Here is a 54,617-nt window from a genome sequence, read left to right on the forward strand (position 1 = left end):
CGCCTACGAGGCCTCAGTCCCCTGACCGTCCTCGCCGGAACCGCGCCAGCCCGTCGGCGAGTTCGACGATCGGATCCGGGTAGTCGCCGAGCGCGACCCGCTCAAGTCCCTTGAGTTTCCACGGCTCGTGCACCAACGGTCCTTCCACCTCGGCGAGTTCGGGCACCCAGCGGCGGACGTAGGTGCCGTCCGGGTCGTGCCGCTTGGCCTGAGTGACCGGATTGAGCACGCGGTTGGGGCGGGAGTCGGTGCCGGTGCCCGCCATCCACTGCCAGTTGAGCTGGTTGTTCGCCACATCGCCGTCGACCAGCAGATCGAGGAAGTGCCGGGCGCCGACCCGCCAGTCGACGTACAGCGTCTTGGTGAGGAAGCTCGCCGTCAGCAGCCGTCCCCGGTTGTGCATCCAGCCCTGGTGGCGCAGTTGGCGCATCGCCGCGTCGATCAGCGGATAGCCGGTACGGCCCTCCTTCCAGGCCGCGATGTCCGCACGCGCCGTGGTCTCGGACCGCCAACGGTCGTGTTTCGTACGGTAGTCGGCGCTCGCGGCCACCGGCCTGGCCGCCAGGACCTGCCGGTGGAAGTCCCGCCACGCGAGCTGCCGTACGAACGCCTCGGCGCCCGGACCGGCCAACCGCCGTGCCCGGTGGACGAGTTCGACGGGGGAGAGAGTGCCGAAGTGCAGATGCGGGGAGAGGTGGGAGGTCGCGTCCGCGGCCAGGTCGTCGTGGATGTCCTCGTACGCGGCGATCCCGCTGCGCAGCCAACGGCTCAACTCCCTGCGCCCCTCGGTCTCCCCGCCGGTCGCCAGACCCGGCGAAAGGCCTACGACACCGGCGCGGGACGGCAGCTCCTCGGAACCGACACCCTCCGGGACCCGCACGGTGCGCGGCGCCGCGAGCGGGGCGCGCAGGTGGACCCCGGACCACTGGCGGAAGTACGGCGTGAAGACCGCGAAGTGGTCCGAGGAGGCGGGGGTCACCGCGCCGGGGGCGACGGCCGTGGTCACGGTGTCGTGGACGTGCAGCCGTCGCCCCTCCGCCTCCAGCGCCCGCCGCAGCCGCTGCTCGCGCCGCTGGGCGTAGCCGCTCACGTCGGCCGCCATGTGCACCTCGTCCGCGTCGGTCTCGGCGGCCACCTTGCACACCTCGCCGACGACGTCTCCGGAGCGGACCACCAGCCGGCCGCCCCGCTCGCGCAGGCCCGCGTCGAGATCGCGCAGACAGTCGGCGAGGAACGCCAGCCGGTTGGGGGCGGCGAACCCGGCCTCCGCGACACCCCGGTCGCGCACGAACAGGGGGACCACCTGGCGGGCGCCGTCGGCCGCCCGCAGCGCGGGATGGTCGTGCAGACGCAGGTCCGAGGTGAACAGGACGACCGAGACGTTCATGGTGCGGACTCCGGGAGACGGGAACAGGCGGTCGTGAGGTGCTTCCGGCCGGGCCCGCCCGGCGGATGCGGCTGTCACCCGACCGGCGTACGTGCCCTCGGCGCCGCGGTGATGTGCATGTCCACGCCGATCGGGGGCAGGCGCATGGATACGACGGTCCCGGTGGGGAGCCGAAGGGCGATGCTGGAGGTGTCTGCGGACATGGGCGCGAAGGTGTTGGAGCGGTTTCCGGCGGGAGCCCCGCGCGGATCATGGCCCGCCGAGGAGTTCGCGGCCCGGCGCCGCGCCGAGGGTCAGCCCGCCCGGGTCGTCATGGACCTGAAGTCCGACGCGTTCCTCGTGGTCGTCCCGGTGGGCGACGAGGACTGACCGTACGGCCCTCAGGGCTGTGTTCCGCCCAGCTCGCGTGCCCGGCGCACGAACGCCTCGTACAGATCCCCGGCCGCCTGCGGCACGGACTCCGCGCAGCGGCGGCGCAGCATCAGCAGCACCCGGGCGGTGTCACCGGCGATCGGCCGGTAGGTGATCGCACCGAGGCGCTCCAGCGGGTCCCCGACGACGCTGAAGTCGGGCAGGACCGTCGCTCCTAGTCCCTCCGCGACCATGAGCTTCCCCATCTCGGCGCCATCGGTCGAGTAGGCGAAAGCGGGCCCGCGCCCATTGAGCAGCCGGTGCACATAGCGGTGCATCACATAGCCGGAGCGCATACCGATCAGCGGCTCGGTGAGTAGGTCGTCCACAGTGACGGTCGGCCGGGCCGCCAGCGGGCTGTCGGGGCGCACGCACACCACCGGCAGCCCGGACAGCAGCTCGGTGGACTCGAACTCGGCCGGCATGTCGTCACCGTCGAGGTGGTTGACCAGCCCGAGATCGAAACCGCCCTCCGCCAGCGCCCGATGGATGTCCGTCTGCTGCGCGCCGACGACCTCGACCTGGGTGAGCGGATGCGAGGCGCGGAACTCGCGGACGACGGGCAGCAGCAGCGGCACGGTCGCCGCGTTCACCGTGCCCACCCGCACCATGCGACTGATCCGGTGCCGCTCGCCCGCCGCCGCCCGCAGCCGGTCCACCGCGTCCAGCACATCGACGATCTTCGGCAGCAGCTCCCGGCCCGCCGCGCTCATCGTCGCGCCGGTCCTTTTGCGCTCCAGGAGGTCGACCCCGAGTTCGCGTTCGAGATTCCTCACTGTCTCGCTCAACGCGGGCTGCGACAGGCGCAGTTCGTCGGCGGCCCGGCGCAGTGAGCCGAGCCGGGTCACGGCCGCGATGTATTCCAGCTGTTCGGTCCGCATGCCCGCAGAATGCGGCCGATTCGGCGGGCCGTTCAAGGGTTTACCTGTCACACCTTCGTGAAATTCAATGGTCCGCGATACGAGACCGGTCGGGTTTTCCTTGACGGTCATCGCGGGCGGCTGCCACGATCGAAGGCATGAAGATGCGACTGGACCTCACGCGGCGACGCCACGTCGACCTCGCGCGCGTCTCCAGCGCCTCCTGTTGCACCGCGGCCTGATCCCCCCTTCTCACTCCCGATCCGCCGCCCTCCTTCCGCCTCCGCCAGAAATTCGCCGGATATCGCTCCGGCCGGATTCGGCGTGCCCGGAATCGCATTCCGCAACAGGAGTTCGCCATGCCCGCAGAGCCCGTGAAATTCGCCTACTGGGTCCCCAACGTCAGCGGGGGACTCGTCACCAGCAAGATCGAGCAACGTACCGACTGGGGCTACGAGTACAACCGCGAACTCGCCGTCCTCGCCGAGAACAACGGCTTCGAGTACGCGCTCAGCCAGGTCCGCTACATGGCCAGCTACGGCGCCGAGTTCCAACACGAGTCGACCAGCTTCAGCCTCGCCCTCCTCCTCGCCACCCAGCGCCTGAAGGTCATCGCCGCCGTCCACCCCGGCCTGTGGCACCCGGGCGTCCTCGCCAAACTCGGCGCCACCGCCGACCACTTGTCGGGCGGCCGCTTCGCCGTCAACGTCGTCTCCGGCTGGTTCAAGGGCGAGTTCACCGCGCTCGGCGAGCCCTGGCTGGAGCACGACGAGCGCTACCGCCGCTCCGAGGAGTTCATCCAGGCCCTGCGCCAGATCTGGACCGAGGACCACACCGAACTCGCCGGGGACTTCTACCGGTTGCGCGACTTCTCCCTCAAGCCCAAGCCCCTCAACACCCTTGAGCGACCGCACCCCGAGATCTTCCAGGGCGGCAACTCCACCGCCGCCCGCGCGATGGCCGGCCGGGTCTCCGACTGGTACTTCTCCAACGGCAAGGACTTCGACGGCGTCTCCGAGCAGATCGCCGACGTACGCCACTCGGCGGCCCAAGTCGGCCGCACCGCACCGAAGTTCGGCCTCAACGGCTTCCTCATCGCCCGCGACACCGAGGCCGAGGCCCGCGACACCCTCCGCGAGATCGTCGCCAAGGCCGACCGGGAAGCCGTAGAAGGCTTCGGGGCCGCGGTGAAGCAGGCCGGGCAGTCCTCGGCCGACGGCAAGGGCATGTGGCAGGACTCCACGTTCGAAGACCTGGTGCAGTACAACGACGGCTTCCGTACGGGGCTCATCGGCACGCCGGAGCAGATCGCCGAACGGATCGTCGCCTACCGGAAGCTGGGCGTCGACCTTCTCCTGCTGGGCTTCCTGCACTACCACGAGGAGGTCGAGTACTTCGGCAAGCGGGTACTGCCCCTGGTCCGCGAACTGGAGGCCCAACTCCCCGACGCCGAGGCCGAGTCCGTCTCCGTGCACGCCTGATCGCCCCCGCAGCAGACCAGAAAGAGGACCCATGGCCACCGTCCTGTCCGTCTCCGGCAGCCCCTCCGCCTCCTCCCGCACCAACCGGCTCCTTCGCCACCTGGACAAGCGGCTGATCGCCCAGGGACACGAGGTGATCCCGCTCGACGTGCGCACCATCCCCGCCGAGGCCCTGCTCGGCGCGGACTTCCGGCACCCGGCGATCGTCGAGGCGACCGAACTGTTCGCCCTCGCCGACGGAGTGGTCGTCGGCACCCCCGTCTACAAGGCCTCCTACTCCGGAGTCCTCAAGGCGCTGCTCGACCTGCTCCCGCAGTACGCCCTCACCGGCAAGACCGTGCTGCCGCTCGCCACCGGTGGGTCCACCGCACATGTGCTGGCCATCGACTACGCGCTCCGCCCGGTGCTGAACTCCATGGGCGCGGCCCACATAGTCCAGGGCTGGTTCACCCTCGACAAGGACATCACCGCCCACGAGGACGGCTCGCTCACCGTCGCTCCGGCCACCGACGAGGCCCTCACCCAGGTGGTGGACCAGTTCTCGGCGGCCCTCGGCCGCACCCCGCTCCTGGCGGCGGCGAGCTGACCACCATGACCGACCCCGAGAGCACCGGCGGGACCGCCCACGTGATCGCCGACGACGCCGAGGCCCTCGTCCTCGCCGCCGCGCTCGCCGACGAGTTCCGCGCCGGAGCCTCCGCCCGCGACAGCGAACGCAGGCTCCCGCGCGCCGAGTTGGACCGGCTCTCCGACTCCGGGCTGCTCGCCGTCACCGTACCCGCGGAGTACGGCGGCGCCGACGTGAGCTCTCGGACCCTCGCCGAGATCTTCCGCCTGCTCGGCTCCGCCGACGGCAGCCTCGCCCAGATCCCGCAGAGCCACTTCGCCTACGTCAATGTGATCCGCCGTCAGGGCACTCCGGACCAGCGGAAGTTCTTCTTCACCGAACTCCTCGCGGGCCGCCGCTTCGGCAACGCACAGTCGGAGGCCGGCACCAAACACGTCCAGGACATCCGCACCCGGCTGACCCGCCGGCCAGACGGCTCGTACACCCTGACCGGCGTCAAGCACTACTCCACCGGCGCCCTCTTCGCCGACTGGATCCCCGTCCTCGCCCGCACCGAGAACGACAACCTGCATGTCGCCTACGTCCCGAGCGACGCCGAGGGCGTCACGGTCGTCGACGACTGGGACGGGATGGGACAGCGCACGACGGCCAGCGGCACGGTCCGCCTGGAGGCGGTCTCCGTCCCGGCGGACCGGGTCCTGCCCCACCACCTCACCTTCGAGGGCCCCCAACTCCACGGCGCCGTCGCCCAGTTGCTGCACGCGGCCATCGACGCCGGAATCGCCGGCGGCGCGCTGGCGGAAGCGGCCGAGTTCGTCCGGACGAAGAGCCGCCCGTGGTTCGAGAGCGGGCTGGAGACCGCTGCCGAGGACCCGCTGCTGATCCAGCGGTTCGGCGAACTCGCCGTCCAGGTACGGGCGTCCGAGGCCCTGCTGATCCAGGCGGCCCGGGCCGTGGACGCGGCGCGCGCCGACCTGACCGACGACTCGGCGGCGGAGGCCTCCATCGCGGTGGCGGCGGCCAAGGTGCACGCGGCGCAGACGGCCGTGGAGGTGGCGGGCGCCCTGTTCGAGGTGTCCGGAACCCGCTCCGCCCTCAACTCGCTGAACCTGCACCGGCATTGGCGGGACGCCCGCACCCACACCCTGCACGACCCGGCGCGCTGGAAGATCCAGCACATCGGCAGGTATGTGCTCAACGGCACCAGGCCACCCCGCCACGGCCTCCTCTAACCCCCTTCAGGACAGTCCGGATCGGAGACCCCACGTGTCCCTCACCTTCCACTGGTTCCTCCCCACCAACGGGGACAGCCGCCATGTCGTCGGAGGCGGTCACGGCACCCCCGCCACCGCCTCCGGACGGGACCGGCCGCCGACGGTCGCCTATCTGAGCCAGATCGCCCGCGCGGCCGAGGACCTGGGGTTCGTGGGCGCCCTCACGCCCACCGGCGCCTGGTGCGAGGACGCGTGGCTGACCACCGCCATGGTCAGCCAGCACACCGAACGCCTGAAGTTCCTGGTCGCCTTCCGGCCGGGTTTCGTCTCCCCGACACTCGCCGCGCAGATGGCGTCCACGTTCCAACGCCAGACCGGCGGACGGCTGTTGCTCAACGTCGTCACCGGCGGCGAGAGCCACGAACAGCGGGCCTACGGGGACTTCCTCGACAAGGACGACCGTTATCGCCGTACCGGCGAATTCCTGGGGATCGTACGGGAGTTGTGGGAGGGCAAGAGCGTCGACCTGGCCGGTGAGCATCTGCGGGTCGAGGACGCGAAGCTGGCGCGGCTGCCGGAGCCGGTGCCCGAGGTGTACTTCGGGGGATCGTCGCCGATCGCGGGCGAGATCGCGGCCAAGTACGTGGATGTGTACCTCACTTGGGGCGAGCCGCCCGCCCAGGTCGCCGAGAAGATCGCGTGGATCAGGGGGCTGGCGGCGAAGGAGGGGCGGACGCTGCGGTTCGGTATCCGGCTGCATGTGATCACGCGTGACACGTCGGCGGAGGCCTGGGCCGAGGCGAACCGGCTGCTCGACGGGTTCGACGCCGAGACCGTGAAGTCCGTACAGGCGGGGCTTGCCCGGAGCGAGTCCGAGGGGCAGCAGCGGATGCTGGCCCTGCACGGGGGCAGCCGGGACGGGCTGGAGATCCACCCCAACCTGTGGGCCGGGATCGGGCTGGTCCGGGGCGGGGCCGGGACGGCGTTGGTCGGCAGCCACGAGGAGGTCGCCGAGCGGATCAAGGAGTACGCGGCCCTGGGGATCGAGGAGTTCGTGCTCTCCGGGTATCCGCACCTGGAGGAGGCGTACTGGTTCGGGGAAGGGGTGCTGCCGAGGCTGGCCGCGGAGGGAATCTGGCGGCACCCGGCCGGCGGGCAGCGGCCCGCCGAGGCGCAGGTGCCGTTCGCGAGCTGAGTCGTGGTCAGAACCAGTGCAGACAGTGCGGGGAGCGATCCGCCCGGAAGAGCGCGTCGGCGAGGGCGGGCGCGCCCGGGCGGTGGGCCCGGATGTGTCCGGCCCGCACGAGCGTGCTCGGGGCGGTGCCGCCGAGATAGACCGAGCCCAAGTCGCTGATGTCCATGGACAGATCGGGCGTCCGGCCCGTGAGGACGCAGTCGGCCTTGCCGTCCCGGACGGTCAGCAGATAGCGGCCGTGCTCATCGAGGAAGGGGTCGTCCACGTCGAGGACGAGCTCCCCGTCCATGGACCAGCCGCGCTCGGTCAGCGCACGCGGGACGTCCAGCAGTCGCACCCAGAGCCAGTCGGTGTCGCCGCTGACCTCTCCGGCGCGGAAGTCCGCGAGCTGCCAGCGCAGCGGATGGCCGGGCGGGAACTGCTTGAACACGACCTGACCGACCAGGTCGTGGCCGAGCACGAACCTGGCCAGAGCCGTGAAGACGGCGTCATCGGCGGCGATGGTCTCGTCCACGGTCAGGGTTCGGGAGTCTCCGAGCGCATAGCTGGCGTAGCCGTCCGGGACCCCGTCGGCGTCCCGGTGGACGGCGACGTAGCGAGGCTTCGGAGAGATCGGGGGCTGCCCCGCGCCCACGGCCCACCAGCGGTGCGGCCGGGACAGCGCGCCGGGCTGTGCGCGGCGGTAGCGGTCGTAGACCTCCTCCAGGATCTCGCCGCACTCGGCACGACGCAGCAGCTCGACCGAGCCGGACGCCGAGCCGTCGGCGGTGTCGCCCGCCCGGGGGAGGGCGAGGGCGGCCCGGTGGCGCGGCACCGTCAGGCGCTGGGTGTAGGTGGCCGGCCCGTACCCGAACCTGCGGTAGATCAGGGCCTCTGAGGCCAGCAGCACGGAGAGGGACTCGCCGCGGGCGCGCAGCTCGGTGAGCTGGTGGCGCATCATCGCGCTGAGCACACCCTGGCGCCGGTGCGAGGGCAGGACACCGACGGCGGTCACCCCGCTGACCGGGACGACGGTCTCGCCGGGAAGGGTGAGCTCGAAGGAGTAGGCGCCGGCGGTGCCGACGGCCCGTCCGTCCGCCGTCGTGGCGAGCAGACAGCGGTCCATTTCCAGCGCCGACCACCAGAGACCGCCGCCATCGGTCGGGGTCTCCCGGAAGTTCGCGAACGCGGCATGGAGCGTGTCGACGAAGGCGTCGAGGTCCTCGTCGGTCGTGGGACGGATCTCCACCACTGTCGCTGCCTCCCAGAGGTACCGGCACCACGCCCCGTGATGCCCCGTCACAGTGCAGCGCCGCTCCGTGACCGGGTCAAGCGAATTACGCGTCGGCCAGCGCTTTCAAGTGGGCAGCTCTCGACTCCGCCGTCTGGCCCTGGACCAGCAGGAACAGGGCCTCGCGCGCGAGGCGTTGGGCCTTGCTCGTCAAGGACAGGGATCTGCCGCCCCCGGCCACCACGGCCGCCGTCGTGGCCGTCATCAGCACCTCGTACGCCTGGGTCCTGAGCGCCAGCCGCTCGGCCAAGTACTCGTGCGGCACCGGGTGTTCGGCCAGCGAGTAGGCCTGTTCACGTACCTCGTCGAGGCGGGCGCGGAGCGGGTCGGCGGTGTCGTCGTCGAGCAGGGCGAGCGCCGCCGCCGCGACTCCGAACACCGCCGGTGACGCGTTCGTCGGCTTCGGGCGGTCCGTCTTCGCCCACTCCGCGTACGGCACGCGCAGCGCCACCGCCTCCTCGGGGAGCCACAGGCCGTCCAGCTCCAGCGACACGGTCCGGGAGGCGCCAAGTGCCGCCAGCCGCATCGGAGTTGAGGGGCGCAGACCGGGCTGTTCCCGCGCCTCGGCGAACGCGAACAAGGCCTCGTCCGCGTCCGTCACCCCCGCGAGCAGCATCACGTCGTTCAGGCCCCAGCCCGTGTACCAGGGCACCGTCCCGTCGAACCGCCGGCCGCCCCGCTCCCGCGACACCCGCACGGGGATGCGCGGGTACGCCCGCAGATGCGCGTACGCCACCCCGGACATCAGCTCGCCTCGCGACAGCGGGCCCAACAGCCTCTCCCGCACCGGCAGTTCGCTCTTCGCCAGCGTCATGACAGGTGTGTGGTGCTGCGTCTGCACGAACCATGTGGAGCAGCACGCCCCGGCCAGGATCTCCGCCGTCTCCCTCGCCACCGCGCCGGGTGCCGCCGAGCCGCCGTAGGCCACGGGGGCGCTGACGCCCAGGAGGCCGGACTGTTTGATCGCCTCGATGTGGGTCGCCGGGACGCCCTCCTGGTCGACCTGTTCGGCGTGCGGGGCGAGGAGGTCGTCCGCCAGTCGTCGGGCGCGGGTGACGAGATCGTGGGAGGTCATGCGGGTGATTCTCCCGATCGGCCGGGTCGGCCACGCGCGACGCTCCGGCCCGAGTCGTGGGACGCGGGCCGGAGCGTTGGGGACGACGCGGTGGTCAGTCGGCCGTGCGTACGGCGGGCATCGCGAGGTCGACCGGGCCGGTGGCGCCGGGGCCGCTCTTGCAGGAGTCGTGGCAGTCCTTCTCCAGGGAGCAGCAGAGGGAGCAGATCGCGCCCGAGTGGAAGGGGCAGTTCGCCACGTCCGGGCGCTCGAAGTCCGTCTTGCAGACCGTGCAGGTCAGCTCCACGGCCGAGGGCAGCCCGTCGGGGCCCAGCAGCGGCTCCTCCAGGTCGTCGAGGCGGGCGATGTAGTACTTGCCCTTGGTGAGGTACGCGAACAGGGGCGAGAGGACCATCGCGAGGAACAGGGCGATGAAGGGGGAGTACGCCTTGCCGTAGTCGCCGAAGGCCTCGAAGTACGCGGCGATGGAGACGGCGGACGCGATGAGCATCGAGCCGAAGCCGACCGGGTTGAAGTTGTAGAGGTGCGCGCGCTTGAACTCGATGTAGGACGGGCTGAGTTTGAGCGGCTTGTTGATGACCAGGTCGGCGACCACCGCGCCGATCCAGGCGATCGCCACGTTGGAGTAGAAGCCGAGGACCGTGTTGAGGAAGCCGAAGACGCCGCCCTCCATCAGGGCCAGGGCGATGCCGACGTTGAGGAAGATGTAGACCACGCGGCCCGGGTGACGGTGTGTCAGCCGGGAGAAGAAGTTCGACCAGGACAGCGAACCGGAGTACGCGTTCGTCGAGTTGATCTTTATCTGGGAGAGGATCACGAAGAACGTGGCCAGGCCCAGGGCGACCGGGGCGGCGAAGGTCTTGAAGCCGTGCACGTACTGCTGGATGGGCTCGTTGGCCTTGGCCAGACCCACGCTGCCGGCGATGTAGAAGGCGAGGAAGGCGCCGCCCATCTGCTTGGCCGCACCGAGGATCACCCAGCCGGGACCGGCGGAGAGCACCGCGCCCCACCACTTCTTGGCGTTCTGCGGGGTCTTGTCGGGCATGAAGCGCAGATAGTCGACCTGCTCACCGATCTGCGCGATGAGCGACAGCGCCACACCGGCACCCGCGCCGACGCCGAGCATGCTGATGCTCGACCCGGTGGGGGAGTTGCCCGCGAAGTGCGTGAACTGCGAGAACTTGCCCGGCTCCTGGATGGCGATGGACACGAACGGCGCGACCATCAGGACCAGCCACACCGGCTGGGTCCACACCTGCATCTTGGAGAGCGCGGTCATGCCGTAGATCACCAGCGGCAGGATGATCAGCGAGCAGATCAAGTAGCCGACGGCCAGGGGGATGTGAAGGCCCAGGTCCAGTGCCTGGGCCATGATCGAGCCTTCGAGGGCGAAGAAGATGAAGGTGAAGCTGGCGTAGATGACCGACGTGAGGGTCGAGCCGAGGTAGCCGAAGCCGGCGCCCCGGGTCAACAGGTCCATGTCGATCGAGTACTTGGCCGAGTAGTACGAGATCGGGATGCCGGTGAGGAAGATCGTCACCGCCGCCGCCAGGATCGCCACCATGGCGCTGGAGAAGCCGTTCGAGATCGCGATCGAGCCGCCGATGGCGAAGTCGGCGAGGTACGCGATGCCGCCGAGAGCGGTGGTGGCCACCACGTACGGCGTCCAGCGCCGGAAGGACTTCGGCGCGTAGCGCAGCGAGTAGTCCTCCAGCGTGTCGTTCTGCGCCCAGTCGTTGTAGGTCCGTCCGGCAACCGTTGCCGGCGCCTCTTTGTCGACGATCTCCGTCACGACACTTCCCTCTTCCACGGGTGTGGGTCATCTCCCGGACGGCCCGGGGGAGTTGGACGGAAGAGTCACGCCGAATTGTTTCCCGGCCGTTTCGGACGCTTTAAATGAGAGACCTTTCAAAATTCTTTTGGCGACGCGCGTAGATTTAATTGATACTTCCTGTGGAAACTATTCCTGCGGGAAGGTAGCCTCGGTCCTGGCAGGTGGGGGAGGTCAGAGTTGGGCGACGATGTCGAAGTCGAAGGCGTCCGCCCGCGCCAGATACAGCCGTTGGCGGAGGTGATTGCCGTGCAGGCGCAGTACGCCTCTCGGTCCCTCGTAGGAAACCGTGCCGCCGAGCGCGCACATGGCGCCCACATCGAGCGACCGCGCCCGCTCCGCCAGTGCCGCCAGCAGCCGTACGCCCTCGAAGCACGACTCGCCGAGGCTGCCCACGACGGGTGCCTCCACGCCGAAGCGGGCCGCGTAACGCCCGCTGAAATCAAGGCTTTCGGCAGTGGCGAGGGTCTCGAAGTAGCCGGCCGCCGCCCACAGTCCCTCGGTGGCCTCCGCGCCGGTGGCCAGCAGGATGTTCTCGTCCATGTGGGTGCTCAGCCGCAGACAGCGCTGGTGCAACCCGTGGGCGGCGAACGCCCTGTTGAAGCGCGCCGCGTCGTCGCCGACCAGCAGCATCAGGACGGCGTCCGCCTCGCACCGCTCGACGCGGCGCAGGACCGGGCCGAACTCGTACGTGCCCAGCGGGACGAAGACCTCGTCGCGCACCCGGCCGCCGCACTCCCGGGCGTAGCGGCGGGCGGCCCGTGCGGTGACGCGCGGCCACACGTAGTCGTTGCCCACCGTGCACCAGCGCCGCGCACCCGTCTCCTCCGCCAACAGGCGCATGGCGGGCAGGAGTTGGGCCGCGTCGGTCTCGCCGGTCAGGAACACGCCGGGCGTGCGCTCGCCGCCCTCGTACTGCGCGGTGTAGACGTACGGCACCCGGCCCGCGATACGCGGCACCAGCGCCTTGCGGACCACCGAGGTGTGCCAGCCGATCACCGCGTCGACCGCGCGCATCGACACCAACACCTCGACCTCGGCGGCCACTTGCTCCGCCGGGGCGCCGCCGTCCACCACGATCAGCCGGACCTCGCGGCCCAACACCCCGCCGGCGGCGTTGAGTTCCTCCACGGCGAGCTGCGCGGCCAGTTCGCAGGACGGGCCGAAGACGCCCGCAGGACCTCGCAGCGGGACGACCAGCGCCACGACCAGAGTCCTGACCGGGCCGCTGATCCGCCCGGGCGGCAGGGAACGCACCAGACCACCTCCGTGAGGGCATGAGGGCACGGAAACCGGGCCCGGCCCCGGCGCCCTCGCAGAGGCTCGTAATCTGAACCGCACAGTAGACCTACCGGAAGGACAGCGGCAATGTCGTCCGTACCGTCGCCGGGCCTCGCCCACCTGCTGAGTCACGCCGAGCGGCGACTGGGCCTGCGCATGGCCGCCGTACTGGCCGAGGAGGACTGCTCGGTCGAGCAGTGGCGCGTCCTGTCGGTCATCGCGGACGGCAAGGGACATCCGATGACCGAGATCGCCGACCAGGTCCTGATGCCCGCGCCGAGCCTGACCAAGCTGGTGGACCGGATGGTCGCCGACAACCTCGTCTACCGCCGCCCCGACCGGGCCGACCGCCGCCGCGTCCTGCTCCACCTCACCGCGCGGGGCCGCACCCTCCACCAGCGTGCCGCGCACCGCCTCCTCGCCGACCAGACCCGCCTGCTCGACGCGATCGACGACCACGGCGACCTCGTACGACTGCTGGCGAGACTCACCGCGGCCCTGGACCAGGAGCCCGCGGAAGAGACCAGGGACGAACCCGCGGAGAAAATCCTGCCGGTTTCCTGAGGCGCGCTGTCGATCCGGGAACATGGCGTTCGTGTAGGAGGTGAAAGCACCCCCGACAGCCCCCTGCGCCATGGAGGACACCATGCAGCACTACCTGCTCAGTGTGATCACGCCGACCGACGGACAGATGCCCTCGCCCGAGGAGATGGCGGAGATCGGTCGCAAGCTGGAGATCTTCCACGACGAACTCCAGGCCGCCGGTGCCTGGGTCTTCGCCGGCGGACTGCACGGCCCGGAGACGGCCACCGTGCTGCGCCCCAAGGACGGCGAGGTGCTCATCACCGACGGCCCGTACGCCGAGGGCAAGGAATATCTGGGCGGCCTCTGCCTGATCAAGGTGGCCGACCTGGACGCTGCCCTGGAGTGGGGCAAGCGGGCGACCTGGGCCACCACCCTGCCCGTGGAGGTGCGCCCCTTCATGAACACGTCCGAGGACTGATGGCGTTCGACGCCGACATCGAGGCCGTCTTCCGTGCCGAGTACGGGCGCGCGGTCTCCGTCCTGGTCCGCTTCCTCGGCGACATCGACCTCGCCGAGGAAGCGGTCCAGGACGCCTTCACCACGGCCGTACAGAAATGGCCGGAGACCGGTGTGCCGCCGAGTCCGGCCGGGTGGATCATCACGACCGCCCGCAACCGCGCGATCGACCGGCTGCGCCGTGAGTCCTCCAGGGAGGCCCGGCACAGCGAGGCCGCCCTGCTGCAGGCCTCCGACGCGCCCGCCGAGGAGGGACCCGTGCGCGACGACCGGCTCCGCCTGATCTTCACCTGCTGCCACCCCGCGCTCGCCACCCAGGCACAGGTCGCGCTCACCCTGCGGCTGCTCGGCGGGCTCACCACCGCCCGGATCGCCCGCGCCTTCCTGGTGCCGGAACCGACGATGGCCCAGCGCCTGGTCCGCGCCAAGGCCAAGATCCGCGACGCGAAGATCCCGTACCGGGTGCCCCGCGACGCCGACCTCCCCGACCGGCTCAAGGGCGTGCTGGCGGTCGTCTACCTGATCTTCAACGAGGGCTACACCGACTCGCCCGAACTGTGCGCCGAGGCCCTGCGCCTCGGCTGCCTGCTCTCCGAGCTGATGCAGGACGAGCCCGAGGTCACCGGCCTGCTCGCGCTGATGCTGCTCGTCGAATCGCGCCGGGCCGCCCGGGAGGGTGCCGACGGCGAGCTGGTGCCGCTGCCCGAGCAGGACCGCGACCGGTGGGACCGGGAACTGATCGCCGACGGCCAGTCACTCGTCCGGCGGTGCCTGCGGCTGAACAACCCCGGGCCCTACCAGATCCAGGCCGCGATCAACGCCGTGCACAGCGACGCGCCGGCGGCGGACGCGACGGACTGGGGGCAGATCCTCCAGCTCTACGACCAGCTCATGACCGTCGCGCCGAGCCCGGTCGTCGCCCTCAACCGGGCCGTCGCCGTCGCCGAGGTGGACGGCCCGCGCAAGGCCCTCGACCTCGTGGACGCGCTGGACCTCGACGACTACCACGTGCTGCACGCGGTACGCGCCGATCTGCTGCGCCGCCTTGGCCGGCACACGGAGGCGGTCGCGGCGTACCAGGCGGCCGTCGCCCGCACGGAGAGCGCGGCGGAACGCGGTTACCTGGAACGCCGTTGCCGGGAGCTCGTGCGGATGTGACAGCCGTCATGTGGGAGGTGACCATGTTCCCACCGGAATTTTTCCCGGTGTATGAATGGTTGCTATATACACCTGTCCGTAGAGAGCTCCCACGCACCAGCAGCGAGGCACCGTGAACCAGTCCAGCCCCGAGCAGCCCGCCGACGTCGTGGCCCGGCTGCGCGCCACCTTCCGCACCGGCCGCACCAAGCCCGTCGAGTGGCGCACCGCGCAGCTCCACCGCCTCCGCGACCTGCTCACGGAGCACGGCGACGACCTCGCCGCGGCCCTCCGCGCCGACCTCGGCAAGAGCGCCGCCGAGGCCCAGCGCACCGAGATCGGCTTCGCGATCCGCGAGATCGACCACACCCTCGACCACCTCGAGGAGTGGCTGCGCCCCGAGTCGGCCCCCGTACCGGCCCACCTCGGCACGGACGCGACCGCCTGGACGCAGTACGACCCGCTCGGCGTCGTCCTCGTGATCGCTCCCTGGAACTACCCGGTGCAGCTCCTGCTGACCCCGGTCGTCGGCGCGCTGGCCTCGGGCAACGCGGTGGTCGTCAAGCCCAGCGAGATGGCCCCGGCCACCTCCGCCGCCATCGCCCGGCTGCTGCCCGCCTACCTCGACACCGACGCGGTCGCCGTCGTCGAGGGTGGCATCCCCGAGACCACGGCCCTGCTCGCCGAGCACTTCGACCACATCTTCTACACCGGCAACGGCGCCGTCGGCCGCATCGTCCTGCGCGCCGCCGCCGAGCACTTGACCCCGGTCGCCCTCGAACTCGGCGGCAAATCACCGGCGTTCGTCGACCGCGACGCCGATCTCGCCGTCGTGGCCGACCGGTTGGCGCGCGGAAAGTTCCTCAACGCCGGCCAGACCTGCGTCGCCCCCGACTACGTCCTCACCGACCCGGAGACCGCCGCCGCGCTTGAACCTCTGCTGGTGTCCGCCGTCGAGAAGGTCTACGGCGCCGACCCGCAGACCTCCGGCGAGTACGGCCGGATCGTCAACGAACGCCACTTCGACCGGCTCGCCGGACTGCTCGACTCCGGCCGGGTCGTCGTCGGCGGACGCAGCGACCGCGACGACAAGTACATCGCGCCGACGGTTCTCGCCGATGTCGATCCCAAGGCGCCCGTCATGGCGGAGGAGATCTTCGGCCCGATCCTGCCGATCGTCACCGTCCCCGGGATCGACGCGGCCATCGACTTCATCAACGACCGCGACAAGCCCCTCGCGCTGTACGTCTTCACCGACTCCGACGACACCCGTGCCCGGATCGCTGCCGAGACGTCCTCCGGTGCCGTCGGCTACGGCCTTCCGCTCGCCCATCTCACCGTCTCCGACCTGCCGTTCGGTGGTGTGGGGGAGAGCGGCATGGGCAACTATCACGGCCGCTACTCCATCGAGACGTTCAGCCACCGCAAGGCGCTGCTGGAGAAGCCGCTGGCCTGACCCGCCACCCTCATGTATCACCAGTCGCTTATATAAGCGACTGGTGATACTTTGGTGCTCATGCACGCTTTCGATGTGCTCGGAGACCCCGTGCGCCGCCGCATCCTGGAGCTGCTCGCCGAGGGTGAGCAGCCCGCCGGGACGGTCAGCGATGTCGTCCGGCGGGAGTTCGGGATATCGCAGCCAGCGGTCTCCCAGCATCTGAAGGTGCTGCGGGAGAACGGATTCGCGACGGTACGGCCGGACGGCACCCGCCGCCTGTACGCGGTGAACTCCGAGCCGCTGCGGGACATCGACGCCTGGCTCGACCGGTTCCGCCGCTACTGGACCCCGCATCTGGACGCCCTGGCAACCGAGTTGGCCCGGGGTAAGCGTGAGCGCCGGCTCCGCGAGGCCGGTGACGACACCCCGAGGAGCACCCCGTGATCGACGTGACCCACCAGATCAACTCCGTGACCCGCCGGGTCGGCCGCCGTGACTTCCAGGCGGGCGAGGCCCGCGTGATCACCATCGCCCAGTCCTACGACTCACCGCCCGAGGACGTGTGGGACGCCTGCACCAACCCCGAGCGCATCCCGCGCTGGTTCCTGCCGGTCACCGGCGAGTTGCAGGTGGGCGGCAAGTACCAGTTGCAGGGCAACGCGGGTGGCACGATCGAGCGCTGCGATCCGCCCAACAGCTTCTTCGCGACCTGGGAGTTCGGTGGTGAAGTCAGCTGGATCGAGCTGCGGTTGACGCCCGAGGGCGACGGGACCCGCTTCGAGTTGGAGCACATCGCCCACGTCGACGACACCAAGTGGGCCGAGTTCGGGCCCGGCGCGGTGGGCGTCGGCTGGGACTCGATCCTCCTGGGGCTGGACGGCAATCTTTCGGGCGCCAGTCCCGTGAAGCCCGAGGACGCCATGGCCTGGCTGGCGTCCGAGGAGGGCCGCCGCTTCGTCACGCTGAGCAGCGAGGCCTGGTACGCGGCCAACGTCGAGAGCGGTGAGGACGAGGCGGTGGCCCGCGCGTCCGCCGACCGGACCACGGCCGCCTATACGGGAAGCGGGAGTTGAGAGCCGTAGCGGCCGAACCGCTGACCCGGGACCGATCACCGTTGTAGCGTGCGCGCTGGATGCCACGGGTGATCGGAGCCAGGGATGAGTGTCGGCGGCGGGACGGTGTTGGTGACCGGCGGCAGCGGATTCGTCGGCAGCCATCTGGTCCGGCAACTGCTGGAGCGCGGCTACCGGGTGCACACCACTGTGCGGTCCCTCGGCAACGAGGCGAAGGTCGCGCCGCTGCGGGCGATGCAGGACCAATTCCCGGGCGCGCTCGAGCTGTTCGAGGCCGATCTGCTCGCCGAGGGCTCCTTCGACGCGGCGATGGACGGCTGCCGGGTCGTGTTCCATGTCGCCTCGCCGTTCCTGATGCCGGAGAAGATCAAGGACGGTCGGAGGGACGTCGTCGAACCCGCGCTCACCGGCACCCGGAACGTCCTCGCGGGCATCGAACGCACGCCCACCGTCGAGAAGTTGGTGTTCACCTCGACGGTCGGCGCGATCTTCGGGGACTACGCCGACGTACGGGAGATGAAGGACGAGATCCTCTCCGAGGACTACGTCAACACCACCAGCACGGTCGAGAACAACCCGTACCACTACGCCAAGACCGTCGCCGAACGCGCCGCCTGGGACGCGGCGCACGCGCAGGACCGCTGGCGCATGGTCTCCGTCAACCCCGGCCTGATCCTGGGGCCTTCACTCACCCCGGCCTCGGACTCCGGCAGCCTCTTTCTCCTCGACGAACTGTTCAAGGGCTACTTCTTCTACGGGGCACCCGACTTCAGCTTCACCGTCGCCGACGTGCGGGACGTGGCGAGCGCGCACATCGCGGCGGCCGAACGCCCCGACGCGCACGGCCGTTACATCGTCGCCGCGAGCCGGATGGCGTCCTTCCTCGACATGTCACGCGCCCTGCGACAGCACTTCCCGCGCAACTACCGGCTGCCCGCACACGGCCTCCCGCACTGGCCGGTGCGCATCCTGGGCCCCGCGTTCGGGCTCACCCAGGACTACATCCGCAAGCACCTCGGGATCAGGTTCACGGTCGACAACCGGCGCGGAGTGGAGGAACTGGACATCCACTACCGGCCGTTGGAGGAGACTCTGGTCGATCACTACCTGGCCTGGCGGGAGTTGAGGAAAACGCGCTGACCGTTTCCGGTCCTTCGCCGTTCATTCCGCGGACCGTTCCTCCCTCTTGACTGGTTCAGACCAGAGGCGCTTGGGTGTGGCCCGATCACCTTTCCGGTGTCATGAGCCTGACCACACTCAACCGAAGGGCACCCATGCGAACCCCCCACGCCCTGTTCGCCATCACCGCAGCGCTGGCCGCGACGCTCGTCTCACCACCGGCCGGCGCCGCCGACGCGGTCCCGGCCCCCGGCACCTACTACGTCCAGAGCGCCACCACCGGGCTCAACGCGGCCGACAAGGGGGGAGCGGTGGAGCAGCACAACCCCAAGGGCAACGAGGACCACCAGCAGTGGAACCTCAAGGCGAGCGGATCCTCGTACGTCCTGGAGAGCACCGACACGGCAGGCAGCTGCCTCGGCCGCTCGGGCGCCCAGGCGAAGACCGTCGCCTGCACGAGCGCCGACGCCGCCTGGCAGATCACCGCGACCGGCGGCGACCAGTACACGCTCCAAGTCCCGGGAACGGCAAGCTACTTGACCGTGGCCGCCAAGCCCTCCGGCGCCAACTACCCGGCCCAGCTCGCCATCGGCTCCTCCGGCAGCCTCGCCTCCTGGTACCTGACCCCGATCACCTCACCCACCAGGCCGATCCCCGCCCAGGACCAACGCACCCTGGACCAGGTCACGTTCCTCACCGCGCACAACGCCTACGCCAACGGGGTCGACGGCGGCTTCGCCCCGCCCTTCGTGAACTTCTTCCCCAACCAGGCCCGCGGCCTCAACCAGCAACTCTCCGACGGCGTACGGGGGTTCATGCTGGACATCCACCAGACCCCCGACGGCGCGATCCTCTGCCACGACAGCTGCACCCTGGTCAGCAGCCCGGTCGCCCTGAACGTCGACCTCCAGCGCATCGTGGACTTCCTCAAGGCGCACACCGACCAGTTCGTCACCGTCTTCCTGGAGGACTACGTCGACCCGACCGTCCTGCGCAGCGAACTCGCCCGCGTCAACGGCCTGTACGACGTGCTGTACCGCCCCGACCAGACCGGAGTGCAGCAGAACGGCTGGCCGAAGATGGCCGACCTGATCGCTGCCAACCACCGCCTGCTGATCTTCACCGACCACAGCCGCGCCTCCGACCAGTCCGCCGGACTGACCCGGGACAGCTTCGGAGTGATGTACCAGCGCGAGTGGACCGTCGAGAACTACTGGTCCATGGGCTCCGGCGCGAGCTCCTCCGACTGGTCCTGCTACAGCCGCTGGTACGGCAGTGACCTCAACGTGCCGCTCACACAGACCTATTCGGGATTCCGCCCGCTGTTCGTCATGAACCACTTCCGTGACGCCACCATCGCCGGGACGGCACAGACCGACAACACCAAGATCCTGGACCGGGCCCAGCGGTTCTGCCAGCCGGCCGCCCGCAAGAAGCCCAACTTCCTCGCCGTGGACCGCTACGACCTCGGCAACCCCGCCTCGGCCGTCGACAGCCTGAACACCTACACATATCCGTAAAGTGCGGGTGGCCGCGCCGCGCGTGTGTGCGAAACTCCGCTGATGACCTCCGCGAAGATCACCGCCGCAGCCGCGGGCACCTGGAAACTCGGCGACCTGCCCGTCAACCGCATCGGCTTCGGCGCGATGCGGCTGACGGGCAGCGCCGCCTTCAACCTCGGCACGCCCAGTGACCGTGACCGCTCGATCGCCGTGCTGCGCAAGGCGGTTGAGCTCGGTGTGAATCACATCGACACGGCCGCCTTCTACTTCTCGACGCTGCGGTCGGCCAACGAGCTCATCAACACCGCGCTCGCCCCCTACCCCGACGACCTCGTGATCGCCACGAAGGTCGGCCCCTTCCGCACCTACTCGGGGGAGTGGGGCAGCCCGGCACGCCCCGACGAACTGCGCGGCCATGTCGAGGAGAACCTGCGCCAGCTCGGGCGCGACCGGCTCGACGTGGTCTATCTGCGCCGTATGGGACAGGACTCGATCGCCGAGCACTTCGGCGCGCTCGCCGAACTCCAGCAGGAGGGCCTGGTACGGCACCTCGCGCTCTCCGACATCGAGCCCCGGCACCTCGCCGAGGCGCAGGAGATCGCCCCGGTGGTGAGCGTGCAGAACCGGTTCGCGCTCGACTCGTACCGCGCCGAGACCGACGACATGCTGCGGATCTGCGGCGAACAGGGCATCGCGTTCGTGCCGTTCTTCGCCATCGCGGGCGCGGGGGGCGCCAGGAGCGCGACCACGGCTCACGACGACGCGGTCCTGGCCGTTGCTGAGGCCCACGACACCAGCCCCGCCCAGATCCGCCTGGCCTGGACCCTGGCCCAGGGACCGCACGTTCTCGCCATCCCCGGCACGGGCAACCCCGACCATCTCGCCGAGAATGTCGCGGTGGGCGCGATCCGCCTGACCGACGACGAACTGGCCGGGCTCAACGACCTGCACAGGAAGGCCGGTTGAACCAGGGTCGGGCTCACACCAGCCAGACGCCGTCCCGCATCAGATGGCGCTTGGGCAGCTCGCGCACCTCGTGCCACGCCTGGACGGCGAGCGGCCGTATCCGGAAGAAGGAGTAGGGCGCACGGTCCTGGCGGGGATCCCAGCCGTACTTCGCGTCGAAGGCGGCGGCAGCGGCGACCGGGACGTCCTCGGCGGTGAAGGCCGTGGCCTCGCCGTCGATGAGCACGACGTCCCGGGTGTCCGCGAAGGCCAGCCGGGTCCGCCGTCCGTCGCTCAGATTGCGGCCCGTGGGGTTCGTGGGCCGGGTGCACAGCCACACGGCCTCCCCGTCCCAGACGAACCACAGCGCGACCAGACAGGGCAGCCCGTCGGTGTCCGCCGAGGCCACCCAGATGTCCAACTCCCGCTCCAGCCGCGCCAGTACGTCACGCCTGCGCTCCTCGGGGCTGCGGGGCGGCACGGCGATCTTCATGCCCGGGACGCTACCGGCGGCGCCCGCGCGGCGCCTCGGGCCGGGGTCGTAGGACCTCGGACCGAGGCGCCGTGGCGTCAGCGCAGTGAGGCGGGTGGGCAAGTCGCCGTGGTGTCAGCCCAGTCGGGCGTGCAGGAAGGGGACCGTGCTCGCCCAGGCGCGGGCAGCCGAGTCGGCGTCGTAGACCGGGCGGCCGTCGTTGAAGAAGGCGTGGTTCGCCGGGTAGAGGCGCAGGTCCGCGGTGATGCCGGACTGCCGCTCGACGGTCTCGCGCAGGGCGTCGAGGCTCTTCGCGGGGATGCTCTCGTCCAACTCGCCGTAGTGGCCGAGGATTTGGGCCTTCAGCCCGGAGAAGTCGGGGAACTCGCCCTGGATCACTCCGTAGAACGGCACCGCCGCGCTCACCCTCGGGTCGGCCGCGGCCAGGTACAGGACGAAGCCGCCGCCCATGCAGAAGCCGACCGCGCCGACCGTGTCCGAGGTGACCTCGGGCAGGGACAGCAGATGGTCGACGGCGCCGGAGAGCAGTTCGACACCGCGGGCGACCGGGAGCGCCCGCATCATCCGCAGGGCCTCGTCGCTCTCGTGCGCCACGTTCCCGCCGTACAGGTCCGGGGCGAACGCCACGAAGCCCTCCTGCGCGAGCCGGTCCGCCACGTTCGCGATGTGGTCGGTCAGGCCCCACCACTCCTGGATGACGATCACACCCGGCCCGCTCCCGGACGGCGGCAGCGCGAGATAGCCGTGGGCGGTGCCCCCGGCGCTGGGAAACGTGACGTTCTGACGGGCCGGGGCTCCGGTCGACTTCGGCAGCTCGGAGGACATGACGCTCAACTCCTGTACGGTGGTGCTCGATGGGGGAGTGTGCCAGGGCGGCCTCGACACGATCACCAGCCTGTCACGCCCCGGACGGAGGGCCGCTCCGGCCCCTCCGTCCGTCACCCGGACGCGGTTCTCACCTCCGCTTCCCGACCCATGCGCACCACCCGCCCGGCGGCCACCTTCTGCAGCAGCCCGTACGCCAGCACCGGCAGCAGGATGTGCGGGCGGTCGGGCAGGGTTGTCGTGATCAGCACCGCGCTCGCGCTGCTGTTGTTCATCCCGCAGGCCAGCGTCACCGAAGCGCCCGACCGGGCGTCGAGGCGCAGCACCCGCGAGGCCAGCCGCCCCAGCGTGAAGGACAGCCCGCACACCGTCGCGGCGACGGCGAGTGCGGCCAGCAGCAGGACCGGGCGCGGATGGCGCAGGAACGGCCCGAGCACACCGCTCGCGTTGACATACGTCAGCAGCAGCGAACCCGGGAGGGCGGCGGGCACGGCTGTGCGGAGAAGCACACCCAGTGCGCTCGGGGGCAGCGTGAGCCGGCAGAGGATGCCCGCTGCGCAGGGCAGTACCACGGAGGTCAGGGCGAAGGTGTTCCCGGCCGCCTGTCCGGCCATGTCCAGCCGGCCCGCGTAGTCACCCTGGAGGAGCGGACACAGGACTGCCAGGGTGAGCGGGACGGTCAGTGGGCTGACCAGGGTGGAGGCGAGCACCAGGCCGACGGCCGTGGGCTGGTCGCCGTCCCCCTTCGCGGTCCACACGGTCGCGCCGGCCGCCACGGGCATGGCGACCACGAGGATCATCGCGGCGATCATGCCGCTGCCGCCGTCGTGGTCCGGCGAAAGACGCAGCGCGAGGGCCACCCCGGGGACGATCAGCAGCGGCACCAGGATGTGCAGCGCGAGGCCGGCGAGCAGAGCGACGGGGTGCCGTACCAGCAGCCGCAGCTCACGCAGCGGCACCTGGAGACCGGCGCCGAACAGCACCAGCGCGAGGAGCAACTGCGGGGTTTTGAGGGGCAGTTCGGAGATGCCTGTCGCATGCGGGTGCCGGAGCCACAGGCCGGGGCCGGGCAGCAACGCCGCCGCGGCATACGTGACGGCGACGGCCTGTCCGAGGTGTCGGCGCAGCAGGCCGGGCGGGCGGGGCTGATTCCTGGTGGATCGGGGACACATCGTGGCGCTCTTCCGTCGTAGGACCTGGGCGGAGACGGAACGCCGGTATCGCCTGGAGGCTCGTCGACACGCGCGGGGGAATGAGTGTGCGAAGCCCTGCGGTCATCGTGGACGGTCCCTTCCATAATGGGCGGACGGGAATGGGCACACAGATGCGGTGACGACACGGCACCCGAGTGACTACAATCCTGTAGACGGTCTACTGAACTGTAGACGAGGACGGGGTGAGGATCGTTCCCATGGCCGACGCGAAGGACGAACGCCGACCGGCGGGTGAGCTGGAGGCCACCGTCATGGCCGCCCTCTGGGCCGCCGGCGACCCGCAGACCCCAGGAGAGGTGCAGCTGAGCCTCGGCACGGGCCTGGCCCGCACCACGGTGACGACGATCCTGACCCGGCTGCACGACAAGGGCGTCGTCGACCGCCTGCGCCAGGGCCGCGGCTACGCCTACTTCCCGGTCCAGGACGCGCAGGGCCTCACCGCCCGCCGCATGCACACCGAGCTCGACCGGGACGGCGACCGGGAGACCGTGCTCGCCCGCTTCGTCGCCCAGCTCAGCCCCGACGACGAGCGCGTCCTGCGCGACCTCCTCGAATCCGGTGAGCAGTAGTGCGGTCGCCGTGGGGCGTGGAATGCTGGGTGCGATGAAATCCGGTGACCGATGATCGCCCTCCTGCTCCTCCCGCTCGTGCTGCCGTTCGCGCTGCGGCCCATGGCCCGGCGCGCTCTGGAGCGGCTCACACCGGTCACCGCCCTGTGGCTCCTCACCGGCACCGCGGTGACCGCGGCGGGCTGCACCCTCGCCGCACTCGGCGCGTTCGTCCTGACCGGCCTGCTCCGGCTCCCGCTGTTCGCGTCGCTCGGCGAACTGATCCACCCACTGCGCACCTCCTACGGCGGTCTCGTCCCGCCGGCGGCCGTGCTGTCCGCCGGTGCCCTGGCCGTCTGTACCTGGACGCTGACCCGGTGGGCGCTGCACCAGTCGCGGGCCTTCCGCGCCGCCCGTACCCAGGCCGGGTGCGGGCCCGTCGCCGGTGACCTCTGCGTGCTCGACTCCGCGCACCCGGACGCCTACGCCCTGCCCGGGCGACCGCACCGCATCGTCGTCACCACCGGGATGCTGCGCAGCCTCGACGCCGCCGAGCGCGAGGCACTGTTCGCGCACGAGCGGGCGCACAACGCGGGCGGCCACCACTACTTCCTCGTGGCCGCCGAACTCGCCGCCCGCTGCCACCCGGCGCTCGGACCCGTCCGCGACGCGATCCGGCTCGCGGCAGAACGCGCGGCCGACGAGGCCGCCGCCACCGTCGTCGGTGACCGGCGCCTGATCGCCCGCGCCATCGCCCGTGCGGCCCTCGCCGGACAGTCGGCCCGCTCCCGGCGCCCGGACTTCGTCCCCGGCGCCACCACCGGCCCGGTCCCACAGCGCGTCCAGGCCCTCCTCGCGGCCCCGCGCGTCACCCACCGCACGGCAGCCTGCGGACTCGCCGCTCTGCTGATCGCCTGCGCGGTGCTCTCCTTCGCCGCCTCGGCCACCTCGATGATCGACGTCCACCATCGGGTGGAGGTGGCGCAGGGCGAGGAGGCCCGCTGAGGGACGGGTCAGGCGGGCGACTGGCGCGAGCGACGTTTTACGTATAACCTCACCCGTCAACATCCCGTCGAACGGAACCGCACGGAGCGCCCCCGATGAGCCGTATCGCCCTGGTCACCCTCGTCGTCGACGACTACGACGAGGCGATCCGCTTCTACACCGAAGCCCTGGGCTTCCGCCTCGTCGAGGACACGCCCCGCCCCGACGGCTCCCGCTGGGTCGTCGTGACGCCGCCCGTAACGGACGGCTCCGGCACCGGCCTGCTGCTCGCCCGCGCCAAGGGCGAGGACCAGCGCGGCCGGATCGGTGACCAGACCGGCGGCCGCGTCGGCTTCTTCCTGCACACCGAGGACTTCGCCCGCGACCACGCCCGCATGCTCGCCGCGGGTGTCACCTTCCTTGAGGAGCCGCGCCACGAGCCGTACGGCTCGGTCGCCGTCTTCCAGGACCTGTACGGCAACCGCTGGGACCTGCTCCAGCCCGCCGCCTGAACCTCCGTACCGCCCGACCCCGCTCACCGAACGACCGAGGAACGACCCCACATGTCATCTACGCGCATAGACGCCGACACCCTCCGCCGGCTCCCCAAGGCCGTGCTGCACGACCACCTCGACGGCGGCCTGCGCCCCGCCACCGTGGTGGAGCTCGCGGAGACGGTCGGGCACACCCTGCCCACCACCGACCCGGACGAGCTCGCCGCGTGGTACTTCGACGCCGCCAACTCCGGTGACCTGGTGCGCTACATCGCCACCTTCGAGCACACCCTCGCCGTGCTGCAGAACCGCGAGGGACTGCTGCGCGCCGCCGAGGAGTACGTCCTCGACCTCGCCGCCGACGGCGTCGTCTACGGCGAGGTGCGCTACGCCCCCGAGCTGAACACCAACGGCGACCTCACGATGAGCGAGGTCGTCGAGACGGTGCAGGAGGGGCTCGCGGCCGGTATGGCGAAGGCCGCGGCGGCCGGGACCCCGGTCCAGGTGCGGACGCTGCTGTGCGGGATGAGGATGTTCGACCGGGTCGGCGAGGCCGCCGACCTCGCGGTGGCCTTCCGGGACGCCGGTGTCGTCGGCTTCGACATCGCCGGCGCCGAGGACGGTTTCCCGCCCGCCGACCACCTCGCAGCCTTCGAGCACCTGCGCCGCGAGAGCGTGCCGTTCACCATCCACGCCGGTGAGGCGCACGGCCTGCCCAGCATCCACCAGGCCCTCCAGGTGTGCGGCGCCCAGCGCATCGGCCACGGCGTCCGCATCACCGAGGACATCGTCGACGGCAAGCTCGGCCGCCTCGCGGGCTGGGTCCGTGACCGCCGTATCGCCCTGGAGATGTGCCCGACCTCCAACCTCCAGACGGGCGCGGCCACTTCGATCGCCGGGCACCCGATCACCGCCCTGAAGGACCTGGGCTTCCGCGTCACCCTGAACACCGACAACCGACTGGTGTCCGGTACGACGATGACGCGTGAGATGTCCCTCCTGGTCGAGGAGGCGGGCTGGACGGTCGAGGACCTGCGCACGGTCACGGTGAACGCCCTGAAGAGCGCGTTCATCCCGTACGACGAGCGCAAGGCCCTCATCGAGGACGTCGTCCTGCCGGGTTACGCCTCCGCGCTCTGAAGCAGCCCCCGTACGTACTGGGCCTGTCCGACGTGCTCCAGGTCGTCGGACAGGACGCTGACCAGCCGTACGCCCAGACTGACCGGCGGGTCCCAGCGCTCGTCCACGATCCGCTCGTAGTCCTCCGGGGTGAGCCCGCGCAGATATTCCAGCGTCTGCTCGTGCACGGCGTCGTAGTACCCGGTCAGCTGTCCGGCCGACTCGACGCGCACCTTGCCGACCTTCGTGGAGGTGTGGCCGTATCCGGTGTCCCGGGCCGGCAGATCGAGTCCGAAGCGCTTCTCCCAGCCCTGGGTGAGCCACACCTGGTCGAGGCCGGCGGCGTCGGCGACATGGTCGTCCTGGACCCGGGTGAGATGCCAGATCAGCCAGGCGATGGAGTTGGCGTCGGCGGCCACGCGCGCGTGCAGCTGGTCCGGTGTCAGGCCGTCGACCGCGGCGTGTACTTCTTCCTGGATACGGCCGTACGCGTCAATGAGGATGTCGTTGGCATGCATACGACCACCTTCGCGCATCGTGGTCGCTCACGCGGCCGGAGTCCCGGTTTCCAGCAGGGTCATCAGGGCGCGGGCCGCAGGGCTGGTGGCCTGCGGGGGCGGGAGCAGGGCCACCGTCTCGTACACCTCCTCGCCTGTTCCCTTGAGGGGGAGGGCGGTGAGGGGCTCGCGCTTGTGACGGAAGTGCTGGGGGACCACCGCGATCCCGAGGTTCTCGTCGATCAGGTCGAGGAGGCTGTGCACGTCGTTGACCTCCAGCGCGACCGTCCGCCGTACGCCCGCCGCGGCGAAGACGGCGTCGGTGGTGCGGCGCGAGGCCCAGTCCGGGTGGAAGTCGACGAAGACCTCGCCGCCCAGGTCGTCCGGAGTCACCGCCGCGCCGATCCGGGCGAGCCGGTGGCTGGGATGGCACAGCACGGTCATCGGCTCACTGGTCAGCGACACCGAGCGCAGCTGGTCGGTGTCCGCCTGGGTGCGGTAGGCGAAGGCCAGGTCGAGGCGCCCGGCCGCGACCTCCTCCGCGAGCGCCCCGGAACCCGCCTGACGCAGCCGGATCTCCACGTCGGGATGCCGGCGCCGGAACGCGGCGAGGAGCCCCGCCACATGCACCCCGGCGATGCACTGCTCGGTGCCCAGGGAGAGGGTGCCGCGCAGCACGCCCTGCACCGCGGCCACCGCCTCGTGCGCCGACCGCACCTGAGCGAGGATCCGTTCCGCCTCGCCGAGCAGGGCCCGGCCGGCCTCCGTGAGCGTGACCCGGCGGGTGGTGCGCACGAACAGCGGGGTCTGCAGCTCCCGCTCCAGGGCGCGGATCGACGCCGACAGACCCGACTGGGACACCATCAACCGCTCCGCCGCCCGGGTGAAGTGCTGGTCCTCGGCGACGGCGATGAAATGCTGAAGATGACGCAGCTCCATGATTGAGAAGCGTAACCGCTGAATTCCATCGGATTCTTCTGTTGGACCACTGCCCGCAGGTCGGACAGAGTGGACGACGGTTCCCTGGAACCGGTATCCCGTGTGCCAACCCCTCTGGAGTCGCGTTGTACACCGCACACCCCGACCGTTACGCGGACCTGCCCTACCGGCGCACCGGACGCAGCGGTCTGAAACTCCCCGCGATCTCGCTCGGCCTGTGGCACAACTTCGGGCCCGACCGCCCGGTCGACACCCAGCGCGCCATCCTGCGCCGCGCCTTCGACCTCGGCGTCAGCCACTTCGACCTGGCCAACAACTACGGCCCGCCGCCCGGCGCCGCCGAGTCCGCCCTCGGCGAGGCGCTGAAGGCGGACTTCGGGTCGTACCGCGACGAGCTGGTGATCTCCACCAAGGCCGGCTATCTGATGTGGCCCGGCCCCTACGGCGAGTGGGGTTCGCGCAAGTACCTGCTGTCCTCGCTGGACCAGAGCCTCACGCGCATGGGCCTCGACTACGTCGACATCTTCTACTCGCACCGCCCCGACCCGGAGACTCCCCTCGAGGAGACGATGGGTGCCCTGCACTCGGCGGTCCAGCAGGGCAAGGCGCTCTACGTCGGCATCTCCAACTACTCGGCGGAGCAGACCCGGGAGGCCGCCAGGATCCTCGGCGACCTCGGCACCCCGCTCCTCATCCACCAGCCGCGCTACTCGATGCTCGACCGCCGCCCCGAGGACGAGGGCCTGCTCGACGCCCTCGACGAGCTCCAGGTCGGCTCCATCGTGTTCTCCCCGCTGGAGCAGGGGCTGCTCAGCTCCCGCTACCTCGACGGCATCCCGGAGGGCTCCCGGGCGGCGAGCGACAGCCCGTTCCTGAACTCGGACGCGGTCACCGAGGACCTGGTGGGTCAGCTGCGCGCCCTCGACGACATCGCCAAGGGCCGCGGTCAGACCCTCGCCCAGCTCGCCCTGGCCTGGGTGCTGCGCGGCGGGCGGGTGACCTCGGCCCTCGTCGGTGCGAGCAGCCCGCAGCAGATCGAGGACAGCGTCGCGGCCACCCGCAACCTGGACTTCGACGCCGAGGAACTGGCCCGCATCGACGCGATCGTCAGGCCGTAAGCCGCTCGCTGACCTCCCAGAGACGGGCCGCCGCCTCCGGGTCCACGGCGCGGGGGAGCACCCCCGGGATCGTGTCCCCGGTGGCCCAGGCGGCCTCGTTCTCGGGGGTCACCAGCGGGGTGATGTCGACGTTCTCGCAGTAGACCCCGCCGAGACCGTCGAGCCGGGGGCTGGTCGCGGCCCAGACGGTGGTGGCCGCGCCCTGCTGAACGGTCTTCATCTGCCGCTCCGGGTCGCGGATCGGCTCGCCCGCGCTGTCGAGCGCGCCCGCGGCCTGGAGCATCGCCGGGTCGATGTGCTTGACAAGTCCGGTGTCGATGATCAGGCCCGGGTGCACGGCGAAGGCACGGATGCCGTGCTCCTTGCCGCGCCGGTCCACCTCGACGGCGAAGAGGGCGTTGGCCGTCTTGGACTGCCCGTAGGCGAGGAACGGCTCGTAGGTCCGGTGCTCGAAGTTGATGTCGTCGAAGTCGACACCGGCGAAGCGGATGCCCCGCGAGGAGAGCACGACGACTCGCGCGCCCTTCGCCGCGACCAGCGCCGGCCACAGCCGGGTGGTCAGCTGGAAGTGCCCCAGGTGGTTGATGGCGAACTGGGCCTCGTAGCCGCGTGCGTCCCGGGCCAGCGGGGTAGCCATGATCCCGGCGTTGTTCACCAGGAGGTGCAGCGGGCGCCCGGAGGCGAGGAACTTCTCCGCGAAGGTGTCGATGGACGCCGGGTCCAACAGGTCCAGGTACTCGACCTCGGCCCCGGGCACGGCCTGCAGCGCCGTCCGGGCCCGCTCCACGTCCCTCGCCGGTACGACGATCTCGGCGCCCGCGGCGCGCAGCACGCGGGCGGTCTCCAGGCCGATCCCGGAGTAGCCGCCCGTGACGATCGCGACCTTGCCGGTGAGGTCGATGCCCTTGATCACCTCCTCGGCGGTGGACGCGGCGCCGAAGCCGGAGTTCAGGGGCTGCTGTGCGGTGGTGGTCATCTCTGCTCTCTCCTCGTCAGCTTGAGCTGGTGAGACCACCGTAGGCAGCCGGATCCGTACGATGAATACTTGAGAATCCGCATTACTTGCGTGATAGTTCGAGCATGACCGTGGATCCCCTGTCCGACGCCCTCGCCGTCGCCGACGCCCGCAGCGTGTTCTCCGGCGGGTTCACGGCCGGCGGCGACTGGGCCATCCAGCTGCGCGGACGCGACCGGCTGAAGGTGAACGCCGTGGTGCAGGGCGGCTGCCTGCTGGTCCGGGACGACGGCGGCGAACCCCTGCGGCTCGCCGAGGGGGACGTCGTGATCTCCGACGGCGGACAGCCGTACACGTTGTGCAGCCGGCCCGGTGTCGAGCCGACCGATTCCGACGACGTCGTGATGGACCCGGAGACGCGGATGGGCCGCCTCGGGCAGGGCGAGGCGGTGGACGTCGCCTGCGTGTCCGGGCACATCGACCTGAGCCGCGACCGCGGCGACCTGCTGCGCCGGGCGCTGCCGGAGCTGGTCCACGTCCGGGCCGACTCGCCCGAGGCCGGTGTACTGCGGTGGCTCATCGGGCAGTTGGCGGCCGAGATGCGGACCCGCCGGGCGGGCGTCGAGTTCGTGTCGGCGCAGCTCGCCCAGCTGATGTTCGTGCAGGTGCTGCGAGTGTGCCTGGCCGAGTCGGACGGGCTGCCGCCCGGCTGGCTGCGCGCCCTCGCCGACGAACGGCTCGCCCCGGCGCTGCGCCTGATGCACGGCGACCCGGCCCACCCCTGGCAGCTGGAGGAACTGGCCCGGGCGGCGGCGATGTCCCGCACCACGTTCGCCGTACGGTTCAAGGAGGCGGCCGGGGTGCCGCCCCTGACGTACCTGCTGAACTGGCGCATGAACCTCGCCGCCCGGGCCCTCCGCCAGGACACCGCCCCGGTCGGCGCCCTCGCCCGGTCCGTCGGCTACACCTCCGAGAGCGCCTTCAGCAACGCCTTCAAACGCGCGGTCGGGGTGGCACCGAGGCGGTACCGCGAAGAGGCCCTGGCTAGGAACTGAGCCGTTCTTCGAGCCGTACGGTCACCCGGTCGCCCTCGCCTTTCGCGATGGCCTTGCGGAGATCGGCTTTCACGGGCAGTTTGTGGGTGCCGTCCCCGAGAGCCATGAAGGAGCTGCGGAAAGGGTGACCGTCGATCGTGCCGCGCACCTTCACCAGACCGCGAGTGCCGAAGAACGCGACGGACTCGGGCCAGACGAGATAGGTCCAGCCGGCGTCGTTCGGGCTTTTGATCAATACGGCGGTGAATTCCTCGTTCAACGGGGTGCCGGGGCTCATGATGTCCTCCGCTCGGAGTGGCCTGTCGTACGAAAGACCACCCCGGGCGGGAGAACTCATCGCGGACACCGGCTCTCAGGCCCCGGGCACCCGGTCGAGGAAGCCGAGCACGGAGCGGATACGGCCGTCCGCGTCCAGGGTGATCACGTCGAAGCCGGCGACGGGGGCCGAGCCGTCGGCCTCGCTCACCAACTCCCAGGAGAAGCGGGCGGTGTCGTGGTGCCCGTCGACCGTCCCGAGGGGGCGGAAGGCGAACCCCGGGAACTGGGCGTGCGCCCCGGCGATCAGTCCGGCGATCTCCGTGTGGCCGGTGACTGTCGCCAATGGGTCGGTATAAGTACCCTCGACGGACCAGGCGGCGGCCACCGCCTTCGTCAGCGCCTCCGGCTCGCCCGCGTTCCAGGCCTCGAAGTAGCGGGCGACGGCATTCTCGTAGCGATCGGTGTTCTCGGACATGGTGAATCAGCCTCCGTCGAGGTCGTTCGTACTGGTCAGGGCCCGGATCCCGATGCGTGCCGACCCGGTGGTTCCACCATGCCGGGGGCCGCGCGGAAGGTCGATTACCCCTCGGGTAATGGCGGTCGGAGAACACCGCAAAAGGGATCCCGAAGCTTTTCGGCCATAAGAGGCTGTGAATATGCCAAGAGACTGGCTAAAAAGTCGTGGTGACAGTGTTTCAGGAGTGAACATACTCGTCTGCTAGGGCACCACTTCACGATGCGAATCCGCCATCGTGCGCACCACCTGAGCCACCCGAGCCGCCAGCCAGAGCCGCATGGAAAGCGAGGCCCGACCGGCAATCGAGACACGCGACGGGGGAGTGATCGTGCACGACGAATTCCTGTGCCATGTCACCGCGTACGGTACCTGCGGCGGACAGCGCGTCGGTGTGCCCCTGGGCACCTACCGCGCTCCCACACTGGCACTCGCCCTGTGGTGGTTACGGGACCGCGCGGTGTGGATGGCCGACCGGCTCGACCCGCAGCCGGAGAACCCGCGCTTCCCCCGGGGTGCGCTGGTACCGGTCGCCGACACCGCGCCCGACGTGCCCAAGGCGTTACGCACCTGGGCCCGAGACGTCGGTCATCAGGAGCAGGTCGCCTACGAGTTGGCGGCCGGCCGGCTGGTGCAGATCGCCATCAGCGACGAGACCACCGAGTACGAGCTGCTCGCCGAATCGGTGGACGCCCTCCGTATGCAGCGGACCGTTCCCGCACTCGTCGTCCCTGTCGCCTGACACGTGTCGCCCGTCGGGCACCCCTGACCGCTGGCCGGGCGCACGGGTGAACGAATCGGTAGAATTCGGGGCATGCCGGAGCGTCCGATGGCGCCGACCGCGCCCGAACTCCTCCTGGAGACGGAGTCGGGCTCCACGGTCATGACCCCCAGCCGCGACTACCACGTGGGCCGCGACCCGCTGAGCGACATCGTCATCGACGACGCCCGGGTCTCCTGGCACCACGCGGTACTGCGCCCCGATGCCGACCACTGGACGCTGGAGGACGAACACAGCACGAACGGCACCTACGCCGACGGCCGCCGCGTCCAGCAGTGGGGCGTCGGCCCCGGCAGCGTGATCCGCTTCGGCAGCGCGGCCGACGGCCCGTGCTTCACCCTCGCCGACCGCCCCGCCCCGGCCCCGGAACGCCCCTCGGCCGTGTCCATGCCCGCCTTCACCGGCACCTTCCGGCAGCCGACCACCGTACGGCCGCTCCCCGCCCTCCCCCACTCTCGGCTTCGCTCGAGCGGGGGGACCCCCATGCTCCGCATCGGCCGGGCCGCCGACAACGACCTCGTCGTCGACGACCTGATCGTCTCCCGCCGCCACGCCGAACTCCGGGCCATGCCGGACGGGACGTACGAGATCGTCGACGTCGGCAGCCACAACGGCACCTACCTCAACGGCCAGCCCGTCACCCGCGCCCCCATGGGTCCGGGCGACATCGTCGGCATCGGCCACTCCGCGTTCTGTCTCGTCGGCGACCAGCTGCAGGAGTACGTCGACACCGGCGAGGTCTCCCTCGACGTCCAGGACCTCACCGTCGCCGTCGACCACGGCCGCAAGGTCCTCCTGGACCAGGTGTCGTTCCCGGTCGGCGAGAAATGCCTGCTCGCCGTCGTCGGACCCAGCGGCGCCGGCAAGTCCACCCTCCTCAACGCGCTCACCGGCCAGCGCCCCGCCGATCGCGGCACCGTCCTCTACGACGGCCGTGACCTCTACCGCGACTACGCCGAACTCCGCCAGCGCATCGGCCTGGTCCCGCAGGACGACATCCTGCACGCCCAGCTGACCGTGCACAGCGCGCTGTCCTACGCGGCCGAACTGCGCTTCCCGCAGGACACGGCGAAGGCCGAGCGGCAGGCCCGGGTCGAGGAGGTCGTCCGCGAACTGGGCCTCCAGCAGCGGGCCGAGCAGCCCGTGCACAGCCTCTCCGGCGGCCAGCGCAAGCGGGTCAGCGTGGCCCTGGAGCTGCTGACCAAACCGTCGCTGCTCTTCCTCGACGAACCGACCTCCGGCCTCGACCCCGGCATGGACCGCTCGGTGATGCACATGCTCCGCGGCCTCGCCGACGACGGCCGCACCGTCATCGTCGTCACCCACAGCGTCCTCAGCCTCGACGTCTGCGACCGCCTCCTGGTGCTCGCGCCCGGCGGTAGGGTCGCCTACTACGGGCCGCCCGGGGACGCCCTGGCGTTCTTCGGCTTCGAGCACTGGCCGGAGGCCTTCGAGTCCTTCGAACGGGATCAGGACCGGGACTGGGCGGGGGAGTTCAGGGAATCCCCCTTCCAACGCCAGTACATCCGCAACTCCACCGCGCAGCCCCATCTGCTCGGCTCGGGTCCCGTCGCAGTGGCGCCACCGCCCAGGCCCCGCAGCCGCAGCGCCCAACTCGGCACCCTCGTACGGCGTTACGCCGCCGCCCTCGCCGCCGACCGGACCTTCCTCGCCATCATGATCGCGCTGCCGTTCGTGATGGGCGCGATGGCCCGCGCGCTCGCCGGGAGCACCCTGACGCGGGAGACGGCGATGAACGCGCTGCTCATCCTCTGCGTCGGCGGAGTCCTGACCGGCGCGGCCAACGCCGTGCGCGAACTCGTCAAGGAACGCGCGATCTACCGGCGCGAGAGAGCCGTCGGCCTGTCCAGATCGGCGTATCTGCTTTCCAAGGTCGTCGTGCTCGGCGCGATCACCGTGGCACAGGCCGTGGTGCTCACCCTGGTCGGCCTCTTCGGCGTCGATCTCAACGCGCCCCGTGGAAAAGGGGTGTTGATGCCGCCCCTGATCGAAATCACCGTGGCCGTGGCCCTGTTGGCGTTCACGGCGATGATGCTCGGCCTGCTGGTCTCCGCGCTGGTGCGCAAGGAGGAGGTGACGATGCCGTTGCTCGTGCTGCTCGCCATCGTCCAAGTGGTGTTCTGCGGCGCCCTGTTGAAACTGCACGGCGTACCCGGCCTGGAACAGCTCTCCTGGCTCGTGCCCTCGCGCTGGGCGCTCGGCGGGATGGCCGGCACCATCGGGCTGGCCCGCATCGTGCCGGGCGAACTGACCGGCGATCCGCTGTTCCGGCACTCGGCGGGGGCCTGGCTGCTCAACATGGGCATGCTGGTCGTGCTGTCGCTGCTCTTCGGCTTCCTGGTGTCCCGGCTGCTGCGCCGGCACGAACCCGCCGTGATGCGGAAATAGGGCGCCCCGATGACGACCACCCCCGGCTTCCGGCCCACGCATGTCGTCCCCGAACACGGGATGCCCGCCTGGGAGGCCCCGGACCCCGCCCGCCCCACCGTGCCCCTCGACGCGCTGCTCCCCGTGCAGCTCCTCGAACGGCGCGGCGACTGGGCCCACACCCTGTGCTCCAACGGCTGGTCCGCCTGGGTCGACGGCCGCCACCTCATCTCCGTCTCCCAGGACCCGCCCGCCGCCGGCGCCCCGCAGGCCCGTACCGCCGACCCGCGCCCGCTCCTCGCCCGCGCCGAACAGGCCCTCGCCCGCTACCGCAGCGCCGTGGAGGAACTCGCGGGCGGCGGCCTCGACGGCGCGTCCTTCGAGACCCGCACCAAGGGCCTGCGCATCGGGGTGGTCGTCGACGGCGCCTCTGTCTGGCTCTACGACGCCGACCACGAACGCTGGGTCCACAGCGACGGCATCCGGCTCAGCACCTACGCCACCGACGACGGACCCCGCGCGGAACCGGCCGACCCCGGCCACGCCCCCACCCAGGTCGTGAGCCCCGATGGTCCGTGACGCGAGCCTCTTCTCCGGGCGCCCCTCCGAGCTGATCGGCCGGCAGATCGCCGGTTACCGCATCGAGGACGAGATCGGCCGCGGCGGCATGGCGGTCGTGTACCGCGCCCACGACCTGCGCCTGGACCGCACGGTCGCCCTGAAACTGCTCGCCCCGGAACTCGCCCGCAACGACACCTTCCGCAAACGCTTCACCCACGAGTCCCGGGTCGCCGCCGCGATCGACCACCCGCACATCGTGCCGGTCTTCGAGGCGGGCGAGACGGACGGCGTCCTGTACATCGCCATGCGCTACGTCTCCGGCAGCGACCTGCGCCATCTCCTGGACCGGGCGGGCCCGTTGGGGCTGTCGGCGGCCACGCGGATTGTCGGCCAGGTCGCTTCCGCGCTGGACGCCGCGCACGAACACGGGCTCGTCCACCGGGATGTGAAGCCCGGCAACATCCTCGTGGCGCGCGGCACCGATGACGATCATCCCGAGCATGTGTATCTGACCGACTTCGGTCTGACGAAGAAGTCCCTTTCGCTGACCGGGTTCACGACGGTCGGGCAGTTCGTCGGGACCCTCGACTACGTGGCTCCCGAGCAGATCTCCGGGCGGCCTGTCGACGGGCGCTGTGACGTGTACGGGCTCGCCTGCGTCGCCTACGAGACCCTCGCGGGGCGTCCGCCGTTCCGGCGGGACGACGACATGGCACTGCTGTGGGCGCACCAGTACGACATGCCTCCGGCGGTCACCGAGTCCCGTCCTGATCTGCCTGGGCATGTCGACGCCGTGTTCGCGAAGGCGTTGGCGAAGAGTCCGGACGATCGGTACGAGTCGTGCCTGGCGTTTGTGACGGAGTTGCGGGGTGGGGTTTCCGGGCATGTGGCGACGGAGGTGGATGTGGGGGTGGTTGCGCCGCCGGCGTGGGCTGTGCCGGTGTTCAGGGGGCGGTAACTGACGTACTTCGGCTGCGGGTCCGTTGTGGCTGGTCGCGCAGTTCCCCGCGCCCCTATCGGGGCGCTGTAGTGCCCGGCGTCAGCGGTGTCCGTCTTGCCGAAACCCTGCGATGGGAGATCCGCCAGCCGGTCCCCGTCCGCACCACCGTGTCCTCGTACGTCACCGAACCGCACGAGCCGTCCGTGCGGATGCCCAGGCCTTTTGAGCGGGTCCGGACTCCGCCCTCCGTCGAGTCCTCGATCACCACGTTCGTGACGTGATGGGCGACGGGGTTCCCATCTCCCAACGCCAAGGACGCGCCCACGAGTTCGGGGAGGCCGGTGACCGTGCCCTGGGCGAAGTCGGTGAGGTCGTATTCGACGTCCGGGGTGAACACCTCGTCCAGACGGTCCAGTTCGCCCTCGTCGACCAGGTGGCCGTGCAGTGCGATCAACTCCGTGATGGCCAGGCGGTCTTCGAGCGTCAGCGCCATGTCTGCCCTTTCCTCGGCTGGGCGCACACTCTCATGCCGGGCTCTTCGACTGCTCGGGGATTTCGATCTCGCCGTGGCGGCGTACCGGCTTGGCCAGCAGTGCGCCCAGGAAGCCCGCGATCAGTCCCCAGAGTGCCGCGAGCCCCACCGCCGACCACAGCTCGGGCTTCAGGAAGAGGTCGCCGGAGAGGCCGCCGCCCACGTCGCCGATGCCTAGGAGGGAGAGGCCGTAGTGGGCGGAGATGCGGCCGACGAGGCAGATCATCAGGACCGCGAGGGCGAAGGCGACCGCCAGGTGGACGGCGTGCTGCCAGGCGCGGGTGTGGGCCGGGGAGCGGGCGGCCATCAGGAACGCGGCGGACAGGAGCAGGACCGCGTTCACGACCAGGAGCCACCACACCCTGCCGTCGAGGGCGGCGATGGAGTGCAGGTTGAGGGTGGAGATGTCCGGGGTGCGCAGGACCTCGTCCAGGAGGTGGGGCATGGGCAGGCCGAAGGGACCGTCGACCCGGCCGTTCCAGGTGGCGCCCAGGCCGATCGTGAGGGTGAGCCAGACGAGGTTCGGCATGCCGAGCAGGATCAGGGCGAAGGTCTGGGTGACGTTCCCGCGTGTCGCCGCGGTGAGCAGGGCGACGACGACGCCGAGCGCGACGTAGGCCAGGAGCAGGGCCACCACGGCGTACGCGGCCGGGCGGACGGACGCGTGGAAGCGCAGCAGCGCCGCCGGGAGCGGTGCGCCCGGCGACACCAGGAGGGCCAGCACCAGTACCCCGGCCAGCCACAGCAGGCCGAACAGCACCGTCTGCGGTACGTCCGCCTCGAAACCGACCTCGGGTGAGGCGCCGATCAGGTCGCCGATGTCGCCGAGAGTCCCGCTGCCGAGGGAGATCGAGAACTTCTGGCGCGCGCCGAGGGCCAGTCCGATCAGGCCGAGCAGCCACAGGACGGCGATACGGGCGGCCCAGCCCGCCAGCTCCGCGGCCGAGGCGACCGCGCGGTGCCGCAGGGGCCGTAGGAACGCGGCAGCGGTGGCCAGGGCGCCGGCCAGGGTCACGGAGAGGGGGATGACCGTCAGGCCCGCCTTTGTGTCGGCGAGGGCGCCCGCGTTTCCGGAGAGCTTCACCGTGCCGCCGACGGCCGTCACCACGGTCGCCGTGACGACCCGGGGGAACGCGCCGTCCGGGAGATCCGTCGCGCCCGCCGCCCACAGGCCCAGCGCGGCGACCACGCCCATGGTGAGCAGCCCGGCCAGCACCGTGCTCAGGGCCTGGACCCAGCCGTGGCGGGCGATTGCCTGGTCGGAGGGGGTTTGGGGGGTCACGCCTGCCACGCTAAGCAGCGTCGGGGGAGCGCGCCCGCCGGGAGGGCCGTCCGCGTCGGCTTGCGGGCGGACGGGGACCGGAGCACACAATGGGTTCGTTGTGGATAAAGCGGCATGAATCATGACCAATGCCGCTGAAAACCGCGTCGGGAAGAAGAACTCGTGAGCGTCGAACCTCCGTCTTCAGGCCGCCCCATCGGACCGCCCTCCGGCCCGCTGTCGGGACCCTCCCAGCCGCCTTCGGGCCCGCCCTCGCAGCCCTCGGGCAGCGGTGGCGCGGGTGCGCCGGAGCCGCACCGCCCCTGGTGGAAGTCGGTGCCACGCGTCGCGATCCTCACCGCGGTCGTGGTGGCCGCCGTGGTGCTGGGCCTCGTCTTCACCCGCTCCGACGGCGGCTCGACCAAGAGCGCGAGCAAGGGCGAGGTCTTTCTGCAGGCCGCGGCCAAGACAGGTCCGGAGCCGTTCACGGAGTCCACGGCGAGCGAGAGTTCCGCCCTGCCCGTCTCCTCCTCACCGACCGCCTCGGAACCGGCGAACGCCGTGCGCGGTGTCGACGGCGGTGCCCCCGGCCTCTACGGCGGCACCCAGAACGTCGCCAGCTGTGACGTGGAGAAGCAGATCAAGGCCCTTCAGGCGAACCCGGCGAAGAACAAGGCGTTCGCGTCCGTCGTCGGCGTCCAGCCCGCCGGAGTCCCCGCCTATCTGAGGTCGCTGACCCCCGTACAGCTGCGCATGGACACCCGCGTCACCAACCACGGCTACCGCGACGGCGCCGCGACCAGCTACCAGGCCGTCCTCCAGGCCGGCACCGCCGTCCTCGTCGACAGCCACGGCGTGCCCCGTGTCCGCTGCGCCTGCGGCAACCCGCTCTCCCCGCCCGTCGCCCAGCAGACCACCCCGAAGCCGACCGGCGACACCTGGTCGTCGTACCGGCCGCAGAACGTCGTGGTCGTCACGCCCGCACCGCAGGTCATCAACATCTTCGTGATCTACGACCCGCACAACGGGCACTGGTTCGGCCGCCACCACGGCGACACGGGCCGGCACGACCACCGCACCCCGCCGCCGCTGAACCCGGCCAGCCCCTCGGTGACCGTGTCTCCGCCGACCTCGCCGTCCTCCAACTCCCCGTCGGCGTGCGCCTCCACGTCCCCCGGCACGCCGGGTACGCCCGGCGCGTCCACGAGCCCGTGCCCGCCGACGTCGAGCTCTCCGTCCGCCCCGTCCTCGTCGTCCCCGAGTTCGGAATCGCCGTCCTCCGAGCCGCCCTCGACCGAGTCGTCGGCAGCCTCGTCGGCCTCGTCCTCGGCGCCCGAATCGGGCGCCTCCAGCGCTACGACGACCTCCGCGTCGGCCTCGGTGTCGAGCTTCAGCGCGCCGGTTTCCCCGGGGACGAGTTCACCGTCACTCTCGTAGGTGGACTGCCCGGCGTGGGGCTGGGTACGAGCACTGGTGCGACAGCAACAAGGCCGGCGCCCGCCTTCGAGAGAGACACGCATGATCGACCACCGGGACGGGGTAGTGATACCGACTCGTTTCGACGTGCCCGTGGAACCGCTGAGGCGGGCGGCGCACTACACCGGGGAACCGGGCTGCATCTCCGATGCCCGGCATTTCACCCACCAGTTCCTGGAGCAGCTCAGAACGGAGTGGTGCGCCACGATCGACGACCGGTCCGAAGGCGAACTGCTGCTGGTGGTGAGCGAGTTGGTCACCAACGCGGACCGGCACAGCAACGGCCCGTACATCCTGGAACTGGAGGGCACGGACGCGTCGGTGACGGTGTCCGTCTGCGACAGCAGCGTCGCCCTGCCCCGGCTCTTCGCCCGCGACCCCGAGCGGATCGGCCGGCACGGCCTGGAGATCGTGAACGCCCTGGCCGCCCGCGTGACGGTAGAACGGGTACCGGTCGGCAAGCAGGTCAGGGCCGTGGTGGAGCTGAGCGGTTAGGTCCCGGTGCGGGTGGCCGTGATCAGTTCGTGGAAGTACCGCTTGGTGATCCGGCCGCCGTGCCGTGTCTCCAGCAGCTCCCGGAGACAGGCCAGGAGGCCCCGACGTGAGGGCTCGTCCATGGCCAGATGGCCCGAGTAGGTGAGCACGACGTCGAGGTACTCGTCGGTCGTGTACGTGATCTCCTGGGCACCGCGCCACACCGTGACGTCCGCGAAGTGCTCGGAGCGCTCGAACTCCCCGGTGTCCGTGGCCGTTTCGTCCTCGGTGGGACTCCGGAAGCCGGGCTGGGTGGCCGGGTCCCAGCGTTCGTAGCAGCGCTGCATCCGGTCGAAGAACTCCTGGGTGCCGCCCGCCACATGGTGCGTGGTGACGACGGCGAGCCGCCCGCCGGGGCGCAGGGCGGACGCCGCCTTCGCCAGGAACATCGCGGGATCGAACCAGTGGAACGCCGTCGCGATCGCCACCAGGTCGAAGGGCTCGTCCGGCAGTTCCCAGCGTTCGAAGTCCGCCACCTGCACGTCGACCCGGGGGAACGCGCTCAGGTTGCGCCGCGCCACCGCCGCCAGGGACGGCCCCAGCTCCACGGCGGTGAGCCGACAGCCGAACTCGGCCAGCGGGACCGTGAGTTGACCGGTCCCGGGGGCGATCTCCAGCACCCGGCTGTCCGGGCCGAGGTCCGCCAGCCGGGCCAGTTCCGCCACGAGAGGGCGCGGATACCGGGGCCGGGCCCGGTCGTACCGCTCGGCCGCACCGTCGAACGTGTCGCGCAGCACTGTTCCCGCACCCTTCGGATCGCCGATTCCACCCAGGGCAGAATGCTGATCCCTTGCCCTGGCGTCCAGCGCTTTTAGTCTGAGGGGGTGAGCAACCAAGCGCCGAACCAAGCCCGCGTGATCCCCCTGCGCCCGCACGAGCCGGCCCCCCACCTGCCGGAGCCCACGGTTCCCGCGCCCAAGGAACCCCTGTGGCGTGACCTGGTAGGTGACGTTCTACGACGTGAACGCCTCGCCCAGGAACGCACGTTGAAGGATGTGGCCGACGCCGCCCGGATCTCCATGCCGTATCTCTCGGAGGTGGAGCGGGGCCGCAAGGAGGCCTCCTCGGAGGTCCTCGCGGCCGCCGCCCACGCCCTCGGTCTCGACCTCGGCGACCTGCTGTCGCTGACGCAGAACGAGTTCACCCAGTTCCGCAACAGGCGCCAGGGCAGGGTGACTTCGCCGTACAACGGGCTGTGCCTGGTCGCCGCCTGACGGAGTCGGTCAGACCGCGACGAGGCGTCGGCTGACCACCTCGTCGGCGAGGCCGTACGCCACGGCCTCCGGCGCGGTGAACACCTTGTCGCGGTCCATGTCGGCGCGCAGTGTCGGGATGTCGTGGTGCGTGTGCCGCGACAGCACCTCCTCCACCTGGGAGCGGATCCGCACCATCTCCTTGGCCTGGAGCGCGAGATCGGAGACCATGCCGCGCTGTCCGCCGCTGGCCGGCTGGCCGAGCAGCACACGCGCGTGCTCCAGCACGAACCGCCGTCCCGGGTCGCCGCCCGCGAGGAGTACGGCCGCCGTCGAAGCCGCCTGACCGACGCAGAACGTCGAGATGGGGGCCTGCACGTACGTCATGGTGTCGTAGATCGCCATGAGCGAAGTGAACGAGCCGCCGGGCGAGTTGATGTAGATCGCGATCTCGCTCTCCGGGGACGACGACTCCAGATGGAGGAGTTGCGCGATGACGACATTGGCCACCCCGTCGTCGATCTCGGTGCCGAGGAAGATGATCCGCTCGGACAGCAGCCTGCTGAACACGTCGTAGGAGCGTTCACCCTGCGGAGTGCGCTCGACGACGTTCGGAATCGTGTATGTCCCCATGTCAGAGCCCCATCCGTCGCTTGGAGGCGGCCGGGCGGACGTCGGCCAGGGAGGCGACGACCCGGTCCACCATGCCGTACTCCTTGGCCTGTTCGGCCGTGAACCAGCGGTCGCGGTCGCCGTCGCGGGAGATGGTCTCCTCGCTCTGCCCGGTGTGCTCGGCGGTGAGGCGTTCGATGGTCTTCTTCGTGTGCTCCAGGTTCTCCGCCTGGATCTCGATGTCGGCGGTGGTGCCGCCGATGCCGGCCGACGGCTGGTGCATCATGACCCGCGCGTGGGGAAGGGCGTAGCGCTTGCCGGGTGTGCCGACGGTCAGCAGGAACTGGCCCATGCTCGCCGCGAAGCCCATCGCCAGCGTCGAGACGTCGTTCGGGATCAGCTGCATCGTGTCGTAGATCGCGAGGCCCGCCGTCACCGAGCCGCCGGGGCTGTTGACGTACAGGCTGATGTCCGTGCGCGGGTCCTCCGCGGACAGGATCAGGAGCTGGGCGCAGACCCGGTTCGCGGAGACCTCGTCGACCTGGGTGCCGAGGAGGACGATCCGCTGGGCGAGGAGCTGTGCGGCCAGGTGGTCGTCGAAGCGGGAGGGCGGGGTGTCGCCCTCCTCGGCGCGCGGCATGAGGGCCGGTGCGAAGCCGGCCGTGAGTGAAGACATCGGCACTCCTTGTCGAGGCTCTGTGGTGTCTCCACTGTCGGCCGGTAGGCGCCCGAACTGCGGGTTTCTAGGCTCGTAGCAGATTCGCCGTGGGCAGAGCCGCCGGCCGGTCCCACCCTCCGCTCACTCCGAGCCCTTTTCGCGCAGCTGCCGGAAGAAGGCCCGTACGTCCTCGGCCAGCAGGTCCGGCTCCTCCATGGCGGCGAAGTGGCCGCCCCGGTCGAGCTTGGTCCAGCGGACGATGTTGTCGGTGCGCTCGGCCTTGTGCCGGAGCGGGATCTGGATCTCGGCCGGGAAGAGGGCGAGCGCGGTGGGGGCGGTGGACGGGAGGGTGGGCGCGGCGGCCCGGGCGCCGGTGGAGTGGGCCCGCTCGTAGTAGATCCGGGCGGCCGAACCGGCGGTCCCCGTCAGCCAGTACAGCATCACGTCGGTGAGCAGCCGGTCCCGGTCCACGGCCTCCTCGGGCAGTTCCTCCGAGTCGGTCCACTCCCTGAACTTCTCGACGATCCAGGCGAGTTGACCGACCGGCGAGTCCGCGAGGGCGTACGCCAGGGTCTGCGGGCGGGTGGAGTGCAGGACGGCGTACCCGGTGCCCTCGCGCGACCAGGCGGTCCAGCGGCGCCAGGACTCCAGGGCGTCCGCCCGCTCCTCCGGGTCGAGCGCGTCCAACTCCTCGGGGGTGGGCTCGGTGAGGGCCTGGGCGCCCGGCAGCAGGTTGAGGTGGACGCCGACGACCCGGTCGGGGTGGGCGCGGCCCAGCTCGCGGGAGATCGCCGCGCCCCAGTCGCCGCCCTGCGCGCCGAACCGCTCGTAGCCGAGGCGGTGCATCAGCTCGGCCCAGGCGTCGGCGATGCGGCCCGCCTCCCAGCCGGTGTCGGCCGGGGGCCCGGACAGGCCGAAGCCCGGGATGCTCGGCACGACCACGTGGAAGGCGTCGGCCGGGTCGCCGCCGTGGGCCGCCGGATCGGTCAACAGGCCCACGATGTCGACGAATTCGACGATCGAACCCGGCCAGCCGTGGGTGATGATCAGCGGGGTGGCGTCCGGTTCCGGGGAGCGGATGTGCGCGAAGTGGACGTTCGACCCGTCGATGGTGGTCGTGAACTGCGGCCATGCGTTCAGCTCGGCCTCGGCCGCCCGCCAGTCGTACTCGTGCCGCCAGTACCGCACCAGCTCCCGCAGATAGTCCGCCGGCACGCCGTACGCCCAGCCCGTGCCGGGCAGCTCGTCGGGCCAGCGGACGCGGTCGAGCCGGGCGTGCAGATCGTCGAGGTCGGCCTGCGGGATGTCGATACGGAACGGGTGGACGCTGTCTGCCTGCGGATACGTCATGGAGAGCGAGCCTAGTTCCGGGCGGCGGATGGGCCACCTGGATTATCCGGCCGCCCGACCGATGAGTTTCGGGGTGACGATCGGTCGATACAGATGACCGTGTTCGACGCCCCAGGAGCCCATGGAGGAACGCATGACCACCGACGGATTCACCACATGTCTCTGGTTCGACGGCCAGGCCGAGGAAGCCGCCCACCTGTACGTGTCGATCTTCAAGAACTCCAGCATCGGCCGTATCAGCCACTACGGCGAGGGTGCCCAGCAGCCGGCGGGCTCGGTGCTCACCGTCGAGTTCACGGCCTTCGGGCAGAAGTTCGTCGCGCTGAACGGCGGCCCGATGTTCAAGTTCACCGAGGCGGTCTCCTTCCAGATCCCGTGCGAGAACCAGGAGGACATCGACTACTACTGGGCCAAGCTGCTCGAAGGCGGCGGCGAGCCCGGCCCGTGCGGCTGGCTCAAGGACAAGTACGGCCTGTCCTGGCAGGTCGTCCCCACCCGGCTGATCGACATGATCACCGACCCGGACCCCGCGAAGGTCGCCCGTGCGACGGAGTCCTTCATGGCGATGGGCAAGTTCGACCTCGCCGCGCTGGAGAAGGCCTTCGCGGGGGAGTGACCCGGCTACGGCTACGTCGGTCGCGCCAGCGTCGCCACCTCGGCGGCGCTCAGCGCCCTGCCGTAGACCCGGAAGCCGTCGACCGCGCCCTTCAGGTACGGGTCGGCGTACTGCGACCGGCCGATGTATCCGGCCCGGACGTGGTTGCCGAAGCGGCGCGGCTCCACGGTGACGGCCGCTTTCCGGCCGGCTTCCGCGCCGTCCACGTACAGGACGGCGGTCCCGTCGCCGTAGGCCACCGCCACGTGCACCCAGCGGTCGGTCGGCAGCGGCTCGGCGTCGATGCGCTGCTCGGCGCCCGCCCCGCCCGCGGTGATCGCGTACCGCAGGGTGCCGTCACCGCTCAGCGGGGTCAGGAACATGTTGGCGGTGACGCCGGTACCGAGGTCGAAGATCCGGCTCCAGGTGCCGGGCCGACCGTCCAGCCGGACCCACGTGGCGAGCGAGTACGCCGACGCACCCGCCAACAGGTCCTCGGCGAGGGCGACATGACCGTCGACGCCGTCCAGGGCGACCGCGCCACCGATCCTGCCGTCCGCCAACCATTCCGCTCCGCCGACCAGTTGGGCCGTACGGCCGTTGCCCGTCGCGTCGGACGCGGCCGTGCCCGAGGTCTCGTCGAAGCGGTGCCAGGCGGCGAACTCCGGGGGAGGGGGCGGGGGTTCGCCGGTCAGCCAGTACACCGAGTAGTGCTGGTGGTGGACGCGGGCGATCGGCAGCAGGGTCACGTCCGTGTCGTCCGCGCGGGCGGTGAAGCGCAGCGGGTCCGACGACAACTGCCGTACGGAGTCGACGTCCAGGCGTGAAAGCCAGGGATCGGCCCGGTCGCCGAACGTGCCGGCCAGCACCACCGGACCGTGCAGCACGGCCTGTACATCGGGGTCGTCGGGGGTCGGCTCCACGACCGTACGCATCGGCAGGGACACCTCGACCCGGTCGCCCGCGCGCCAGGTCCGCTCCAGGGTGAGCCAGCTGCCCGGCTTCGGACGGTCGGGCAGCGCATGGCCGTTGAGGGCGGCGCGGGCGCCGGAGGCCCAGGACGGGACACGGACGCGCAGCCGGTGTGAGGCCCGCCCTGCGGTGACCGTCAGGGTGGTGGTGGAGCGGTCGGGGAAGCCGGTGGTCTGCCGCCAGGTGATGCCCCGCTCGCGCCAGACGACCTGGGACGGCACGAACAGGTTGACCAGCAGGGCGTGTTCGTCGTGCGTGTAGATCGTGTCGGCGAACTTGGCCTGGGTCTCCATGCCGGTGCCGTGGTCGCAGGAGAAGTTGTCGTAGTCCGTGGAGTACACGTCCGGATCCGCGCCCATGAAGGACGGCTGGCGCTTGAACGAGCCCGGCGCCAGGCCGGTGTAGTAGATGTTGAAGCCGTGCTCGGAGTCCGGGTCCTGCTCGCCCAACAGCTGGTTGAACAGGGCCCGTTCGTAGAAGTCGAGCAGCTCGACGCGGTCCGGGGTGTGGAAGTGCAGCAGCCGGGTCAGCTTCAGCATGTTGTAGCTGTTGCAGTTCTCGCAGGTGTTGTCCGACAACTGCCCTGCCACGACGTCCGGTTCGTGGAAGGCCTCGCCGTTGCTGTTGCCGCCGATGACGTACGTGTGGTGGCCGGTGACGATCTCCCAGAAGTTCGCGGCGATCGTGCGGTACCGCTCGGGCAGCCCCTCCTCCCACAGCCGCAGCGCGCCGACCATCTTCGGGATCTGCGTGTTGGCGTGCAGCCCGGCGAGCCGGTCCTCGCCCAGTGCCAGCGGGTCGAACACCCGGGCGTGGGTGAAGCGTTCGGCGACATCGAGCCAGGCGGTGTTCCCGGTGAGGGCGTGCAGATCGGCGAGCACGTCGTTCATCCCGCCGAACTCGGTCTCCAGCACCCGCTGCATCTGCTCGTACGACAGCCCCGCGGTGCGCGCGTCGACCCAGCGCGCCTGCCGCAGCACCACGTCGAGGGCCTGCTCGTTCCCGGTCAGCCGGTACTGCTCGACCAGCCCCGCCATGATCTTGTGGATCGTGTAGTACGGCGCCCACACCCCGGTCCCGGCCTCCAGCCGGTCGAAGAAACTCTCGGGGAACGCGGACAGATAGCCGGTGCGGAAACCGGCGGCGGGCGAGGCCGCCTGACACTTCGCCAGTTCGGCGACGAGGGTCCGGCCCTTGTCGCGCAGGACCGTGTCACCGGTGTTGGCGTACGCGAGCGCGAGTCCGGAGAGCAGATGGCCGGTGGAGTGGCCGCGCAGTTCCACGTCGGGCCCCTCCCAGCCGCCGCAGGGCTGCGCGCTGCTGGGCAGGCGGACGTTGGTGCGGAAGGTGTGCAGCAGCCGGTCGAGGTCGACGAAGCGCAGATAGGCCGAGTTGCGGCGCTGGTTGTCCCGGAACGGGCTGTCCAGCAGGGTCACGGCGGTGAGCGGGAAGGGGCGGACCGCGGTGGGTCCGTCGGCGGCGCGGTCCGTGGCAGCGTACGCCGTGCCGTCCGTGCCGGTGAGGGTGAGGGCGGCCGAGGTGGCACCTGCGGCCGCGAGCAACTGACGTCTGCCCAGGGGTGGGGTCATCACCAATGTCCTTCGCATGTCGAGGAGGTGGGAGTCGGGCGGTGGTGTCCCTCCACCGCTCCACTCCGGTTCGAAATCCCGAAGGTCGTGCGACATGCTGTGCGCTGGACACGCTAGGCGCCCGCTGTGTGATGTCAACAGGGCGTGGAGGGACGGCAGTTGACGATGGGGCTGGGCCTCAGGTGTCGCTGTCCAGCAGCAGCGCGTGCAACTCGGCGGCCCGCCGGGCCAGTTGCTCCGCCTGCTCGGCCCTGGCGCGGGTGCGCGGCCGGGGGAGCGTGATGTCGAGGACCGTACGGATCCGGCCGGGGCGGGGCGTGAGCACCACCACCCGGTCGGCCAGCATGACCGCCTCGTCGACGGAGTGGGTGACGAGGACGACGGTGGACGGATGCTCGCGGTGCGTGCGCTGCAACTCGGCGCACAACTCGTCCCGGGTGAGCGCGTCGAGCGCCGAGAACGGCTCGTCCATCAGCAGCACCCGGGGCCGCTGCATCAGCGACCGGCACAGCGCCACCCGCTGCTGCATCCCGCCGGACAGCTCGTGCGGCAGGCGCCGCTGGAAGCCGTCGAGGCCCATCGCCTCGATCAGTCCCAGCGCCCGTTTCCGCGAGCCGTCGCGCCGGTCGCCCGAGATCTCCGCAGGCAGCAGCACATTGTCCAGCACCGACCGCCACGGCAGCAGCGCCGGCCGCTGGAAGAGGACGGCGCAGTCGGGGCGCGGCCCGGTGACGGCACGGCCGCCCATGAGGACCTCGCCCCGGGTCGGCACCGCCAGTCCGGCGATCAGCCGCAGCAGCGTCGACTTCCCGCAGCCGGAACGCCCGACGACCGCCACGAACTCACCGTCACCGGCCTCCAGATCGATGCCCTGAAGCGCTTCGACACGGCCGCGCCGATGCGCGAACTCCTTGGACACGCCCCGTAATTGGATCACGCGTCGACTCCCGTCGGCCGCCGTGCGCGGAATACCGAAAATCGCTCTGCTGGATTGTGACATGCACGCGTACGATTTGCCGGATCGCGACCCCGGCGACAAACCCCCCACCGACTTCTGCCGTTCCCCCCCCCATTCCCGCTCAGGGGAGGTCGCATGATCCGCTCACCCCGTACGGCGACGGTTTTCTGCGCGGCGGCCACACTGCTGGCCGCCGCTGCCTGTGGCTCCAACTCGCCTTCGAAGAGCACGAGTTCGGCCAAGGACAAGGTCACCTACGTCACCGCGTTCGGCGCGGCGGGACGGGACGCCTTCGCCTGGGTGGCCGAGCAGAAGGGCTATTTCCGGCAGGCCGGAATCGACGTGCAGATCGAACTAGGAAAGGCGACCGGCGAGAACCTCAAGACCCTAGCCTCCGGGAAAGCCCAGTTCACCAGTCTCGACCTGACGGGCGCGATGATTTCCGCCGGAGCCAAGAACTCCACGGCCTATCGCGACTTCCGCGCGGTGCTCGCCATCCACCAGCGCACTCTCGTCTCCATCATGGCGGTGCAGGGCTCGGGCATCAGCAGCCCCAAGGACCTCACCGGCAAGAAGATCGCCGCCGCCGCCAACTCCGTGAACCAGCTGCTGTTCCCCGGCTACGCCAAGCTGGCCGGCATCGACACCGCCGGAATCCACTGGATCGCCGTCCAGCCCGTCCAGCTGGGCCCGGCCCTCGCGAGCGGAAAGGCCGACGCGCTCAGCACGTTCCTGATCGGCCGCCCCACCATCGAGAAGGCCACCGTGCAGGCCAGGTCGAAGCACGTCGTCGTGTTCCCCTACAGCACCTATCTGCCCGACCTGTTCGGCAACGCGACGGTCACCACGGCCACCATCGCCACCAAGCAGCCGGACCTGGTCAAGCGCTTCCGCACCGCCCTGCTCAAGGGGCTGAAGTACACGATCCAACACCCCGACGAGGCAGGGAAGTTGCTGCACGCCAAGCACCCGGAGACGGATGCCGCGGCGGCCACCCAGGAGATCAAGCTGATGACACCCGCGGTCACGGCCGAGGGCACCGCGAACATCGGTGTGATCACCGAGGCGCGGATGCAGGGCGCTCTCACCAGCCTGGAGAAGGCCGGGGTCATCCAGCCGGGGACGACACCGCAGGACGTCGTCGACTTCGCCGCCATGAAGTCGAGTTGACGGCCGTGGAGACCCCGCTCTCGTACGTCTTCGACAACGACCATCCCGAGGCCGCCGACCGACACGGTCAACTCCCCGCGATCCTCGACGAGTTCACGATCGCACGACTCTCCTCCCTGGGTGACCTGAGCGGCCTGCGCTGCCTGGAGACCGGCGCCGGGGGCGGCAGCGTCGCCGACTGGCTCGCCCGCGCGACCGGACCTTCCGGCCGGGTGCTGGCCACCGACGTCAACACCCGCCATCTGCCGCCGAATCCGCCGTACGACGTGCTGGTGCACGACCTGGAGAAGGACCCGGTGCCGGACGGACCCTGGGACGTGATCCACGCCCGGCTGGTGCTGCTGCACCTGCCCGGGCGGGAGGCCGTGCTCCGGAGGCTCGCGGCAGCCCTCGCGCCCGGCGGCGCGCTGGTGCTGGAGGACTTCGAGACGACCTTCCGCAAGCTGGTCCTCGCGGCCCCCACCCCGCAGGCTGCCCAACTGGTCGACCTCTACCACGAGTTGCTCGTCGAACGCGTCCTGCCCGCCCACGGCAACGACCCCACCTGGGCCGGACGGGTGCCCGCCGCCATGCTGGAGGCCGGCCTGACCGACGTGGACACCGCGATCCACTCCCGCTCCTGGCCGGGCGGCACCGCGGGCGCGCTGCTGATCGCCGCGAACATCGCGCAGGCACGCGAGGACTTCCTCGCGGCCGGCCTGACGGAGACCCAACTCGCCGAGCTGGACCGGCTGGTGGCCGACCCCCGGCTGCTGGTGCGCGGCCACTTCACCTACTCGACCATCGGCCGCAGGCCCTCGGTGTGAAACGCGTTCGGGCAGCGCGGGCCTCCGGTCTGAGACACGCGCCGGCAGCGCGGGCCTCCGGGGCGAAAGGGGTTCCGGGGGAGCGAGCCCCTGGCGTGAAACGGGTTCCGGAGGCACAGCCCCCTGCTGCGGAACGCGTTCCGGCAGCGCAGCCTCCCGGCGGGAGACCCGTCCCGGCAGCGCGGATCCCCGGCGCGAGACGCCTCCTGTCGGCGGGCTCGCCGGTCCTCGCGGCCGTATGCGCGCTCGCCGCGTGGTGGCTGGCGACCGACGTCTTCGACATCCGTCCCTTCCTGCTGCCCGCGCCCCCCGACGTCGTCGACGCCTTCACCCGGCTGCCCGGCTATCTGCTCCGCCAGACCTGGCAGACGTTCACCGAGACGGCCGTCGGTTTCGGCCTGGCCGTCGGCGCGGGACTCGTGACCGCCGTGCTGCTCACCGCGTCCCGGGGCGTGGAGCGTGCGGTGATGCCGCTGCTGGTCGCCGTGAACGCCGTACCGAAGATCGCGGTGGCACCGCTCCTCGTGGTGTGGCTCGGCTTCGGCGCGGCCCCGAAGGTGTTCATGGTGGCGCTGCTCGCCTGGTTCCCGGTGGTGGTGTCGACGATGGCGGGACTGACGTCCGTCCCCCTGGAACTGACCGAGCTGGCCCACTCCCTCACCGCGTCCCGCTGGCAGACCTACCGCAAGCTCCGCATCCCCTGGGCCCTGCCGCAGGTCTTCACCGGCCTGCGCCTCGGCGTCACCCTCGCCGTCGTGGGCGCGGTCGTCGGTGAGTTCGCGGGCGGCGACCAGGGACTCGGCTACGTCATCGTGGCCTCCGGCGGCAACGCCGACACGCCTCTCGCGTTCGCCGCGATGGCCCTGCTCAGCGCCATGAGTGTGCTGCTCTTCTACGCGGTCGTCCTCGCGGAGCGGGCACTGCTGCCCTGGGCCCGCGAGACCACCGGCTGAGCGACCCCTGCGCGACGCCTCCCGGTAACCAGTGCGTTTCGGACGTTAATTTCCGCGCCCAAAGGGTTGGCGGGAAACCATCCCCTCGTTATCGTTCACGCACTTCACTCAATCGTTCCGCTGAACGAATAGCTGAACGAATAGCGACAAGGACGGTCGGTACATGTCCGACATCCACCACCCGGGCCGCCGGTCGGTGCTCACCGCGGGCCTCGCCTCGGCGGCGGCACTCGGCGGGTCCTGGCTGCTGACCGGCTGTGCCGGGGCGGAGGCCGCCCCCGTCCTGCCGGCCGCCGCCGCGAAGGGCGCCCCCGACCGCGGCGGCACCCTGCGCATCGCCCGGCCGCCCGCCTCCGACGCCGAGACCCTCGACCCGGCCAGCTCGCTGTCCGCGTACGAGTACCTGGGCGCCCTCTACAACCGGCTCGTCCGCATCGGCTCGAACGGCGAGCTCGCCCCCGACCTCGCCGAGTCCTGGGAGCCCGACGCCAAGGCCCGCACCTGGACCTTCCACCTCCGCAAGGGCGTCACCTTCCACAACGGCCGCGCCTTCACCTCCGCGGACGCCGCCTACTCCCTGCGCCACATCCTCGACAAGGCGACAGCGTCCCCGCAGGCCGCCGTCCTCGCCCCGCTCATCGACCCGGCGAAGCTGGGCACGCCCGACGCCCACACCCTCGTCGTCCCCCTCAAGACCCCGAACGCCGAGTTCCCCAGCCTGCTGACGCACTACAACTGCTACGTCATCCCCGACGGCAGCGCGAAGTCCGTCGGCCGCACCGGCATCGGCACCGGCCCCTTCAAGCTGGAGTCGTTCGCCCCGGCGGGCCCCGGCCGCGTCACCGCGTACACGGACCACTGGGCGGGCCGCCCCGTCCTCGACGCGATCGCCTTCTACTCGGTCGCCGACATGTCGGCCCGCTCGAACGCCTTGCTGGCAGGGCAGGTTGACCTCCTCTCCCAGACCAACCTCGACTTCGCGACCGCCCGCGTGGTCGCCGCCTCGGACCGCGCGACCATCGCCCGCGTGAAGAACGCCCAGTGGTACGTCCTCCCGATGCTCACCACCGAGAAGCCCTTCACCGACGTCCGCGTCCGCCAGGCGATGAAGCTCGCCTACGACCCCGAGCACGTCGTACAGGTCGCCCTCCAGGGCGCGGGCACGCCGGGCTGGGACAACCCGGTGCCGCCCAGCGACCCGGCCTACATCTCCGCGCACCCCAAGCACGACCCGGAGCAGGCGAAGTACCTGCTCAAGCAGGCGGGCCACGAGGGCCTGGCGATGGACCTCTACACCTCCTCCTACGACCCGCTGTTCACGCCGATGGCGCTCGCCTACCAGGACTCGGCGAAGCGGGCCGGCATCCGCATCAAGGTCAAGACGGCCTCCGCGGACTCCTACTACACACAGATCTGGATGAAGAAGCCGCTGATGGCGACCTACTGGTTCACGGGCCGGCCCGTCGACCAGCTCTTCACCCAGATCTTCCGCAGCGGCTCCTCGTACAACGAGACCGCCTGGTCCGACAAGGGCTTCGACGCGGTCCTCGACCGGGCCCGCGCCGAACTCGACGACACCAAGCGGCGCGAACTGTACGGCGAGGCACAGACGTTGGTGATCGAGAAGGGTGGGGCGATGACCCCGATGTTCGCCGACCGGCTCGTCGGCATCTCCCGCAAGGTACGCGGATACGCCGAGCACGGCTTCGAGTTCGACTACCTGGGCATCGGCCTGAAGGGAGCCTGACCATGCTCTCCTTCATAACCCGCCGCATAGCGGCCGCAGTTGGCACCCTCTTCCTCTCCTCCGTCCTCGTCTTCCTCGCCGTCCAGGCCCTGCCCGGCGACGTCGCCACGCAGATCCTCGGCAAGGACGCGACGCCGGACGCGGTGGCCGCCCTGCGCGAGAAGCTGAAACTCGACAAGCCCGCCTGGGAGCGGTACGCCGACTGGGTGGGTGGTGCCCTCCACGGCGACTTCGGCACCTCCCTCGTCTCCGGCAAGGCAGTGGGCGGCGAGGTGAGCACGTACCTCGGCAACTCCGCCCTGATCGCCCTCGTCACGGTCCTCTTCGCGGTCACCGGCTCGATCGTCCTGGGCGTCCTCGCGGGCCTGTACCGCGACCGCTGGCCCGACCACCTCATCTCCACGGTCAGCCTCGTCGGCATGAGCGTCCCCGAGTTCGTCGTCGCGACCGTCCTCGTCCTGTGCTTCTCGGTCGCCCTCCCGTGGTTCCCGGCGGTCGTCCTCTACGGCCCGGACGCCTCGGTCGGCCAACTCCTGCCCGCCGTATGGCTTCCCGCCCTCGCGCTCGCCGTGGTGATGGCCGCCTACATCGTCCGCATGGCCCGCACCTCGGTCATCGACGTGATGGCCACCGAGTACGTCACCACCGCCCGCCTCAAGGGCCTCTCCACCTGGCGGGTCGTCACCCGGCACGCCCTGCCGAGCGCCCTGCTGCCCACCCTGCACGTCATCGCGCTCAACGTGGCCTGGCTGGTCGGCGGGGTCGCGGTGGTCGAGAACGTCTTCAACTACCCCGGCATCGGCAAGCTGATGCTCTCCTCGGTGCAGAACCGCGACCTGCCCACCATCCAGGCCATCGCCCTCATCAGCGCGGTCGTCTACGTCGTCTGCAACCTCGCCGCAGACCTGGCCACCATGGCCCTCAACCCCAGGCTCCGCACCCGAGGGAGGACTCGATGACCACGCTCGACACCGCTGCGCCGACCACCGTACGAGGCGCCCGCACCGCCCGCGCCTGGCGCACCCTGAGCACCTCCCGCACGGCGCTCATCGGCCTCGCGATCGTCGCCGTACACATCGTGATCGCCCTGCTGGCCCCGCTCCTCACCTCCTACGACCCGATCGCCAACGACGCCAACCACGCCCTGCTCGGCTCCAGTTGGAGCCACTGGGCCGGCACCGACCAGTACGGCCGCGACGTCCTCGCCCGCGTCCTCTACGGCGGCCGGTACGCCCTCGGCGTCTCCCTCGCCGCCACTCTCCTCACCGTCGCCCTCGGGACGGTCATCGGCTGCGCTGCGGCCCTGCGCGGCGGCTGGTTCGACGACGTACTGGGCCGGATCCTGGACGCGGTCCTCTCCGTACCGTCGATCCTCGCCCTGCTCGTCGTGGTGACCGCCCTCGGCACCGGCCCGTCGGTCATCGTCCTCGCCGTCGCGATCACCTTCGTCCCGCAGGTCGTCCGTGTCGTGCGCGGCGCCGCCCTCGCGGTCGTCCCCGCCGACTATGTGACCGCGGCCCGTGCCCGAGGTGAGAGCACCTGGTCGATCCTGCGCCGGGAGATCCTGCCGAACATCACGGACGTGGTGTGCGTGGAGTTCGCGATGCGGGCCTCCTGGGTCGTGCTGCTGATCTCCTCGCTGTCCTTCCTCGGCTTCGGCGCCGACCCGCCGACTCCGGACTGGGGCCTGATGGTTGCCG

At 70.7% G+C, this 54,617-nt stretch carries 58 protein-coding genes and 1 pseudogene (2 of these 59 running past the window's edge); 36 read left to right on the top strand and 23 right to left on the bottom strand.

Annotation, left to right across the window (positions count from 1 at the left end):
- Positions 1–25 carry the 3' end of a MerR family transcriptional regulator gene (locus SSP08S_RS18560; RefSeq protein ID WP_019069113.1) on the top strand. The gene continues 959 nt to the left of window position 1, outside the view, so the window shows 25 of its 984 coding nt (coding positions 960–984); its start codon lies beyond the left edge, outside the window; its stop codon occupies positions 23–25.
- Here the strand turns inward: SSP08S_RS18560 and SSP08S_RS18565 are convergent.
- The gene (locus tag SSP08S_RS18565; protein ID WP_019069114.1) at positions 14–1,387 is read right to left on the bottom strand and encodes a cryptochrome/photolyase family protein; all 1,374 of its coding nucleotides are present in this window, start codon (positions 1,385–1,387) and stop codon (positions 14–16) included. The genes SSP08S_RS18560 and SSP08S_RS18565 overlap by 12 nt on opposite strands.
- Positions 1,388–1,461: 74 nt before the next feature.
- A complete protein-coding gene (locus SSP08S_RS64195; RefSeq protein ID WP_281176149.1) occupies positions 1,462–1,590 on the bottom strand; it encodes a hypothetical protein in 129 nt (42 codons plus the stop codon).
- Between SSP08S_RS64195 and SSP08S_RS18570 the strand changes: the two genes are divergently transcribed.
- A complete protein-coding gene (locus SSP08S_RS18570) occupies positions 1,589–1,756 on the top strand; it encodes a DUF8839 family protein (RefSeq protein ID WP_199827269.1) in 168 nt (55 codons plus the stop codon). The two genes, SSP08S_RS64195 and SSP08S_RS18570, sit on opposite strands and share 2 nt — an antisense overlap.
- Before the next feature lie 11 nt (positions 1,757–1,767).
- On the opposite strand, the gene SSP08S_RS18575 is transcribed toward SSP08S_RS18570, so the two are convergent.
- Positions 1,768–2,679 carry a LysR family transcriptional regulator gene (locus SSP08S_RS18575; protein ID WP_019069116.1) on the bottom strand — a complete coding sequence of 304 codons (912 nt, stop codon included), beginning with the start codon at positions 2,677–2,679 and terminating at the stop codon, positions 1,768–1,770.
- Between the two features lie 143 nt (positions 2,680–2,822).
- Here SSP08S_RS18575 and SSP08S_RS64510 point away from each other — a divergent pair, with 143 nt between their 5' ends.
- The 5 genes from SSP08S_RS64510 (at position 2,823) to SSP08S_RS18595 (ending at position 7,116) form a co-directional block, all read left to right on the top strand.
- A complete protein-coding gene (locus tag SSP08S_RS64510) occupies positions 2,823–2,900 on the top strand; it encodes a putative leader peptide (RefSeq protein ID WP_351520955.1) in 78 nt (25 codons plus the stop codon).
- A gap of 117 nt (positions 2,901–3,017) precedes the next feature.
- Positions 3,018–4,139, top strand: a complete 1,122-nt coding sequence (gene sfnG / locus SSP08S_RS18580) for a dimethylsulfone monooxygenase SfnG (protein ID WP_019069117.1) — start codon at positions 3,018–3,020, stop codon at positions 4,137–4,139.
- Positions 4,140–4,170: 31 nt separating this feature from the next.
- Entirely contained in the window at positions 4,171–4,725 is a 555-nt protein-coding gene (gene ssuE, locus SSP08S_RS18585; protein ID WP_019069118.1) for an NADPH-dependent FMN reductase, read from the top strand.
- A gap of 5 nt (positions 4,726–4,730) precedes the next feature.
- Complete coding sequence (locus SSP08S_RS18590) at positions 4,731–5,939, top strand: SfnB family sulfur acquisition oxidoreductase (RefSeq protein WP_019069119.1); 1,209 nt, start codon at positions 4,731–4,733, stop codon at positions 5,937–5,939.
- Positions 5,940–5,973: 34 nt separating this feature from the next.
- Entirely contained in the window at positions 5,974–7,116 is a 1,143-nt protein-coding gene (locus SSP08S_RS18595) for an LLM class flavin-dependent oxidoreductase (RefSeq protein ID WP_019069120.1), read from the top strand.
- A gap of 7 nt (positions 7,117–7,123) precedes the next feature.
- Here the strand turns inward: SSP08S_RS18595 and SSP08S_RS18600 are convergent, their stop codons facing one another.
- The 4 genes from SSP08S_RS18600 to SSP08S_RS18615 form a co-directional block, all read right to left on the bottom strand.
- Complete coding sequence (locus tag SSP08S_RS18600) at positions 7,124–8,344, bottom strand: GNAT family N-acetyltransferase (RefSeq protein WP_026178613.1); 1,221 nt, start codon at positions 8,342–8,344, stop codon at positions 7,124–7,126.
- A gap of 88 nt (positions 8,345–8,432) precedes the next feature.
- Positions 8,433–9,461, bottom strand: coding sequence for an acyl-CoA dehydrogenase family protein (locus SSP08S_RS18605; RefSeq protein WP_019069122.1), 1,029 nt, complete (start codon positions 9,459–9,461; stop codon positions 8,433–8,435).
- 94 nt (positions 9,462–9,555) lie between these two features.
- The gene (locus SSP08S_RS18610) at positions 9,556–11,253 is read right to left on the bottom strand and encodes a purine-cytosine permease family protein (RefSeq protein ID WP_019069123.1); all 1,698 of its coding nucleotides are present in this window, start codon (positions 11,251–11,253) and stop codon (positions 9,556–9,558) included.
- A gap of 213 nt (positions 11,254–11,466) precedes the next feature.
- Positions 11,467–12,549, bottom strand: a complete 1,083-nt coding sequence (locus SSP08S_RS18615; protein ID WP_019069124.1) for a substrate-binding domain-containing protein — start codon at positions 12,547–12,549, stop codon at positions 11,467–11,469.
- A gap of 111 nt (positions 12,550–12,660) precedes the next feature.
- Here SSP08S_RS18615 and SSP08S_RS18620 point away from each other — a divergent pair, with 111 nt between their 5' ends.
- The 9 genes and pseudogenes from SSP08S_RS18620 (at position 12,661) to SSP08S_RS18660 (ending at position 20,849) form a co-directional block, all read left to right on the top strand.
- A complete protein-coding gene (locus SSP08S_RS18620; protein ID WP_019069125.1) occupies positions 12,661–13,137 on the top strand; it encodes a MarR family winged helix-turn-helix transcriptional regulator in 477 nt (158 codons plus the stop codon).
- 82 nt (positions 13,138–13,219) lie between these two features.
- The gene (locus SSP08S_RS18625) at positions 13,220–13,576 is read left to right on the top strand and encodes a YciI family protein (RefSeq protein ID WP_026178615.1); all 357 of its coding nucleotides are present in this window, start codon (positions 13,220–13,222) and stop codon (positions 13,574–13,576) included.
- Positions 13,576–14,772, top strand: coding sequence for an RNA polymerase sigma factor (locus tag SSP08S_RS18630; protein ID WP_019069127.1), 1,197 nt, complete (start codon positions 13,576–13,578; stop codon positions 14,770–14,772). Before SSP08S_RS18625 ends, SSP08S_RS18630 begins: the two co-directional genes overlap by 1 nt.
- 103 nt (positions 14,773–14,875) lie before the next feature.
- Positions 14,876–16,207 (top strand): annotated as a pseudogene (locus SSP08S_RS18635) (aldehyde dehydrogenase family protein); the annotation flags it as partial.
- A gap of 60 nt (positions 16,208–16,267) precedes the next feature.
- A complete protein-coding gene (locus SSP08S_RS18640) occupies positions 16,268–16,633 on the top strand; it encodes an ArsR/SmtB family transcription factor (protein WP_026178616.1) in 366 nt (121 codons plus the stop codon).
- Entirely contained in the window at positions 16,630–17,262 is a 633-nt protein-coding gene (locus SSP08S_RS18645) for an SRPBCC family protein (RefSeq protein ID WP_019069130.1), read from the top strand. The genes SSP08S_RS18640 and SSP08S_RS18645 overlap by 4 nt, the downstream gene beginning before the upstream one ends.
- Before the next feature lie 84 nt (positions 17,263–17,346).
- Entirely contained in the window at positions 17,347–18,402 is a 1,056-nt protein-coding gene (locus tag SSP08S_RS18650; protein ID WP_019069131.1) for an NAD-dependent epimerase/dehydratase family protein, read from the top strand.
- 134 nt (positions 18,403–18,536) lie between these two features.
- The gene (locus SSP08S_RS18655; protein WP_019069132.1) at positions 18,537–19,901 is read left to right on the top strand and encodes a phosphoinositide-specific phospholipase C-related protein; all 1,365 of its coding nucleotides are present in this window, start codon (positions 18,537–18,539) and stop codon (positions 19,899–19,901) included.
- A gap of 42 nt (positions 19,902–19,943) precedes the next feature.
- Positions 19,944–20,849, top strand: coding sequence for an aldo/keto reductase (locus SSP08S_RS18660; RefSeq protein WP_019069133.1), 906 nt, complete (start codon positions 19,944–19,946; stop codon positions 20,847–20,849).
- 13 nt (positions 20,850–20,862) lie between these two features.
- Here the strand turns inward: SSP08S_RS18660 and SSP08S_RS18665 are convergent, their stop codons facing one another.
- From SSP08S_RS18665 to SSP08S_RS18675, 3 genes are all read right to left on the bottom strand, one after another.
- The gene (locus SSP08S_RS18665; protein ID WP_019069134.1) at positions 20,863–21,321 is read right to left on the bottom strand and encodes a pyridoxamine 5'-phosphate oxidase family protein; all 459 of its coding nucleotides are present in this window, start codon (positions 21,319–21,321) and stop codon (positions 20,863–20,865) included.
- 114 nt (positions 21,322–21,435) lie between these two features.
- The gene (locus SSP08S_RS18670) at positions 21,436–22,146 is read right to left on the bottom strand and encodes a dienelactone hydrolase family protein (RefSeq protein ID WP_019069135.1); all 711 of its coding nucleotides are present in this window, start codon (positions 22,144–22,146) and stop codon (positions 21,436–21,438) included.
- A 113-nt stretch (positions 22,147–22,259) separates the two neighbouring features.
- Positions 22,260–23,318 (bottom strand): bile acid:sodium symporter family protein, encoded by a 1,059-nt coding sequence (locus SSP08S_RS18675; protein ID WP_019069136.1) that lies wholly within the window; start codon positions 23,316–23,318, stop codon positions 22,260–22,262.
- 239 nt (positions 23,319–23,557) lie between these two features.
- Between SSP08S_RS18675 and SSP08S_RS18680 the strand changes: the two genes are divergently transcribed.
- The 4 genes from SSP08S_RS18680 (at position 23,558) to SSP08S_RS18695 (ending at position 26,526) form a co-directional block, all read left to right on the top strand.
- A complete protein-coding gene (locus tag SSP08S_RS18680; protein ID WP_019069137.1) occupies positions 23,558–23,929 on the top strand; it encodes a BlaI/MecI/CopY family transcriptional regulator in 372 nt (123 codons plus the stop codon).
- A gap of 51 nt (positions 23,930–23,980) precedes the next feature.
- A complete protein-coding gene (locus SSP08S_RS18685; RefSeq protein ID WP_019069138.1) occupies positions 23,981–24,913 on the top strand; it encodes a M48 family metalloprotease in 933 nt (310 codons plus the stop codon).
- A gap of 95 nt (positions 24,914–25,008) precedes the next feature.
- Positions 25,009–25,404, top strand: a complete 396-nt coding sequence (locus SSP08S_RS18690) for a VOC family protein (RefSeq protein ID WP_019069139.1) — start codon at positions 25,009–25,011, stop codon at positions 25,402–25,404.
- Positions 25,405–25,455: 51 nt separating this feature from the next.
- On the top strand, positions 25,456–26,526 hold the full coding sequence (locus SSP08S_RS18695) for an adenosine deaminase (RefSeq protein ID WP_019069140.1): 1,071 nt from the start codon (positions 25,456–25,458) through the stop codon (positions 26,524–26,526).
- On the opposite strand, the gene SSP08S_RS18700 is transcribed toward SSP08S_RS18695, so the two are convergent.
- Together SSP08S_RS18700 and SSP08S_RS18705 are read right to left on the bottom strand one after the other, a co-directional pair.
- Positions 26,508–27,023, bottom strand: coding sequence for a mycothiol transferase (locus SSP08S_RS18700; RefSeq protein WP_019069141.1), 516 nt, complete (start codon positions 27,021–27,023; stop codon positions 26,508–26,510). The genes SSP08S_RS18695 and SSP08S_RS18700 overlap by 19 nt on opposite strands.
- A 27-nt stretch (positions 27,024–27,050) precedes the next feature.
- The gene (locus tag SSP08S_RS18705; protein WP_019069142.1) at positions 27,051–27,941 is read right to left on the bottom strand and encodes a LysR family transcriptional regulator; all 891 of its coding nucleotides are present in this window, start codon (positions 27,939–27,941) and stop codon (positions 27,051–27,053) included.
- A 125-nt stretch (positions 27,942–28,066) separates the two neighbouring features.
- On the opposite strand from SSP08S_RS18705, the gene SSP08S_RS18710 reads away from it, so the two are divergent.
- Entirely contained in the window at positions 28,067–29,059 is a 993-nt protein-coding gene (locus SSP08S_RS18710) for an aldo/keto reductase (RefSeq protein WP_019069143.1), read from the top strand.
- Here SSP08S_RS18710 and SSP08S_RS18715 read toward each other — a convergent pair.
- The gene (locus tag SSP08S_RS18715; RefSeq protein WP_019069144.1) at positions 29,049–30,035 is read right to left on the bottom strand and encodes an oxidoreductase; all 987 of its coding nucleotides are present in this window, start codon (positions 30,033–30,035) and stop codon (positions 29,049–29,051) included. The genes SSP08S_RS18710 and SSP08S_RS18715 overlap by 11 nt on opposite strands.
- Positions 30,036–30,139: 104 nt before the next feature.
- Here SSP08S_RS18715 and SSP08S_RS18720 point away from each other — a divergent pair, with 104 nt between their 5' ends.
- Complete coding sequence (locus SSP08S_RS18720) at positions 30,140–31,069, top strand: AraC family transcriptional regulator (protein WP_019069145.1); 930 nt, start codon at positions 30,140–30,142, stop codon at positions 31,067–31,069.
- Here the strand turns inward: SSP08S_RS18720 and SSP08S_RS18725 are convergent.
- Positions 31,059–31,346 carry a DUF1905 domain-containing protein gene (locus tag SSP08S_RS18725; RefSeq protein WP_019069146.1) on the bottom strand — a complete coding sequence of 96 codons (288 nt, stop codon included), beginning with the start codon at positions 31,344–31,346 and terminating at the stop codon, positions 31,059–31,061. The genes SSP08S_RS18720 and SSP08S_RS18725 overlap by 11 nt on opposite strands.
- Before the next feature lie 75 nt (positions 31,347–31,421).
- The gene (locus SSP08S_RS18730; RefSeq protein WP_019069147.1) at positions 31,422–31,802 is read right to left on the bottom strand and encodes a nuclear transport factor 2 family protein; all 381 of its coding nucleotides are present in this window, start codon (positions 31,800–31,802) and stop codon (positions 31,422–31,424) included.
- Between the two features lie 370 nt (positions 31,803–32,172).
- Here SSP08S_RS18730 and SSP08S_RS18735 point away from each other — a divergent pair, with 370 nt between their 5' ends.
- The 4 genes from SSP08S_RS18735 to SSP08S_RS18750 all read left to right on the top strand — a co-directional run bounded on the left by SSP08S_RS18735 (position 32,173) and on the right by SSP08S_RS18750 (position 36,529).
- The gene (locus SSP08S_RS18735; protein ID WP_026178618.1) at positions 32,173–32,583 is read left to right on the top strand and encodes a hypothetical protein; all 411 of its coding nucleotides are present in this window, start codon (positions 32,173–32,175) and stop codon (positions 32,581–32,583) included.
- A gap of 72 nt (positions 32,584–32,655) precedes the next feature.
- Complete coding sequence (locus tag SSP08S_RS18740) at positions 32,656–35,031, top strand: FHA domain-containing protein (RefSeq protein ID WP_026178619.1); 2,376 nt, start codon at positions 32,656–32,658, stop codon at positions 35,029–35,031.
- Positions 35,032–35,040: 9 nt separating this feature from the next.
- Positions 35,041–35,589, top strand: a complete 549-nt coding sequence (locus tag SSP08S_RS18745; protein WP_019069150.1) for a hypothetical protein — start codon at positions 35,041–35,043, stop codon at positions 35,587–35,589.
- Positions 35,579–36,529, top strand: coding sequence for a serine/threonine-protein kinase (locus SSP08S_RS18750; protein ID WP_019069151.1), 951 nt, complete (start codon positions 35,579–35,581; stop codon positions 36,527–36,529). Before SSP08S_RS18745 ends, SSP08S_RS18750 begins: the two co-directional genes overlap by 11 nt.
- Before the next feature lie 55 nt (positions 36,530–36,584).
- On the opposite strand, the gene SSP08S_RS18755 is transcribed toward SSP08S_RS18750, so the two are convergent.
- Complete coding sequence (locus tag SSP08S_RS18755; protein WP_019069152.1) at positions 36,585–37,004, bottom strand: nuclear transport factor 2 family protein; 420 nt, start codon at positions 37,002–37,004, stop codon at positions 36,585–36,587.
- Between the two features lie 31 nt (positions 37,005–37,035).
- Positions 37,036–38,325: a streptophobe family protein gene (locus SSP08S_RS18760; protein WP_019069153.1), complete on the bottom strand. Its 1,290-nt coding sequence runs from the start codon at positions 38,323–38,325 to the stop codon at positions 37,036–37,038.
- 162 nt (positions 38,326–38,487) lie between these two features.
- Between SSP08S_RS18760 and SSP08S_RS18765 the strand changes: the two genes are divergently transcribed.
- Complete coding sequence (locus SSP08S_RS18765) at positions 38,488–39,741, top strand: DUF6777 domain-containing protein (protein ID WP_174479395.1); 1,254 nt, start codon at positions 38,488–38,490, stop codon at positions 39,739–39,741.
- 81 nt (positions 39,742–39,822) lie between these two features.
- Positions 39,823–40,275 carry an ATP-binding protein gene (locus tag SSP08S_RS18770; RefSeq protein WP_019069155.1) on the top strand — a complete coding sequence of 151 codons (453 nt, stop codon included), beginning with the start codon at positions 39,823–39,825 and terminating at the stop codon, positions 40,273–40,275.
- On the opposite strand, the gene SSP08S_RS18775 is transcribed toward SSP08S_RS18770, so the two are convergent.
- Positions 40,272–41,051 (bottom strand): class I SAM-dependent methyltransferase, encoded by a 780-nt coding sequence (locus tag SSP08S_RS18775; RefSeq protein WP_019069156.1) that lies wholly within the window; start codon positions 41,049–41,051, stop codon positions 40,272–40,274. The genes SSP08S_RS18770 and SSP08S_RS18775 overlap by 4 nt on opposite strands.
- An 87-nt stretch (positions 41,052–41,138) precedes the next feature.
- Between SSP08S_RS18775 and SSP08S_RS18780 the strand changes: the two genes are divergently transcribed.
- Positions 41,139–41,528 (top strand): helix-turn-helix domain-containing protein, encoded by a 390-nt coding sequence (locus SSP08S_RS18780; protein WP_026178621.1) that lies wholly within the window; start codon positions 41,139–41,141, stop codon positions 41,526–41,528.
- 9 nt (positions 41,529–41,537) lie between these two features.
- On the opposite strand, the gene SSP08S_RS18785 is transcribed toward SSP08S_RS18780, so the two are convergent.
- The 3 genes from SSP08S_RS18785 to SSP08S_RS18795 all read right to left on the bottom strand — a co-directional run bounded on the left by SSP08S_RS18785 (position 41,538) and on the right by SSP08S_RS18795 (position 44,127).
- A complete protein-coding gene (locus SSP08S_RS18785) occupies positions 41,538–42,140 on the bottom strand; it encodes a ClpP family protease (RefSeq protein ID WP_019069158.1) in 603 nt (200 codons plus the stop codon).
- Position 42,141: 1 nt separating this feature from the next.
- Entirely contained in the window at positions 42,142–42,795 is a 654-nt protein-coding gene (locus tag SSP08S_RS18790; RefSeq protein WP_019069159.1) for an ATP-dependent Clp protease proteolytic subunit, read from the bottom strand.
- Positions 42,796–42,918: 123 nt separating this feature from the next.
- The gene (locus SSP08S_RS18795; protein ID WP_019069160.1) at positions 42,919–44,127 is read right to left on the bottom strand and encodes an epoxide hydrolase family protein; all 1,209 of its coding nucleotides are present in this window, start codon (positions 44,125–44,127) and stop codon (positions 42,919–42,921) included.
- 133 nt (positions 44,128–44,260) lie between these two features.
- Between SSP08S_RS18795 and SSP08S_RS18800 the strand changes: the two genes are divergently transcribed.
- On the top strand, positions 44,261–44,743 hold the full coding sequence (locus SSP08S_RS18800) for a VOC family protein (RefSeq protein WP_026178622.1): 483 nt from the start codon (positions 44,261–44,263) through the stop codon (positions 44,741–44,743).
- A gap of 11 nt (positions 44,744–44,754) precedes the next feature.
- On the opposite strand, the gene SSP08S_RS18805 is transcribed toward SSP08S_RS18800, so the two are convergent.
- Both SSP08S_RS18805 and SSP08S_RS18810 read right to left on the bottom strand, forming a co-directional pair.
- Positions 44,755–47,283, bottom strand: a complete 2,529-nt coding sequence (locus tag SSP08S_RS18805) for a glycoside hydrolase family 127 protein (protein ID WP_019069162.1) — start codon at positions 47,281–47,283, stop codon at positions 44,755–44,757.
- A gap of 178 nt (positions 47,284–47,461) precedes the next feature.
- The gene (locus SSP08S_RS18810; protein WP_026178623.1) at positions 47,462–48,220 is read right to left on the bottom strand and encodes an ABC transporter ATP-binding protein; all 759 of its coding nucleotides are present in this window, start codon (positions 48,218–48,220) and stop codon (positions 47,462–47,464) included.
- A 156-nt stretch (positions 48,221–48,376) separates the two neighbouring features.
- On the opposite strand from SSP08S_RS18810, the gene SSP08S_RS18815 reads away from it, so the two are divergent.
- The 6 genes from SSP08S_RS18815 to SSP08S_RS18840 form a co-directional block, all read left to right on the top strand.
- Positions 48,377–49,411 carry an ABC transporter substrate-binding protein gene (locus tag SSP08S_RS18815; protein ID WP_019069164.1) on the top strand — a complete coding sequence of 345 codons (1,035 nt, stop codon included), beginning with the start codon at positions 48,377–48,379 and terminating at the stop codon, positions 49,409–49,411.
- Positions 49,412–49,416: 5 nt separating this feature from the next.
- Complete coding sequence (locus SSP08S_RS18820; RefSeq protein WP_245607910.1) at positions 49,417–50,217, top strand: class I SAM-dependent methyltransferase; 801 nt, start codon at positions 49,417–49,419, stop codon at positions 50,215–50,217.
- A gap of 95 nt (positions 50,218–50,312) precedes the next feature.
- Complete coding sequence (locus tag SSP08S_RS18825) at positions 50,313–51,170, top strand: ABC transporter permease (RefSeq protein WP_019069166.1); 858 nt, start codon at positions 50,313–50,315, stop codon at positions 51,168–51,170.
- A gap of 163 nt (positions 51,171–51,333) precedes the next feature.
- Complete coding sequence (locus tag SSP08S_RS18830) at positions 51,334–52,917, top strand: ABC transporter substrate-binding protein (RefSeq protein WP_019069167.1); 1,584 nt, start codon at positions 51,334–51,336, stop codon at positions 52,915–52,917.
- Between the two features lie 2 nt (positions 52,918–52,919).
- Positions 52,920–53,876, top strand: coding sequence for an ABC transporter permease (locus tag SSP08S_RS18835; protein ID WP_019069168.1), 957 nt, complete (start codon positions 52,920–52,922; stop codon positions 53,874–53,876).
- Positions 53,873–54,617, top strand: the 5' portion of a protein-coding gene (locus SSP08S_RS18840) for an ABC transporter permease (protein ID WP_019069169.1). 143 nt of this gene lie beyond the right edge of the window; the window shows 745 of its 888 coding nt (coding positions 1–745); its start codon is at positions 53,873–53,875; its stop codon lies off the right edge, out of view. The genes SSP08S_RS18835 and SSP08S_RS18840 overlap by 4 nt, the downstream gene beginning before the upstream one ends.

Source organism: Streptomyces hokutonensis, assembly GCF_000376565.1.
Classification (GTDB): domain Bacteria; phylum Actinomycetota; class Actinomycetes; order Streptomycetales; family Streptomycetaceae; genus Streptomyces; species Streptomyces hokutonensis.

Excerpts from the sequence above, each read along its gene's own strand:
- SSP08S_RS18565 (WP_019069114.1), bottom strand. The coding sequence starts at position 1,387 with ATGAACGTCTCGGTCGTCCTGTTCACCTCGGACCTGCGTCTGCACGAC.
- SSP08S_RS18570 (WP_199827269.1), top strand. The coding sequence starts at position 1,589 with ATGGGCGCGAAGGTGTTGGAGCGGTTTCCGGCGGGAGCCCCGCGCGGA.
- SSP08S_RS64195 (WP_281176149.1), bottom strand. The coding sequence starts at position 1,590 with ATGTCCGCAGACACCTCCAGCATCGCCCTTCGGCTCCCCACCGGGACC.
- SSP08S_RS18575 (WP_019069116.1), bottom strand. The coding sequence starts at position 2,679 with ATGCGGACCGAACAGCTGGAATACATCGCGGCCGTGACCCGGCTCGGC.
- SSP08S_RS64510 (WP_351520955.1), top strand. The coding sequence starts at position 2,823 with ATGCGACTGGACCTCACGCGGCGACGCCACGTCGACCTCGCGCGCGTC.
- sfnG (WP_019069117.1), top strand. The coding sequence starts at position 3,018 with ATGCCCGCAGAGCCCGTGAAATTCGCCTACTGGGTCCCCAACGTCAGC.
- ssuE (WP_019069118.1), top strand. The coding sequence starts at position 4,171 with ATGGCCACCGTCCTGTCCGTCTCCGGCAGCCCCTCCGCCTCCTCCCGC.
- SSP08S_RS18590 (WP_019069119.1), top strand. The coding sequence starts at position 4,731 with ATGACCGACCCCGAGAGCACCGGCGGGACCGCCCACGTGATCGCCGAC.
- SSP08S_RS18605 (WP_019069122.1), bottom strand. The coding sequence starts at position 9,461 with ATGACCTCCCACGATCTCGTCACCCGCGCCCGACGACTGGCGGACGAC.
- SSP08S_RS18620 (WP_019069125.1), top strand. The coding sequence starts at position 12,661 with ATGTCGTCCGTACCGTCGCCGGGCCTCGCCCACCTGCTGAGTCACGCC.
- SSP08S_RS18625 (WP_026178615.1), top strand. The coding sequence starts at position 13,220 with ATGCAGCACTACCTGCTCAGTGTGATCACGCCGACCGACGGACAGATG.
- SSP08S_RS18630 (WP_019069127.1), top strand. The coding sequence starts at position 13,576 with ATGGCGTTCGACGCCGACATCGAGGCCGTCTTCCGTGCCGAGTACGGG.
- SSP08S_RS18640 (WP_026178616.1), top strand. The coding sequence starts at position 16,268 with ATGCACGCTTTCGATGTGCTCGGAGACCCCGTGCGCCGCCGCATCCTG.
- SSP08S_RS18650 (WP_019069131.1), top strand. The coding sequence starts at position 17,347 with ATGAGTGTCGGCGGCGGGACGGTGTTGGTGACCGGCGGCAGCGGATTC.
- SSP08S_RS18655 (WP_019069132.1), top strand. The coding sequence starts at position 18,537 with ATGCGAACCCCCCACGCCCTGTTCGCCATCACCGCAGCGCTGGCCGCG.
- SSP08S_RS18660 (WP_019069133.1), top strand. The coding sequence starts at position 19,944 with ATGACCTCCGCGAAGATCACCGCCGCAGCCGCGGGCACCTGGAAACTC.
- SSP08S_RS18665 (WP_019069134.1), bottom strand. The coding sequence starts at position 21,321 with ATGAAGATCGCCGTGCCGCCCCGCAGCCCCGAGGAGCGCAGGCGTGAC.
- SSP08S_RS18670 (WP_019069135.1), bottom strand. The coding sequence starts at position 22,146 with ATGTCCTCCGAGCTGCCGAAGTCGACCGGAGCCCCGGCCCGTCAGAAC.
- SSP08S_RS18675 (WP_019069136.1), bottom strand. The coding sequence starts at position 23,318 with ATGTGTCCCCGATCCACCAGGAATCAGCCCCGCCCGCCCGGCCTGCTG.
- SSP08S_RS18680 (WP_019069137.1), top strand. The coding sequence starts at position 23,558 with ATGGCCGACGCGAAGGACGAACGCCGACCGGCGGGTGAGCTGGAGGCC.
- SSP08S_RS18685 (WP_019069138.1), top strand. The coding sequence starts at position 23,981 with ATGATCGCCCTCCTGCTCCTCCCGCTCGTGCTGCCGTTCGCGCTGCGG.
- SSP08S_RS18690 (WP_019069139.1), top strand. The coding sequence starts at position 25,009 with ATGAGCCGTATCGCCCTGGTCACCCTCGTCGTCGACGACTACGACGAG.
- SSP08S_RS18695 (WP_019069140.1), top strand. The coding sequence starts at position 25,456 with ATGTCATCTACGCGCATAGACGCCGACACCCTCCGCCGGCTCCCCAAG.
- SSP08S_RS18700 (WP_019069141.1), bottom strand. The coding sequence starts at position 27,023 with ATGCATGCCAACGACATCCTCATTGACGCGTACGGCCGTATCCAGGAA.
- SSP08S_RS18705 (WP_019069142.1), bottom strand. The coding sequence starts at position 27,941 with ATGGAGCTGCGTCATCTTCAGCATTTCATCGCCGTCGCCGAGGACCAG.
- SSP08S_RS18715 (WP_019069144.1), bottom strand. The coding sequence starts at position 30,035 with ATGACCACCACCGCACAGCAGCCCCTGAACTCCGGCTTCGGCGCCGCG.
- SSP08S_RS18720 (WP_019069145.1), top strand. The coding sequence starts at position 30,140 with ATGACCGTGGATCCCCTGTCCGACGCCCTCGCCGTCGCCGACGCCCGC.
- SSP08S_RS18725 (WP_019069146.1), bottom strand. The coding sequence starts at position 31,346 with ATGAGCCCCGGCACCCCGTTGAACGAGGAATTCACCGCCGTATTGATC.
- SSP08S_RS18730 (WP_019069147.1), bottom strand. The coding sequence starts at position 31,802 with ATGTCCGAGAACACCGATCGCTACGAGAATGCCGTCGCCCGCTACTTC.
- SSP08S_RS18740 (WP_026178619.1), top strand. The coding sequence starts at position 32,656 with ATGCCGGAGCGTCCGATGGCGCCGACCGCGCCCGAACTCCTCCTGGAG.
- SSP08S_RS18745 (WP_019069150.1), top strand. The coding sequence starts at position 35,041 with ATGACGACCACCCCCGGCTTCCGGCCCACGCATGTCGTCCCCGAACAC.
- SSP08S_RS18750 (WP_019069151.1), top strand. The coding sequence starts at position 35,579 with ATGGTCCGTGACGCGAGCCTCTTCTCCGGGCGCCCCTCCGAGCTGATC.
- SSP08S_RS18755 (WP_019069152.1), bottom strand. The coding sequence starts at position 37,004 with ATGGCGCTGACGCTCGAAGACCGCCTGGCCATCACGGAGTTGATCGCA.
- SSP08S_RS18770 (WP_019069155.1), top strand. The coding sequence starts at position 39,823 with ATGATCGACCACCGGGACGGGGTAGTGATACCGACTCGTTTCGACGTG.
- SSP08S_RS18785 (WP_019069158.1), bottom strand. The coding sequence starts at position 42,140 with ATGGGGACATACACGATTCCGAACGTCGTCGAGCGCACTCCGCAGGGT.
- SSP08S_RS18790 (WP_019069159.1), bottom strand. The coding sequence starts at position 42,795 with ATGTCTTCACTCACGGCCGGCTTCGCACCGGCCCTCATGCCGCGCGCC.
- SSP08S_RS18795 (WP_019069160.1), bottom strand. The coding sequence starts at position 44,127 with ATGACGTATCCGCAGGCAGACAGCGTCCACCCGTTCCGTATCGACATC.
- SSP08S_RS18800 (WP_026178622.1), top strand. The coding sequence starts at position 44,261 with ATGACCACCGACGGATTCACCACATGTCTCTGGTTCGACGGCCAGGCC.
- SSP08S_RS18805 (WP_019069162.1), bottom strand. The coding sequence starts at position 47,283 with ATGACCCCACCCCTGGGCAGACGTCAGTTGCTCGCGGCCGCAGGTGCC.
- SSP08S_RS18815 (WP_019069164.1), top strand. The coding sequence starts at position 48,377 with ATGATCCGCTCACCCCGTACGGCGACGGTTTTCTGCGCGGCGGCCACA.
- SSP08S_RS18830 (WP_019069167.1), top strand. The coding sequence starts at position 51,334 with ATGTCCGACATCCACCACCCGGGCCGCCGGTCGGTGCTCACCGCGGGC.
- SSP08S_RS18835 (WP_019069168.1), top strand. The coding sequence starts at position 52,920 with ATGCTCTCCTTCATAACCCGCCGCATAGCGGCCGCAGTTGGCACCCTC.